48 protein-coding genes and 1 tRNA gene (2 of these 49 only partly in view) are annotated in these 57,671 nt (G+C 57.6%); 21 read left to right on the forward strand and 28 right to left on the reverse strand.

Annotated features, from left to right (window positions below; translation table 11 throughout):
• The 3 genes in view from OHL22_RS07025 to rpiA are tightly spaced (at most 53 nt apart) and all read left to right on the forward strand, a layout consistent with a single transcriptional unit that may run on beyond the window.
• Positions 1–68: the 3' portion of a TIGR03364 family FAD-dependent oxidoreductase gene (locus tag OHL22_RS07025; protein ID WP_263334785.1), read on the forward strand. It extends 1,132 nt beyond the left edge of the window; only the last 68 of its 1,200 coding nucleotides appear in the window; its start codon lies beyond the left edge, outside the window; its stop codon occupies positions 66–68.
• Positions 58–879: a phosphonoacetaldehyde hydrolase gene (gene phnX, locus OHL22_RS07030; RefSeq protein WP_263334787.1), complete on the forward strand. Its 822-nt coding sequence runs from the start codon at positions 58–60 to the stop codon at positions 877–879. The genes OHL22_RS07025 and phnX overlap by 11 nt, the downstream gene beginning before the upstream one ends.
• A 53-nt stretch (positions 880–932) precedes the next feature.
• Positions 933–1,613, forward strand: a complete 681-nt coding sequence (gene rpiA, locus OHL22_RS07035) for a ribose-5-phosphate isomerase RpiA (protein ID WP_263334789.1) — start codon at positions 933–935, stop codon at positions 1,611–1,613.
• An 8-nt stretch (positions 1,614–1,621) separates the two neighbouring features.
• Here the strand turns inward: rpiA and OHL22_RS07040 are convergent, their stop codons facing one another.
• From OHL22_RS07040 to OHL22_RS07050, 3 genes are read right to left on the reverse strand one after another with little or no spacing between them, the layout of a single operon-like run.
• Entirely contained in the window at positions 1,622–2,038 is a 417-nt protein-coding gene (locus OHL22_RS07040) for a secondary thiamine-phosphate synthase enzyme YjbQ (protein WP_263334791.1), read from the reverse strand.
• A 23-nt stretch (positions 2,039–2,061) separates the two neighbouring features.
• On the reverse strand, positions 2,062–4,200 hold the full coding sequence (locus OHL22_RS07045) for a TIM-barrel domain-containing protein (RefSeq protein ID WP_263334794.1): 2,139 nt from the start codon (positions 4,198–4,200) through the stop codon (positions 2,062–2,064).
• A 42-nt stretch (positions 4,201–4,242) separates the two neighbouring features.
• A complete protein-coding gene (locus OHL22_RS07050) occupies positions 4,243–5,844 on the reverse strand; it encodes a Na+/H+ antiporter (RefSeq protein WP_263334796.1) in 1,602 nt (533 codons plus the stop codon).
• Positions 5,845–5,994: 150 nt separating this feature from the next.
• Here OHL22_RS07050 and OHL22_RS07055 point away from each other — a divergent pair, with 150 nt between their 5' ends.
• Both OHL22_RS07055 and OHL22_RS07060 read left to right on the forward strand, forming a co-directional pair.
• Positions 5,995–6,804, forward strand: coding sequence for an ATP-binding cassette domain-containing protein (locus tag OHL22_RS07055; protein ID WP_263334798.1), 810 nt, complete (start codon positions 5,995–5,997; stop codon positions 6,802–6,804).
• A gap of 40 nt (positions 6,805–6,844) precedes the next feature.
• A complete protein-coding gene (locus OHL22_RS07060) occupies positions 6,845–7,252 on the forward strand; it encodes a hypothetical protein (RefSeq protein WP_263334800.1) in 408 nt (135 codons plus the stop codon).
• A 31-nt stretch (positions 7,253–7,283) separates the two neighbouring features.
• Here OHL22_RS07060 and OHL22_RS07065 read toward each other — a convergent pair whose 3' ends face one another.
• From OHL22_RS07065 to OHL22_RS07110, 10 genes are all read right to left on the reverse strand, one after another.
• Entirely contained in the window at positions 7,284–8,150 is an 867-nt protein-coding gene (locus tag OHL22_RS07065) for a methyltransferase domain-containing protein (RefSeq protein ID WP_263334802.1), read from the reverse strand.
• A gap of 285 nt (positions 8,151–8,435) precedes the next feature.
• Positions 8,436–8,921 carry a 50S ribosomal protein L9 gene (gene rplI, locus OHL22_RS07070; protein WP_263334805.1) on the reverse strand — a complete coding sequence of 162 codons (486 nt, stop codon included), beginning with the start codon at positions 8,919–8,921 and terminating at the stop codon, positions 8,436–8,438.
• 210 nt (positions 8,922–9,131) lie between these two features.
• Entirely contained in the window at positions 9,132–9,473 is a 342-nt protein-coding gene (rpsR, locus tag OHL22_RS07075) for a 30S ribosomal protein S18 (RefSeq protein WP_263334808.1), read from the reverse strand.
• 101 nt (positions 9,474–9,574) lie between these two features.
• Complete coding sequence (gene rpsF / locus OHL22_RS07080; protein ID WP_263334810.1) at positions 9,575–10,000, reverse strand: 30S ribosomal protein S6; 426 nt, start codon at positions 9,998–10,000, stop codon at positions 9,575–9,577.
• Positions 10,001–10,118: 118 nt separating this feature from the next.
• Complete coding sequence (pth, locus tag OHL22_RS07085; RefSeq protein WP_263334813.1) at positions 10,119–10,757, reverse strand: aminoacyl-tRNA hydrolase; 639 nt, start codon at positions 10,755–10,757, stop codon at positions 10,119–10,121.
• A gap of 107 nt (positions 10,758–10,864) precedes the next feature.
• Entirely contained in the window at positions 10,865–11,521 is a 657-nt protein-coding gene (locus tag OHL22_RS07090) for a 50S ribosomal protein L25 (RefSeq protein WP_263334815.1), read from the reverse strand.
• A gap of 136 nt (positions 11,522–11,657) precedes the next feature.
• On the reverse strand, positions 11,658–12,650 hold the full coding sequence (locus OHL22_RS07095; protein ID WP_263335431.1) for a ribose-phosphate diphosphokinase: 993 nt from the start codon (positions 12,648–12,650) through the stop codon (positions 11,658–11,660).
• Positions 12,651–12,884: 234 nt separating this feature from the next.
• Positions 12,885–12,958 (reverse strand) — tRNA-Gln (locus tag OHL22_RS07100).
• Positions 12,959–13,013: 55 nt separating this feature from the next.
• The gene (locus OHL22_RS07105) at positions 13,014–14,057 is read right to left on the reverse strand and encodes a 4-(cytidine 5'-diphospho)-2-C-methyl-D-erythritol kinase (protein ID WP_263334817.1); all 1,044 of its coding nucleotides are present in this window, start codon (positions 14,055–14,057) and stop codon (positions 13,014–13,016) included.
• A 43-nt stretch (positions 14,058–14,100) separates the two neighbouring features.
• Positions 14,101–16,263, reverse strand: a complete 2,163-nt coding sequence (locus OHL22_RS07110) for a prolyl oligopeptidase family serine peptidase (protein ID WP_263334820.1) — start codon at positions 16,261–16,263, stop codon at positions 14,101–14,103.
• Positions 16,264–16,435: 172 nt separating this feature from the next.
• Between OHL22_RS07110 and ggt the strand changes: the two genes are divergently transcribed.
• On the forward strand, positions 16,436–18,196 hold the full coding sequence (gene ggt, locus OHL22_RS07115) for a gamma-glutamyltransferase (RefSeq protein WP_263334822.1): 1,761 nt from the start codon (positions 16,436–16,438) through the stop codon (positions 18,194–18,196).
• A gap of 115 nt (positions 18,197–18,311) precedes the next feature.
• The gene (locus OHL22_RS07120) at positions 18,312–19,136 is read left to right on the forward strand and encodes a sugar phosphate isomerase/epimerase family protein (protein ID WP_263334825.1); all 825 of its coding nucleotides are present in this window, start codon (positions 18,312–18,314) and stop codon (positions 19,134–19,136) included.
• A gap of 9 nt (positions 19,137–19,145) precedes the next feature.
• Here the strand turns inward: OHL22_RS07120 and OHL22_RS07125 are convergent, their stop codons facing one another.
• Entirely contained in the window at positions 19,146–22,616 is a 3,471-nt protein-coding gene (locus OHL22_RS07125) for a protease pro-enzyme activation domain-containing protein (RefSeq protein ID WP_263334827.1), read from the reverse strand.
• Positions 22,617–22,839: 223 nt separating this feature from the next.
• On the opposite strand from OHL22_RS07125, the gene asnS reads away from it, so the two are divergent.
• Complete coding sequence (gene asnS, locus OHL22_RS07130; protein WP_263334830.1) at positions 22,840–24,195, forward strand: asparagine--tRNA ligase; 1,356 nt, start codon at positions 22,840–22,842, stop codon at positions 24,193–24,195.
• 19 nt (positions 24,196–24,214) lie between these two features.
• Here the strand turns inward: asnS and OHL22_RS07135 are convergent, their stop codons facing one another.
• The 11 genes from OHL22_RS07135 to OHL22_RS07185 all read right to left on the reverse strand — a co-directional run bounded on the left by OHL22_RS07135 (position 24,215) and on the right by OHL22_RS07185 (position 38,547).
• Positions 24,215–26,008 (reverse strand): amidase, encoded by a 1,794-nt coding sequence (locus OHL22_RS07135; RefSeq protein WP_263334831.1) that lies wholly within the window; start codon positions 26,006–26,008, stop codon positions 24,215–24,217.
• Between the two features lie 169 nt (positions 26,009–26,177).
• Positions 26,178–26,765, reverse strand: coding sequence for a ribosome recycling factor (gene frr / locus OHL22_RS07140; protein ID WP_263334833.1), 588 nt, complete (start codon positions 26,763–26,765; stop codon positions 26,178–26,180).
• Positions 26,766–27,000: 235 nt separating this feature from the next.
• Positions 27,001–28,290 carry a fumarylacetoacetase gene (gene fahA, locus OHL22_RS07145; protein WP_263334835.1) on the reverse strand — a complete coding sequence of 430 codons (1,290 nt, stop codon included), beginning with the start codon at positions 28,288–28,290 and terminating at the stop codon, positions 27,001–27,003.
• Positions 28,281–29,123 (reverse strand): hypothetical protein, encoded by an 843-nt coding sequence (locus tag OHL22_RS07150; RefSeq protein WP_263334837.1) that lies wholly within the window; start codon positions 29,121–29,123, stop codon positions 28,281–28,283. The genes fahA and OHL22_RS07150 overlap by 10 nt, the downstream gene beginning before the upstream one ends.
• A gap of 28 nt (positions 29,124–29,151) precedes the next feature.
• Complete coding sequence (gene hmgA / locus OHL22_RS07155; RefSeq protein WP_263334839.1) at positions 29,152–30,447, reverse strand: homogentisate 1,2-dioxygenase; 1,296 nt, start codon at positions 30,445–30,447, stop codon at positions 29,152–29,154.
• Between the two features lie 11 nt (positions 30,448–30,458).
• A complete protein-coding gene (locus tag OHL22_RS07160) occupies positions 30,459–31,211 on the reverse strand; it encodes a phenylalanine 4-monooxygenase (protein ID WP_263334841.1) in 753 nt (250 codons plus the stop codon).
• Positions 31,212–31,249: 38 nt separating this feature from the next.
• Positions 31,250–32,410 (reverse strand): 4-hydroxyphenylpyruvate dioxygenase, encoded by a 1,161-nt coding sequence (gene hppD, locus OHL22_RS07165; RefSeq protein WP_263334843.1) that lies wholly within the window; start codon positions 32,408–32,410, stop codon positions 31,250–31,252.
• A gap of 299 nt (positions 32,411–32,709) precedes the next feature.
• The gene (gene lipA, locus OHL22_RS07170) at positions 32,710–33,615 is read right to left on the reverse strand and encodes a lipoyl synthase (protein WP_263334846.1); all 906 of its coding nucleotides are present in this window, start codon (positions 33,613–33,615) and stop codon (positions 32,710–32,712) included.
• Positions 33,616–33,636: 21 nt separating this feature from the next.
• The gene (locus tag OHL22_RS07175) at positions 33,637–35,247 is read right to left on the reverse strand and encodes a M50 family metallopeptidase (RefSeq protein ID WP_263334848.1); all 1,611 of its coding nucleotides are present in this window, start codon (positions 35,245–35,247) and stop codon (positions 33,637–33,639) included.
• 178 nt (positions 35,248–35,425) lie between these two features.
• Positions 35,426–36,400 carry an oxygenase MpaB family protein gene (locus OHL22_RS07180; RefSeq protein WP_263334850.1) on the reverse strand — a complete coding sequence of 325 codons (975 nt, stop codon included), beginning with the start codon at positions 36,398–36,400 and terminating at the stop codon, positions 35,426–35,428.
• A gap of 26 nt (positions 36,401–36,426) precedes the next feature.
• Positions 36,427–38,547: a S9 family peptidase gene (locus OHL22_RS07185; protein ID WP_263334852.1), complete on the reverse strand. Its 2,121-nt coding sequence runs from the start codon at positions 38,545–38,547 to the stop codon at positions 36,427–36,429.
• Between the two features lie 110 nt (positions 38,548–38,657).
• Between OHL22_RS07185 and OHL22_RS07190 the strand changes: the two genes are divergently transcribed.
• The 4 genes from OHL22_RS07190 (at position 38,658) to OHL22_RS07205 (ending at position 41,539) form a co-directional block, all read left to right on the forward strand.
• Positions 38,658–38,936: a type II toxin-antitoxin system Phd/YefM family antitoxin gene (locus tag OHL22_RS07190; RefSeq protein ID WP_263334854.1), complete on the forward strand. Its 279-nt coding sequence runs from the start codon at positions 38,658–38,660 to the stop codon at positions 38,934–38,936.
• Positions 38,933–39,337, forward strand: coding sequence for a type II toxin-antitoxin system VapC family toxin (locus OHL22_RS07195; RefSeq protein WP_263334856.1), 405 nt, complete (start codon positions 38,933–38,935; stop codon positions 39,335–39,337). The genes OHL22_RS07190 and OHL22_RS07195 overlap by 4 nt, the downstream gene beginning before the upstream one ends.
• 66 nt (positions 39,338–39,403) lie before the next feature.
• Complete coding sequence (locus OHL22_RS07200; protein WP_263334859.1) at positions 39,404–40,360, forward strand: DsbA family protein; 957 nt, start codon at positions 39,404–39,406, stop codon at positions 40,358–40,360.
• Positions 40,361–40,450: 90 nt separating this feature from the next.
• Positions 40,451–41,539, forward strand: a complete 1,089-nt coding sequence (locus OHL22_RS07205) for a SurA N-terminal domain-containing protein (RefSeq protein WP_263334861.1) — start codon at positions 40,451–40,453, stop codon at positions 41,537–41,539.
• 217 nt (positions 41,540–41,756) lie between these two features.
• Here OHL22_RS07205 and OHL22_RS07210 read toward each other — a convergent pair whose 3' ends face one another.
• Complete coding sequence (locus OHL22_RS07210) at positions 41,757–43,856, reverse strand: radical SAM protein (RefSeq protein ID WP_263334863.1); 2,100 nt, start codon at positions 43,854–43,856, stop codon at positions 41,757–41,759.
• Between the two features lie 300 nt (positions 43,857–44,156).
• Between OHL22_RS07210 and OHL22_RS07215 the strand changes: the two genes are divergently transcribed.
• Positions 44,157–45,524 carry a Xaa-Pro dipeptidase gene (locus OHL22_RS07215; protein WP_263334865.1) on the forward strand — a complete coding sequence of 456 codons (1,368 nt, stop codon included), beginning with the start codon at positions 44,157–44,159 and terminating at the stop codon, positions 45,522–45,524.
• A gap of 22 nt (positions 45,525–45,546) precedes the next feature.
• Here the strand turns inward: OHL22_RS07215 and OHL22_RS07220 are convergent, their stop codons facing one another.
• Positions 45,547–45,984: a hypothetical protein gene (locus OHL22_RS07220; RefSeq protein ID WP_263334867.1), complete on the reverse strand. Its 438-nt coding sequence runs from the start codon at positions 45,982–45,984 to the stop codon at positions 45,547–45,549.
• A gap of 302 nt (positions 45,985–46,286) precedes the next feature.
• Here OHL22_RS07220 and crtI point away from each other — a divergent pair, with 302 nt between their 5' ends.
• From crtI to OHL22_RS07260, 8 genes are all read left to right on the forward strand, one after another.
• The gene (gene crtI / locus OHL22_RS07225) at positions 46,287–47,861 is read left to right on the forward strand and encodes a phytoene desaturase family protein (RefSeq protein ID WP_263334870.1); all 1,575 of its coding nucleotides are present in this window, start codon (positions 46,287–46,289) and stop codon (positions 47,859–47,861) included.
• Between the two features lie 48 nt (positions 47,862–47,909).
• A complete protein-coding gene (locus tag OHL22_RS07230; RefSeq protein ID WP_263334873.1) occupies positions 47,910–49,430 on the forward strand; it encodes an aldehyde dehydrogenase family protein in 1,521 nt (506 codons plus the stop codon).
• Positions 49,431–49,484: 54 nt separating this feature from the next.
• Complete coding sequence (locus tag OHL22_RS07235; protein ID WP_263334876.1) at positions 49,485–50,462, forward strand: FkbM family methyltransferase; 978 nt, start codon at positions 49,485–49,487, stop codon at positions 50,460–50,462.
• A gap of 113 nt (positions 50,463–50,575) precedes the next feature.
• Complete coding sequence (locus tag OHL22_RS07240) at positions 50,576–52,123, forward strand: phytoene desaturase family protein (protein ID WP_263334878.1); 1,548 nt, start codon at positions 50,576–50,578, stop codon at positions 52,121–52,123.
• Positions 52,120–52,935, forward strand: a complete 816-nt coding sequence (locus OHL22_RS07245) for a lysophospholipid acyltransferase family protein (RefSeq protein WP_263334880.1) — start codon at positions 52,120–52,122, stop codon at positions 52,933–52,935. The genes OHL22_RS07240 and OHL22_RS07245 overlap by 4 nt, the downstream gene beginning before the upstream one ends.
• Complete coding sequence (locus OHL22_RS07250; protein ID WP_263334882.1) at positions 52,932–54,146, forward strand: glycosyltransferase; 1,215 nt, start codon at positions 52,932–52,934, stop codon at positions 54,144–54,146. The genes OHL22_RS07245 and OHL22_RS07250 overlap by 4 nt, the downstream gene beginning before the upstream one ends.
• A 66-nt stretch (positions 54,147–54,212) precedes the next feature.
• A complete protein-coding gene (locus OHL22_RS07255) occupies positions 54,213–54,893 on the forward strand; it encodes a hypothetical protein (protein WP_263334885.1) in 681 nt (226 codons plus the stop codon).
• Positions 54,894–55,086: 193 nt separating this feature from the next.
• On the forward strand, positions 55,087–56,778 hold the full coding sequence (locus tag OHL22_RS07260; RefSeq protein WP_263334887.1) for a M48 family metalloprotease: 1,692 nt from the start codon (positions 55,087–55,089) through the stop codon (positions 56,776–56,778).
• Positions 56,779–56,820: 42 nt separating this feature from the next.
• Here the strand turns inward: OHL22_RS07260 and OHL22_RS07265 are convergent, their stop codons facing one another.
• On the reverse strand, positions 56,821–57,671 hold the final stretch of the coding sequence (locus tag OHL22_RS07265; RefSeq protein WP_263334890.1) for an OPT family oligopeptide transporter. Its footprint extends 1,324 nt past the window's final position; the window shows 851 of its 2,175 coding nt (coding positions 1,325–2,175); its start codon lies beyond the right edge, outside the window; the stop codon is at positions 56,821–56,823.

Genomic DNA, 57,671 nt, shown 5'->3' on the forward strand with positions numbered 1-57,671 from the left:
GTATGACGTTGTCATTCGGTATGGCGGCGCAGTCGATGGCCGCGATGGGGGTTACGTATGACGCCTGAGAGCAAGCCACTCATTCCGATGGTGGTTCTGGACTGGGCCGGTACGGTGGTCGATCACGGCAGCGTTGCGCCGGTAAAGGCGCTTGAAGACATCTTCGCCGCCGAAGGCATCGATGCTCCGCACTCACTGGTGCGCAAGTACATGGGATTGGCAAAGCGCGATCATGTGGAGGCGCTATTGTGGGAGCCCGAGATTGCCGCGCAGGTGGCGCATCTGCACGCGCGACGTGTCACGGAAGAGGATGTCGACCGGCTCTACGCACAGTTTGAGCCGCAGATGATGGCTTTGCTTCCGGGCTATGCCGAGGTGATCACTGGAGCCGCGGAGGTTGTCGAAGAGCTTCGCTCGCGGGGGATTCGCCTTGGCGGCACGACCGGCTACACGCGGCCGATGCTGGATGAGTTGATGCAGCTTGCGGCGAAGCAGGGGTATCGTACCGATGCCTCGTTATGTCCGGAAGATGTGGGCGCGGGGAGGCCGCATCCGTGGATGTGTTATCGGCTGGCAATTGATCTGCGCGTGTATCCGCTGTCGCGATGTGTGAAGGTGGGCGATACGCCGTCAGATATTGAAGAAGGTCGTAATGCAGGCATGTGGACAATTGGGTTGACGCGCAGTGGCAACGCGGTGGGGCTGACGGAGACAGAGTGGAAGGCACTTGATGCCCCGGAGCAGAAGCGGTTGCTTGCCGATGCTGAGAAGGAACTTAGGGGCGCAGGTGCGCATCTTATGGCTGAGTCAGTTGCGCACATTTTGCCGGTACTGGGCGAGATTGAGGAACGTATTCGGACTGGTGAATTGCCGCTATAACTGCTCCGCTGGAGCGAGACATGCCGCAGCGGCTACACTTCCATCGAGGGCTTATGAGTCAGGACGGAGAGAAGCGCAAAGTTGCTGTTCGTGCGGCGGGACTGGTGCAGGACGGCATGGCTGTGGGCATCGGCACCGGTTCTACATCGCGCATGTTCATTGAAGAGCTTGGCGCGCGCGTGAAGCGCGAAGGGCTGCGTATTCGCTGCGTTGCATCATCCAATGCGAGCCATGAGCTGGGAGCATCGCTGGGACTCGAAGTGGTGACGCTGAACGAGTTGCCGGAGCTCGATATCTACATCGATGGCGCGGATGAAGTTGGTCCGGGGCTGGCGCTGATCAAGGGTGGTGGTGGTGCGCTGCTGCGAGAAAAGATTGTTGCGAGCGCGGCGACACGTTTTGTTGTGATTGTGGATTCGTCGAAGGTTGTGCCGCAACTCGGTAAGTTTCCGCTGCCTGTGGAAGTGATCAAGATGGCGAAACCGCTGGTGGAGGGGAAGCTGACGAAGTTGGGTTACAACCCAGTGCAGCGCAAGCATGTGGGTGGATCTGACTACCTGACGGATGAGAACAACTTCATTCTGGATTGCCACTGCGACACGATTCCCGATCCGGTGAAGACGGCTGCGGAGATCCGAGCGATTGTTGGTGTGGTGGAGCATGGGCTGTTTCTGCACATGGGGTCGCTGGCTCTGGTGGCGACGCCAGAGGGTGTGCGCGAACTCAACCCATAGATGCGTAACTATGCGACGCCAAGCACTTTCACGATGACTCTCTTGCGGCGTTGACCGTCGAACTCGGCGTAGAAGACGCGCTGCCATGTTCCGAGATCTAGTTTGCCGTTGGTGATGGGCAGCGTTGTCTCGTGGTGCAGCAGCAGCGCTTTCAGATGCGCGTCGGCGTTGTCTTCGCCGGTCTGATGATGCCTGTATTCCGGCCGCTCGGGGGCCAGCTCTTCGAGCCATTTGCCGATGTCTTCAATGAGGCCGCTTTCGAGATCATTCACGTAGATTGCTGCAGTGATGTGCATGGGCGAGACGAAGCAGAGACCGTCTTTGATGCCGCTGCGGCGCACGATCTGCTCCACCTGATCGGTAATGTGCACCATCTCTTTGCGCTTCTTTGTTTCAAAAACCAGGTATTCGGTGTGTGCTTTCATTTGGCCGCTCTCCATGTCAGCTTTTACTCGAAATGCTTCCATTCCGTTACGGAGTAGTCCGACTTGGAGTACGCGCTACCGGATTGTTCGATTAGTCCCGAGCCGTCACTCCACTTAAGCATGAGATGGTTTATACCAGCATGCCACTCAAATGACTTCGCGCCATCTCCGTAGACGCGCACGATCAGCTTGTTGCGCTCTGGTGCGCCTGTATGAGGACCCACTGCGGCCCATGGCATGACGCTGCCGCTCGCGATGTAGACTGGAATATGTTCACGCGTATGTGGCACTGTAAACTCGCGCGAACTGACGATCTCGCCGGTCCAAAAATCATGCCATTTCCCTTCGGGCAACACGATCTTACGCTCGGCTTCGCCGGCAAAGAGTGGAGCGACGATGATGCGGTCACCCATCCAGTACTCGTCATCGACATCACGCAGGCTGTTATCTCCAGCATCTTCGAGTGCGAGCGCTCGAAACGGCGGCGTGCCATCCTCGGCATAGCGTGCAAAGGCGGCTTTCAGATAGGGCACGAGCGACATGCGCCAGCCAATGATCTCCCGGCATCGTGCTTCGAGCGCTTCCCAATCGGGCAACAGCTCTCCGGCATTGTTTTTCTTCCGGTCAAGCTGCTTCCATGGAGGCGACTGGATGTACCAGCCGTTGACCATGGCCAGTGGCGAGAAGATTACGCTTTGCAATCTTCGGATCAGGTCTTCTTCGCTGGAAGCGTCGCGGACCTCGGGGCACCATAGCAGCCCGCTGAATCCTGAGTTGACCAGCGCGCGAATGAAATCACGATGCTGATAGAGATCGCTGTACAACACGAAGGGATACGGCGCAGCTAACGCGCCACTGGATCGTACAAGATTGTAGGTTGGCTGTCTGCGCTTGAGAAACTGATCCCAGATGGCGCGTTGATAGCCGAGTCCGAAGAGATTATGCATCTGCTCGCCATCGACACCGGAAGGAAATCGGCTGTGCTCCGGGAAAGACCATCCGCCGGTGTAGTCGGAGTTGTCGCACTCATCGAGCTTGAAGCCGCTGATGCCGAGATCGATCAATGCGTTGCCGTGATAGTCGCCAAAAACTGTGCGTGCAGGCGCACCGACGAGGTCCGGCACCAGGCCGCCCCATACACCATAGTCGCCCGCGTGAGGCTCAAGTGGTGCGAAGACCGGCGATGCTGGATGGGTGAAAGCGTGCTCCCAGAGATTGACTTTGTAATCAAGCTGCGTCGCTGCGTCGACAAAAGCTTTTGGATCGGAGAAGCGCGACGGTTCCCACACAAAGGTGCAGGAGTACGCGTGCGTCTGCCAGCCCGGTTCCAGGCCCAGTACGTCGCAGGGGATGTTGCGATCGCGAAACTCCTGCGCCAGTGCAAGCGCACTCTTTGTGGTACTGTGCGCGTCGGCGCGGTACCAGAAACCCAATCCCCACTCGGGAGGCACTACGCCGCCGCCTGAAAAGATGTTGTAGCGCCGCACTGCATCGAGTGTCGTTGGACCCGCGAAGAGATACACATCCACGCCTTTCGCTCGCGGCACTTCAATGGTGATGGCTGCTTGTTCGGTTGCGGTATCGCTCTGCGTGTAATTTGGATCGAGACTGGCACGAGCGGTGGAGGCCTCAGGCTGGCTGGGCTTATGTCTTACGTCTCCAAAGTAGAAAGTGGCGTAGCGTGCGGTGTCTACAAATATGCCGATGCCGTTTGTGGTCACGAAAAACGGAACCGGAGCATGCGTGTCCCCTGTATCTCCGCGAGGATCGGCGTTGACGCGCACTGTTTTCTTTTTGCCGCGCTGAGCGAAGGAGAGCAATTGCAGTCCGAGGCCATAAATCTCCTCCTCGGGCTGCAAAGGCAGTTGCAGCAAGCATCCGCGCTCTGTTTGCTGTGCTTCGATGGCAGATATAGGCGGCATTGCAACAGCAGGTAGGTGCGCAAAAGCAGACTCAAGAGGTGGCACCGCTCTTACAGTCACTGGAGTGATACGTTCCGGCTCTCCAATTCGAGCCCGCCAGACACCGGGAAATACCTGCGTCCACGCGGCGTGACTCTTCTTTTCGCCCACAGGGGGCTGAGCATAGGTTAGCGACGATGCTGCTGCAGCCGCTCCCGTCGCGGCCAGTCCTCTGGCAAGGTCACGCCGTGAAATCTTCACGCATCCTATCCTTTTCTTCTTGAAGTCGATTCAATTTGCTTTCTAATCTTCCAGCGCCTTGGCATATTTCGATTCTGTCAGGTCCAGCTCACGTTCGAGGCGGCGCAGTACCTGATCGTTGATGCGGCCTTCATTGCGCAGGCGGATGGCGGTTTCACGCTCGATCTTGGCTGCTTCTTTTGATAGATCGACGAAGCGGCGATGATTCAAGCTGACCTCTTCATCTTCGCTGGAGCTCAGGCCTGCGAGACGTGAGCGGTAGTGACCCACGACATCTTCGTATGCCTCGTCCACATCTTCACCGCTATCGGCCTGCGATTGCTCGAGATGGGCGACGGCTGCTTCGAGCACCAGACGGCGGGCTTCGCGCTCTTCACAGTCAGGTCCGCCTGAACCTTGAAGCTTGAGCGCGCGAATGAGCGCGGGAAGTGTGAGTCCCTGTAGAACGAGGGTTACGAGAATGACGCAGAAGGTTAGGAAGACGATGAATTCGCGCTGCGGGAAGGGATTGCCGTTATCTAGCACGGCGGGAACGGCCAGCGCCGCAGCGAGCGATACTCCGCCGCGCATGCCGGTCCAGCCGACGACGAAGATCTGGCGCGTGGGTGGTATTGGCTCAAGCTGATGGTCAAACTTGCGGCGAATGAAGTGGGAGATGTGCGCGCCGGGAAAGACCCAGAGCAACCGAAGCACGATCAACGTGATGCTAAAGAGCGCGCCGTCGCGAATGAGATCGAGCATGCCGTGATCGCGAATCATGCTCAGGATCGTGCGCAGTTGCAGGCCGATGAGCACGAAGACGAGTCCGTTGAGGATAAACGTGAACGACTGCCAGAAGGACCATATCTGGATGCGCACCGGCGGAGAGAACATGGTGGCGCTGCGGCGGGTGAGGAAGAGGCCGCTGGCTACGACGGCGAGTACACCCGAGGCGTGAATTGCATCTGCTGCGAAATAAGCGCCATAAGGAACGAGCAAGCTTAGAGCGATCTCGATAGGTCCGTCGTCGATGCGGCGCTCGGCGTAGCAGACGATCCAGCCGATGGCCAGGCCTACGGCGACGCCGCCAATGACCAGCCATAGCAGAGTGAGGACACCTTCAGAGACTGTGGGGATCTCACGACTTACCACCATGGCCACGGCGAACTGCAGGGCTAGCAGGCCTGTGGCGTCATTGATGAGGCTCTCGCCTTCGAGAACATCAACAATGCGGCTGGGCAAACCCACCTTGCGCGCGATGGAGGTAGCTGCGATGGCATCAGTGGGGGCAACGATCGCGCCGAGCACGAGGCCAAGACGCCAATCAAACCCGGACAGCAGACGCGGCGTGAGCAATGCGACGCCGACTACGGTGAAACCGACAAGTCCGAAGGCGAGGAAGAGGATGCTGACGATGTTGAAGCGGAAATCACGCCACGATGTCGTCCACGCGGAAGAGTAGATGAGCGGCGGCAGTACAACGAGGAAGATCAGATCGGGATCGAAAGTGATCTTCGGTATCCACGGCACGAAACCGAGGAGCAGGCCGCCGATGATCATGACGATGGGGTAGGGTGTGCCAATCTTGCGGGCGATCTGTCCGAACCAGATGATGAAGAGCAACAGGAGCAGGAAGATGAGTTCTACGCTTCTCAGTTCGGTCATCGTATGCTCCTCTCTATGCAGATGATAGCGATGGGCCGGCTAGCGGCGGGCGATTCCTGTCTCTGTAATACCCCATCATAGATAAGACTCGCGAACGGAGCTGTCCGTGCCGGACACTTCGCTCGCGTGCGACGATAGATGCAGCCGCACATGCCTGAAGCGCTACTTGAAATCCGCGATCTGCATATCTGGTTTGGCTCGACGGAGGCCGTGCGCGGTGTTGACCTCTCGATTGCGCCGGGTGAAGTGTTGGGGTTGGTTGGTGAGTCAGGCTCAGGCAAGAGCGTAACGGCGCTGGCGGTGCTGGGACTGCTGGATCCGGTGGCTCGGGTTGCAGGGTCGATTCGATGGAAGGGTCAGGAGTTGGTTGGGCTGAATGAGCGCGGGCTTCGGGCAATTCGTGGGAGTGAGATTGCGATGGTCTTCCAGGAGCCGATGACAGCGCTGAATCCGGTGATGACGGTGGGGCGGCAGATTGCCGAGGCGATTGCCGTGCATGAGCCGCATCTCAGCAGTCGCAAGGCGAAGCGGCGGGCGATTGCTGCGATGGAGTCGGTGGCGATTCCTGAGGCGGCGCGGCGGTTTGCTGACTATCCGCACCAGTTTTCGGGTGGGCAGCGGCAGCGCATCCTCATTGCAATGGCGCTGGTGCATAAGCCGCAACTGCTGATGGCAGACGAGCCGACGACTGCGCTGGATGTGACGGTACAGGCGCAGGTACTGGATTTGCTTAAGACGCTACAACGCGAGCATGGGCTGGCCATGCTGTTTACCAGCCATAATCTTGCCGTGGTGGGTCAGGTAGCGGAACGGGTGATGGTGATGCGCCATGGCGAGGTGCTTGAGACCGGGTCGGCACACAAGGTGCTGACAGCCCCAGAGAATGACTACACAAAGACCCTGCTCAACGCGGTGCCTACGCTGAGGACGGATCGCGACAAACCGCTCGCGACGCTTTAGAAAGTACGTTTCAGATCTTGTGAGATGATGCTTCGAACAGATGGTAGAGGGCTGGTATGAAGACGACTACTTCATTCTCTTTGCAGATTCTGAAATAGAGGATGCAACACATCGTTATGGTGTCTCTGAGATCCTACCTGGCTTTCGATTGATCGGCTTGCGAACCTGGGATGACATGATCCTTCGGGACAAGACGGGCAAAACGTATCTCATGCCGACTGTCCCCGCCGATATCAAATATCTTGAGTTTTTCGACTTACCGAACTGCGCCAACGAACTAGAGCCCGACGAACGTTTTCAAAGAAAGATCAAATGGTGGGTGAAACCTATCGCTTTTGGCGGCAAAGCAGACGACTCTTCCAATGAAACATGGCTCAGCTATGAGCAGCATCCGGAACTCGTGAAGTGGTGGAATCAATTGTATCGGTCCATCAACGCAGGACGTTGAGATTCACTCCAGCCGGTGATTCTCAAACTAGTCAGCCACGCGAAAAGAAGACCGCTATACGTTCCGACTGTGAAGGGCTTTGGGTTTCAAGCCACTCTTTCGCCGCAAGCGCCTCGACACAAGGCCCGAAGGCCGCTATACGGATCGATCGGCATAGAGCCTGATCACGTAGTTTGCCGAGCACCGTTGTTAACAACGTGCCCGTGAATGGCGTGTAGAGATAGAAGACCGTTGCCCTGGATAGATTGGATAGATCGGCTTGGCTTACGTCTTCCGTAACGAAATCGACATTGCTCACGCCGAGGTCCGTGGCGCATCTTCGTGCGCTTTCGATATATGCGGGCTCCAGCTCGATTCCGATGCACTGTGCGGGCGTCGTGATTGCAGCGAGCAGCGGCACATGGCCCAGCCCGGAGCCAAGGTCGATGAGCACATCATCCGCACCCAGATTCAATGAACTGAGCATTTCGAAGATGTGCCGGGCTGGAGTCGGCTGGTAAAAGACCATCTCGCCACCTGGATGGACCGGTGGGCTATCCGGTTCTTCCAGTTCGAGGATTCCGGTAACGAGGTCGTCTCGCCAGTCGTAGGACAGGCCCGGCTTAATCTCGGTGCCTTGATCCTGGCTGGCGCTGATCCATCGGCCAAGCGCCGCATGCCCGTTACCTGACTGAATCTCACTCCGCAGCTCGACAAAAAGGGCGTTGTTTGCAGCCTGAAGCTGCGAGGTCAGCGCTTGTGCGCGACCCAGAAGCGCCTTGTCGTTTGTAGTCTCATCCGTGCCTTCGGCGAGATCGAGAATCACCTCCAGCCGGTCCAGCGCAGCTATTCGCTCGGCGAAATGCAGCGGATCAAAGAGCGCCGACTGGCCCTCGCACCGGTGCAGCAGGGCCTCCAAATCGGTGTTCCTTCGATGGCTTCCGGGAAAGCCGGAATCCTCAGAAAACACGAACTGGGCGCGACGCATCGGCACCGAAAACTTCCGTAAAGGGATTTAGGAGAGAGTGAGAAAGGAGTGTTACAGGAAACAGGCGGTAGGTACACAACCACTGTTCGCGTCTGAGATTACCCCTGTGGAGAAAGCGGCAACTTCGTGGACAACCAAAAATTGGAGGAGAACTGCGGCGGAACCCAGAGGAATAAATGTGCCGCCGCAGGTCTCGAATGTGCGAACCGTGACGCGTTAGACTGCGGCGACGGCTTCCGCTGTTTCGGCCTCGGCTGCGCCCTCGGCGGCAACCGTTACCTTCACATGCGCGGTGACTTCGCGGTAGAGCTTGATCGCGACCGAGGTCTCGCCAACGGCCTTGATCGGCTCCACGAGCTGGATCTTGCGGCGATCGACGTCGAAGCCCTTGGTTTCGAGCTCGTGCGCGATGTCGGCTGAGGTAACCGAACCGAACAGGTGGCCGTTCTCGCCCGACTTGCGGGTGAAGGACAGCGTGAGCGGTTCGAGCTGGGCTGCGAGCGCCTCGGCCTGAGCTTTCTCAGTCGCGGAGCGGCGGGCAGCAGCGGCCTTCATCTGTTCAATGACCGCTTTGTTATTGGCTGTAGCCTGCAGCGCGAGCTTGCGCGGCAGCAGGAAATTGCGTCCGTAGCCGTCGGCTACCTTCACCACGTCGCCGCGGTGGCCGAGATTTGCTACGTCTTCCTTCAGAATCACTTCCATGGTGACAACTCTCCAGTGTTACGGGCGGCAACTCAGTCCCTCTCTGGGCTTGTGCAAAAAAGGGCAACACAAAGCCGGAAACTGCGCCGCGCCGGATTATAGAGCCCTACCACGTTAGTCTGACTAGTCCACAAAAGACGCAAGGTTACGATTATGTTCCAATTCGGTAATTTCTTGCACTTAAGTGAGTTACCAGACTACCGGGCTCTCCTAGTGGCGTGCAGCAAACGGCAGCAGAGCAATGTTGCGCGCCTGCTTGATGGCTCGTGTGAGCCGCCGCTGATGCGTGGTGCAAACGCCAGTTAAACGACGGGGAACGATCTTTCCACGCTCAGCAACAAAGCCCTGCAGCAGGCGAACATCCCGGTAGGGAATGGCGTCAATCTTCTCGGTACAGAATTTACAAACCTTCTTGCGGCGGAAGAACTTTCCGCGGCCGCCGGGTCCACCACCCGCAGGACGGGGACCACGACCACCCGGGCCACCAGGACCCGCAGGTGCTCCAGATGCTGCGCCACTCTCGGGCGCCTTGACTTGGGTTTCGTCAGACATGTTGTTTCCTTTTCCTCAAGCGTTGGCCGGAATCTCCGGTACGCAGGTTCCTGCTGCCCTCCATGGAGTTGGTGCCCCAGCGGAGAACGGCGTTACAAAACTTAGACGGTCGCTTCGGCTGGTTCAGCAGCAACCGGGGCCGCTTCGACTTCAGGAGCAGCCGGCGCCGGCGCCGGCTCGGCGCTGCGCTTCTTGCGGGAGGCGCGGAGAGCCTTGACCTTGGCGAGGCGCTTCTCTTCCTCATCGATGCGCACGGTGATGAACTTGATCACCTGTTCGGTAACGCGCAAGCGGCGCTCCAGCTCGGCCACAACCTTTCCATCGGCTTCGATGGTCAGCAGCACGTAGTTGCCGTCGTTGAACTTGCGCACGGTGTAGGCCAGCTTGCGGCGGCCCATTTTCTCGCTGGACTTGACCGAACCGCCGCCATTGGTGACGGTGGTTTCGAATCCGGCAACGAGCTTGTCAACATCTTCATCGGCCACATCGGGGCGAACGATGAACATTACTTCATACAAACGTTCCATGGTTTAACTCTTCCCTTCGGCTGACTGCGCCGAAAACTCAAATTCAGCGTTCAGAGATCAGAGAACAGAGATCAGAAAAGTCCGCTGCTGCATTGGAACCACTCCTGATCCCTGATCTCTACTCACCTTTCCGGTTGAACTCATTCATCGCGGCGGCTGGGCCGTCTTCGATGATCCTTCGGACCGCGGTGGCTACCCGGTCCAATACCGGGTCAAGCTTCTCGAGGTCCGCCCTGCGCATCGGCGTCAGGAGATAACCCACCCCGCCTCTGCGTTTTGCTCCGGCTGCGATTGCCTCGGGAGGCAAATCTGGCCCTACCCCGATGCGAATCCGCAACCACTCATGACTTCCCAGTGCGCCGGAGATACTGCGCGCTCCGTTGTGCCCTGCCGCCGAGCCTCGCTCCTTGATCTTGAGCGTGCCGAGCGGCAGATCCAGCTCGTCGTACAGCACGATCAGGCTGGTTGGCCGGTCCGCTTCGCCAATCCGGAACTCCTTCAACAGGGCGGCTACGGCTTGCCCGCTCAGGTTCATGAAGGTTTCCGGCTTGGCCAGAATCACTTCCCGGTTGCCGATCCGGGTTACCCCGGTCTGGGCCTTGCATCTCCGGTTCAGGACCGTAACGCGTTCCTGCTCAGCGATACGGTCGATTGCTAAAAATCCCGCGTTATGCGGCGTCCACATGTACTCCATGCCGGGGTTCCCGAGGCCGGCTACGATGACTGGTCCTGTGGGCTTTTCGGGTTGTTCCGGCAATTGCGCTTGATCTTCCATTGCTTGAGTGTGAGTGTGAAAGTGTGAGTGTGAACCGATTACGCTTCATTGCGTTCTCACACTCACACTCCACACTCACACTGTCTTTCTTACTTCTTGGCCTCGGCAGCAGGAGCGTCGGTCTTGCCCTTCTTGGCCACTTCCGGTTCGGCCGGAGCCGCTACAGCCGCAACAGGCTCAGCCTCGGCACGGATCGAAACAACGTGAGCAACAGTCGCATCTTCAGCGCTAAGGAACTTGATGGAGCCAGAGTGAGGCAGATCGCTCACGCGGATGACACCATGTAGTCCGAGGCTGGTCACATCTGCATCGATATGGCTCGGAATATCGCCGGGCAAGCATTCGATCTCGACTTCGCGTAGCACCTGATCGAGAATGCCGCCTTCGTTCTTTACGCCGATGGCTGTACCAATCAGGCGAACCGGCACGCTGACCGTGATGGCCTTATCGAGCGCGATGCGCTTCAAGTCGATGTGCAGCAGGGTGTCCTTGACTGGCTCATACTGCCAGTCAACGATCATGGCCTTGGCTGCCGGATGACCGGTAACGTTCAGATCGAAAATCGTGTTGTGGCCCGACTCCGAGTGCAGAATGCGTAAAATCTGCTTGGGATCGACCTCGATGGCCACTGAATCTTGTCCGGCGCCGTAAACCACGGCCGGAATCTTGCCGGCAACGCGCACGCGGCGGGCTGCGTTCTTGTTGAATTTGCCCTCGCGGGGCTTGGCTGCAACTACTTCAGGCATTGCTCTCTCATTTCTCGGGCACCGCATTTGCGGCTCCCTTTGTTGCGCCAGAGATCAGAGATCAGGGTCAGAGATCAGCAAAACGATTGGTGAAAACCAAAACTGATCTCTGATCTCTGTTCTCTAACCCCTGCCTTTAGTTAAAGAGCGTGCTTACGCTCGTCTCCATGTGAATGCTCTCGATAGCCGCGCCGAGCAGGCCGGCAATTGAAAGCACCCGAATCTTGGGCAACTTCTGCGCAGCTTCGCGCAGAGGAATCGTATTGGTGACTACCAGCTCTGTGAGCCGTGAGGCTGCGATGCGATCTACTGCAGGACCGGACAGTACTGGGTGGCTGGCGCAGGCGTAGACCGACGCGGCGCCATTGGCCAGCAGTGCGTCTACCGTCTTTACCAGCGTTCCTGCCGTGTCGACGATATCGTCAAACACCACACAAGTCCGTCCTTTCACATCGCCAATCACGTGCATCACTTCCGCCACGTTCATATCTGTCCGGCGCTTATCCACAATCGCCAGCGGAGCGCCCATCTTGGTAGCAAAATGCCGTGCGCGCTCCACGCCACCGGCATCGGGTGAAACCACCGTGAGGTCGGGCAGGTTCATCTCCCGGAAGTGGCTCACCAGCACTGGGCTGCAGAACATGTGGTCCACCGGGATATTGAAAAAGCCCTGAATCTGCGCCGCATGCAGATCCGCAAACAAAGCCCTGTTGGCGCCGGCCGTTTCGAGCAGGTCGGCGATCAACTTCGAACTGATCGGCACACGAGGACGGTCTTTGCGGTCTTGCCGTGCGTAGCCGTAATACGGAACCACCGCCGTGATGCGCCTGGCAGAAGCGCGCTTCAGGGCGTCAATCATGATGAGCAGCTCCAGCAGATGCTGGTCGACCGGATAACAGGTTGGCTGCACCAGAAACACATCTTTGCCGCGAACATTTTCGAGGAGCTGAAAGTAAACCTCGCCGTCCGCAAACCTCTGCAACTTGCACTCCCCGAGCTTGACCCCGACAAACCGGGCGATCTCTTCGGCCAGAGGCAGATTGGCTGTTCCGGAGAACAGCTTGAAGCTCTTATCGTCTCCCAGACCCCGGCTGCGCTTACGATCCGCGGCGGCTTTTGCTTCTTTCATCTTCGAAGCGCCGTCCTGATCCGCACCAGATGCCCTGGCTGAACCGTCGTGCGATTCCGGCTCCCCCGCTGACGGGGTTGCCGGAGCGTCTTCCATGACTGCCTGCTCGTCTGTACTCATCGTTCGTGATCCTCCCAAGCTGGTTGGCTTTGGGGGCTGCTCGCCCTCGTACTCTCGAACTTACCTTCGCTTCTTCGCGCCAATTTTCGCGCTCGGAAAGAGAAGGCCTGAAGTTGGCTGGGCGACTAGGATTCGAACCTAGACAAAGTGCGTCAAAGGCACTTGACCTACCATTAGTCGATCGCCCAGTAACATCGGCTGCCGTAGCCGAGGGGTGAGTTTCTCTCTCCGCCGGTACGGCTGTCAATCCTGAAGCAGAATCATGCTTCGCCAGTAAGGTGCGCGGGGCAGGGTGCGGGTCACAAAACTCTCGACTCCCAACTCACGCAGCCGGTGACGGGCTGCTTCTGCATCTCTTTCGCCTCGGTAAAGACCAAAGAGTGCCGAACCGGACCCAGACAGGGAAGCATAGAGGGCTGCCTCCGGAGTACCGGAAGCCGCAAGAGTGCGCTTGATCTCGCTTAAAAGGGGATGCTGCGGAAAGACAACTCGTTCGAAGTCGTTCGCTATCCCGGTGCGGACAAGCGCGGACACCTGTGGTCCGGCCAGGTCCCCGCCCACGGCAAGGACACCGGAGGAGCCGGACTGTGCTTCGTATCCCGCTTCGTTCGGGGCTTCCACCCCGGCAAAGCAGGCTGCATAGGCGCGGCTCAACTCGTTTAGTTTATCTGCGCTTGCAGATTCGGTCAAACCTTCCTGGGCACAAAGTTCGTCCCAGTCGCGAAAAGCCTGCGGCGTAGAGACGCCGACAGCAGGGGTAGCAATCACGGTCCAGATTGGCGGGAGATCAGGTAATGGGAAGACAGACTGGCCGCGATCAAGGCCGAGGATCGCTCCGCCGATCAGAAATAACGGCACATCGGAACCGACACGCGCAGCCAGATGCAGACGCTGGGCAGGCCAATCGGGGAAGGCTTCCGGGGAGATGCCAAGTTCTGCCTCCAGACCGACGAGAGCGGCGACGGCGTTGGCCGATCCGGCGCCGAGGCCGCCTTGCACCGGAAGCTGTTTTTCGATGTGGATATGCACGTCGGCGTGGATTCGCAGCGATTCGAGAGCGAATTCCGCCATCTTCCACGCAGTGTTGCGGTGGTCCGTCGGTACGCGGCGGTCGTTAGAGCTGAGCTGGATTTTCGTCGCTTCAGCCCGCTCCGCCGTAACCCGCACACGATCATGTACTTCCAGCGTCTGGTAGACCGTAGACAGCGCGTGGAACCCGTCGGCACGCGGCGCACCGATGCCCAGGCCGAGGTTGATCTTCGCGTGTGAGCGGACGGTAGTCGGCATGGCGAACTTCCAGTGTACCGGGCTGGAAGTCCGTGTGCTACGGCTAGTCCATGAGCTTGCGCGCCAGATAGGTATAGATCATGGCGTCGGTCCCGGCCTGTTCTTTCAAGTCTGCTCCTGGGCCGTGGCCGCCTTCGGTAATCTCGTCGTAGAAAAAAGGCTTGTGGTACTGCTCCATGAGGGCTGCAAACTTGCGCGCATGCACCGGGCCGACGCGATCGTCTTTGGTGGTGGTGAAGATCAGCGGCTCAGGATAATCGACGTCGGGCTTGAGGTTGTTGTACGGCGAGATCGAGGCCAGGAAGGCACGCTCGTCGGGATTCGAAACGGAGCCGTATTCGCCTGTCCATGAAGAACCTGCAGCGATATGTTCGAAGCCGAGCATATCGAGCAGTGGCACCTCGATGACGACGGCGTGCCACAAGTCGGGATGCTGCTCGAACTCGACGCCCATAAGCAGACCGCCATTGGAGCCACCCTCGATTCCGAGTTTGCTCGGATTGGTCACCTTCTTGGTAATCAGGTCTTCACCTACAGCCGCGAAGTCGTCATAGATGCGCTGCCGATGGGTCTTGAGGCCTGCATCATGCCATGCAGGGCCAAACTCCCCACCTCCGCGGATATTTGCCAGCGCGTACGCGCCGCCGCGTTCAAGCCAAAGCTTGCCGCGAATGCCGCTGTAGACCGGTGTCTCGGAGATCTGAAAGCCGCCGTAGGCGTAGAGCAGGGTTGGCGTGACGCCGTTGTACGGCATGTCTTTGCGATGGACGAGGAAGTAAGGAACCTTTGTGCCGTCTTTCGACGTGGCTTCAAACTGCTCGACGACGTCCTGCGAGGCGTCGAACTGCGCCGGCAGCGTCTTGGCTACTTTAAGCTCCCGGGCCGCGGCGTCGCCCAGTTCAAGCGAGGATGGGGTCAGAAAGCCTGTAAGCGAGAGGAAGAATTTGTCCGAAGCATCATCAGTATCGACAACGCCGACGGTCTGGTTGTCGGGAATTTCGAGTTTGGTCCGCTCCCAATCTCCCCGCTTGCTCCGCGAATACAGGTAGGCCCGACCCTGCACGTGCTCGAGCGTGGTAATCAGCAGATGTGTGCGGGTGGGAACGACTTCCTGCACGAATTCCTGCGACGTGGGAGCGAAGACAACGGCCGGTTTGGGGTGCGAGGGATCTTTTTCAAGGGCTTTGAGATCGAAAGCGACGACCGATCCAGAGGCAATGGTTGCGCCGCCTTCTGGCTTCCATTCTTCTTCGAGGCTTGCGATCAACTGACCATCGACGAGGCCGTTAAGCTCTGTTTTACCCGGCAACGCAAGCTTATGAATGCCGGATGACGTGTAGAGAGAATATTCACTGGAGAAGAAATCGAGATGCCGCATCACGAGCGCGGCACGATGGCCCTGTGCGTCGTTCATTACGACCGGGTATGCGCTGGTGTCGGTAGCGGCGCCGCGATAGATTTCTTTGGCCTGATCAAGCGGCTCACCTCGCTTCCATATCTTCACGACAAAGGGATAACCCGACGCAGTCATGGAGCCGGCGCCCCAGTCGCGGGCCACGAGCAACGTGTCTTTATCGAGCCACGCGGCATTTTGCTTCGATCGCGACAGCACGAAGCCGCCAGTGACGAACTTGCCTGTTTTCAGGTCGAACTCACGCAGGGTATCGGCGTCTTCGCCGCCAGCTGAAAGGGCTACCAGGCACAGTCCATCGCCGGGATAAAGGCAGTTGAGACCATGCTGCACCCATTTTTCGTTATCGGCCTTGGCAAGCGCGTCGTAGTCGATCACTGTTTCCCAGTGCGGATTGGCGCTCATGTAGTCGTCGAGTGTGGTGCGCCGCAGTATGCCGCGAATGTGCTGCGCATCCTGCCAGGTGTTATAAACCGTGCCGTTACGAAAGACTGGATATGCCAGCCGCTCCGGCGACTCCAGCACCTTCAACGCCTGCGTTTTGAAGTCCGCGTAGTGCGGATCGGCTTCGAGTATCTTGGCTGTTTTTTCATTTTCGGCATTCACCCATGCGAGAGGCTTTGCGCCATTGACATCTTCAAGCCACGCATAGGGATCAGTAAGTGCCGAGCCGCTTCCAGTATCCAAATGCACTGCTGTCGGCTCAGTGGACTGGGCACCTGCGGCTACTGGCAAAAGCGCAGCTATGATCAGCAGCGCGCATTGAAACCTGGCATGCAAGTTTGGGTTCGGCATATTTTTACAACTCTCCATGGGAAACTCTTCGCGCGGACGGAAAAAGACTGACCGCAGCGTACCGTAACCGCAGCGGCGCGGACAAGCGCAACATGCCGCGCCTCAAACCGGTTCGCATGCGCAGAAGTTTCGGAAATTCCACGAACCGGCGCGCTATCATGAACCCAATCCGATGAGCCTCCTTAAACGTTTCCCTTGCCGCCCCGCCGCCATTACCACTGTCCTGCTTCTCAGCTCTTCAGGCATGTATGCGCAGTCGAACTCCATCGACTACATGAGTGAGCAGCCTGCGCGGGCGCAACACGGGATGGTTGTGAGCATTCATCACCTCGCTTCCGATGCCGGTCTGGAGGTTTTGAAAGAAGGCGGCAACGCGATTGACGCAGCTGTGGCTACTGGATTTGCGCTGGCAGTGGTGCACCCGGTTGCAGGCAATCTCGGTGGTGGTGGGTTCATGCTGATCCGGCTGCATGACGGTAAAAGCACCTTTATCGACTACCGTGAGGAGGCTCCCAAGGCCGCAAGCGCCGACATGTATCTCGATGCGAACGGAAATGTGCTTCCGGGCAGCGATCCGCATTCGAGCATCATGGGCTATCGGGCGATTGCCACGCCGGGCTCCGTGGCCGGCATGGCTTATGCGGAGAAGAAGTACGGCAAGCTGGGATTAAAGAAAGTGATGTCTCCGGCGATCCGGCTGGCGGAAGACGGCTTCGTGTTAACCGAGGAAGAGGCGCATGAGTTGCACGACTCCGACCTTGCGCGCTTTCCGGACACGAAGCGCATCTTCCAGCGCGACGGGAAGTATTACGAGACAGGTGAGACTTTCAAGCAGCCAGAGCTGGCGAAGACGCTGAAGCGCATCGCTGCCGATCCTGGCGACTTCTACCATGGCAAGCTGGCCGCGGAACTGGTAGCCGATCTTCAAAAAGGTGGTGGCCTTATCACCCGCGAAGATCTGGCGGGGTATGAGGTGAAGGAGCGCACGCCGCTGGTCGGCAGCTTTCACAATTACACGGTGATCAGTGCGCCTCCTCCGTCGTCGGGTGGGGTGGTCTTGCTGTCGGCGCTAAACATTCTCGAAGGTTTTGACCTGGCCAAACTCGGTGATCGCAGTCCCGAGTGGATTCACCTGATTACGGAGGCCTACCGGCGGGCCTATATGGATCGCAGCGATTATCTGGGTGATCCGGATTTCAATGAGATCCCAGTGGCCGAGCTGACGAGTAAGAAATATGCCGCGGCATGGAGCGCCAGCATAACCGATAAAGCTTCACCGAGCGCGGAACTGCGCAGACCGGAAGACTTTTTGCCGCCTGCGCCGAAGACCGCCGGACGTAAGAAGGACTCGCCGGATACGACGCACTACTCAGTAGTCGATGGCCAGGGAGATGCAGTTGCTGTAACGACCACGCTCAATAATGCTTTCGGCTCGGATGTCACGTCGGGCACTCTCGGTTTTTTGTTGAACGATGAGATGGATGACTTTGCCGCCAAGATGGGTGTCCCGAACATGTTCGGGCTGATCCAGGGACCAGCCAACGCGATTGTGCCCTTCAAACGGCCACTCTCGTCAATGACGCCAACCATCGTGCTGGAGGATGGCAAACTGCGGTATGTGCTTGGCTCGCCCGGCGGCGGACGCATCATTACCACCGTGGCCAACATCTTCCTTTCCGCGGCAGAGGGCGGCCTCAATATTCAGCAGGCCGTGGACGCGCCACGCTTCCATCACCAGTACCAGCCGGATGTACTTTTTATGGAGCCCGGCTTACCGCAGGCCACACAAGATGCGCTGACTGCCGAGAGCTACAAACTCAGTGTGCGCGGACACTGGTCCAATGGCGAGTGCATCGCAATCGATCCGAAAACCGGCGAGCTGCTTGGCGGGCAGGACCATCGCAGCCACTTTGGAAGCGCGGCGGGATATTAAGAGATCTTGGCAGGGGTATTCGCCTGATTCATCAAGACTTCTTCATCTTTTCGCCCCGGAAATGCGACAATGGAGATAACGCCGCCGGTCCGGGGCGTCCGGGGGTCTTGACATCATGCTGCGATGCCTTTCGACGCACCTGTTTCTGAAGGAGCGTCTGCATCCTGGGCTGTTAGAGTTCGTCGGCCGCAGCGGAGCTCAGGCTGTTGAGATTTTTGCCGCCCGCCAGCACTTTGATTACACCAGCCGCGAACACGTGCGTGAGCTTGGCGACTGGTTCGCATCCGATCCACTCGAACCCTGGTCGATGCACGCGCCGCTCTTTCCCGATCGCGAGATGGGCCGCGCTGGTGCGCCTGCAGTCAATCTGATCCATCCGGAAAAATCACGCCGCATCGACGCCATGGACGAGGTCAAGCGCGCTCTCGAAACAGCGGAACATGTCCATTTCAAAAACATGATCATTCATCTGGGAGAGAAGACGGATTCCTGGTCGCCACGCACTATTGAAAACGCGATGACGGCACTAGAACATCTGGATGCTTTTGCCCAGCCGCTTGGCGTGCGATTGCTGGTGGAAAACCTAACCAATGAGCCGACGACTCCTGAGCGCTTGATGGCGATTCTCGATCTCGGTCATCTGACGCGCATCGGTATCTGCCTCGATCTGGGCCATGCACATATTGCCGTGGGCATTCCTGAGGCGATTTCGGTGCTCGGGCCACGCATCGGATCGGTACATGTTCACGACAACAAGATGGTGCGCGATGAACATCTGTGGCCCGGCGAAGGCACCATCGACTGGCCTGCCACAGTGAAGTTGCTCAAAGTGCTGCCTTGCATTCCAGCCTGCGTGCTCGAAATTCAAGCTACGCCGGCCGATACTCATGCCGGCATTCAGGACAAGATGCACGCCGCGTTCGATCTGCTCGAGATCTAACACTGCCATCTAAAGCCGTCGCACGGCTGGCCGCAACGCGGCGAGAATCAGTTGCTGCCTGAAGCTATATTGTGTTCCCGACACGGCATCGCGGGCGGTTCCTGAGATCGTCACCTGCGCATTCCCACTGTGAGTCCCATCGTTAACGAGGCCGAGTGGAACAACAGCTGCGCCTGCTGCGTTGATCGTTGGTGTTCCCCATACGGCGGTAACTCCGTCGGGCAATCCTTGTACGGAAAAGCTGAAGTCTGAGGTATTGGCTGTCAGCTTTACTCCGCCTATCGGAGTCAGCGTTAGGTCGATCGTCTGCATAGCGGTAGGTTGCACCGTAATCTGTGCCGGTGATATCGCTGCCGATACAGCGGGAGCTGCCGTTACCTGAGCAATCAGAGAAATTGCTGCGGAGATACCGTCTCCTGTTGCGGTAATGCGGATGGTGCTGCTGGAGAGCGCCTCGCCTGTGGAGGCTTTGAGCGTCAACACGGACTGTGTTGCAGTTGAGCCGCTCTTTGCGAGAGAGTTGCTGCTCCATGTGGCCGACATGCCCAGCGGCATGCCGGTTGCTGAAAGCATGACGGAGCCGTTGAACGATCCTCCTGTAGTCACGGTGATCTGCGCCGTACCGGATTGCCCCTGAACCATGGCTACCTTGCCCGTGCTGGATGCCAGGGTCAGGGTGGGCTGGACGCGTGTCACATTCAGTACCAGCACCGCGTTGGCGGCATAGCTTTTGCCGCTCACAGAGTCAGGAACAGAAACCGCGATACGCGGCTGCGTGGATGTGGAGGCCGCAGTAACGCTGCCGGTGAGGGTAAGTTTAGCCTGCAGTGCGCCCGCGGCGGTCAGCGTTGGAGTGCTCCAGCTTCCTGTAATTCCGCCCGGCAGCCCGGTTACAGTGAAAATCGCGCTGGAAGCGCTGGAGGCAAAGGAGACTCCTCCAACCGGCGTGACCGTCGCGGTGACTGTTGCGCTCGACATCGACTGCATGCTCATCGATGCTGGAGAGAGAGCGAGGGTGACTGCTGGAGCCGCTGTTACCTGGAGCGATAGTGGAGCCTGTGCCGTCAGGCCGTCGCCGGTAGCAACGATTTCGAGCCGCGATGCGCTCACAGCCGCAGTTGTCGAAGAACGCAGCGTGAGCGTGGAGGCCACGCTGCCGTCACCTGAGGGAGAAAAGGAGCCGTTGGTCCAGCTTGCTGTAACACCTGTGGGCAATCCTGATAGAGAGAGACTGACAGCACCTGACCATGTACCTCCGATGGTGGTCGTCACCTGCACAGCGCCCGACGCGCCTTGCGTCACCTGCACTGTGCTCGCACCGAGCGCAATGGCCAAGGTGGGCTTTGCCGCGACCGTAATGGAAACTGTTGCCGTAGCCGTCATCGTGACGCTGGTTCCGGTGATGACGATGCTACCCACCGATGCCGTCGCTGTGCTGCTCACCGTAATGGTGGCCGTGGTACTTGCGCCGGCGCTGACATTCGCTGGGCTGAACGCCACCGTAACGCCACTCGGGGCAATGGCTTTGAAGCTGATGGTTCCTGTAAATCCGCTAGTAGCGCTGGTTGCAACGGTGAGCGAAGCTGCTTTGCCCGGTAGCAGCGATTCGCTCGATGCCGACGCTTTCAGAGTGAATCCCTTCGCCGTGTTCGTGCCTCCGGAGGGCCAATCACCAGCGAGCGAATTCGCATTGACGGAGCCGAGGCCGGTCGCGAGATTGTAGACCGTTCCGGTGGCGTTGAATCCTGTCACCCCAGGAACCGAATTGTTGCCAGTTGGCGTCGGATGAAACGGACTCTGGCCTGAGCTGGCCATGGAATAGAGCGTGGGATTGACATTGCCCTGGCCAGTGCCGCCCAGCTTCTGCTCCACCACGGCCATGATGCCTGCGAAGGAAGGTGATGCTGCCGATGTGCCGGCGATTACCCACCATGAGCCATTCTCATTGATCAGGTATCCGTCATGGCTCGCGGCGGTTAGCGCTATATCGGGAACGGCGCGCTTGCCTCCACTGCTTGCTCCGGCTATGCCCTGCTGCCATGTGGGTTGTGCATACGTGATACTCTCCCCGCCGGTCGAGGCCCAGAGACCCGAACCGCCGTCGCTCGCGCTTTCATTCCAGACTTTTTCCGGGATATAAGAAAGAGCCGAACCACCGCCCGATCCGTTGGTGCTCGACCAGTAGGCAGCTGTATTCGATCCCTCATTGAACTCGGTGCCACCGACGCAGGTGGAGTAGGGAGAGCTGCAGAGGCCGTTGACGCCCTGTTGCATGCCCGTCGTAGATGAGCCGGAGTTGCATCCGGCTGCGCCGCTGTCCCCGGAAGATACGAACGAAGTCATGCCTTCAGCGGCGGCTTGTTGCCAGAGATTGTTGTAGAAGACCAGCTCCGACGCACCCATATAGGCTTCGCAGCTACCGTAGCTGGTGCTGACGATGTCGGCTGTTTTGTGGTTGACGATGTACTGGGCTGAGAGATCAACACCGTCCGTGGTGGCAGTCGAAGCTCCGACAACGAATGTTACGGAAGCTCCCGGCGCAGTTGCGCCCGACCACTCCACATCGAGCGTCGATTCGTCCTGATCGCCTGAGACGAGGCCTGGATTGCTTCCTTCCAAAACCACTGAGGGTTGATTAGCCGTGAGGCCTGACCCGCTGCGGAAGGCACTGATATCGCTTAGATTGATGTCGCTGCGTCCGACAATTGCAATGGAGACGCCACTGCCATTTTCACCAGCGGTATATAGCGGATTCAGGTTGTAAATGGTCGCGTAGTCGGCGGGAAAGAGATAATGCACACTGCCCTGAGTATTCTGAGGTTGCGCCACCTGTGCAATGCGGTGGGTGCTGGATGTGCGTCGGAAGTCGTGAAGCGAAAGAATGCCTTGAACAACGCCTGCCATGGCCTGTGGAATCTCGGGGTCTTGCACATTGGCCAAGTGGATTGCGCCGCGCACATTGAAGTGGTGCATCTCGGTGTGAAATGCTTCGGCAACCTGTCCTGCAGTACCGGAAAAGACGATCGCACTGCGACCTGCTGGAACAGGTTCTACGAGGAAGCCATGTGCTGCAAGCCACGTAGCGATCTGCGCTACATCGCTCTCTGACGCTCCAAACCGGCTGCCGAATTCGTGCGGCGTGAGCCACTGGTGATAGAGCGGCGATGCAGGGTCCTGCTGGGCTGCCGTGAGCGCATTCAGATCGGCCTGCTGCGCTGAGCTATGGCCCAGCACCAGCACCATACGGTTGAGCGGCGTTGCATCAGTCACTATTCCCAAGTCGTAGCGGGCCTGTGCCAGCGGATGTACATTCCCTTCGAGCACTACTTGGTCTGAATCGACAATCGGGTGAGTGATCCTGGCCTGCGCTGTCATGAGCGGTGCGCTTTGAGCAATTGCCGGTGAATTGATTGCGAACAGGAGAAAAAATACTGCGGGGGCGATGACGGAAAATGGGGACAGTTTTACCGAGTGCGTCATAGTGTACTTTCGGGGTGTACCTTCGGGCCAGATTAAGCACATTGCGCGCAGAACGCATTTGCCATCCGCGTGCCACGAAGAGATCCGCATGAGCTTTCCCATACCGCATCGGCTGAAAACAGCGATCGCATGAGCGATCTTTCAACGCGAAGGTAACAAGCGGCGGAGCGCGAGACGGAAGGGCCCGCAGCCATTTATCCTGAGAGGGCAAAGAAAACCTTTTATGTCTGATTCCGCTGCATCTCTCGCCCCTTCGTCCGCACCAGTGACAACCATTACCGAACTCGGCAAGCATGACGGCCAGATCGTTACGCTGCATGCCTGGCTCTACAACCTTCGCGAGAGCGGCAAGCTGCTGTTCCCGATCTTTCGCGACGGCACCGGCACGGTGCAAGGAGTGGCCCACAAAGCCGGCGTTGCGCCCGAGGTTTTCGAGGCTCTCAAAGGGCTCACACAGGAGTCGAGCGTTGCCGTGACAGGTAAGGTTCGCGCCGACAAGCGCGCGCCAGGTGGCTATGAGCTCGATGTGCAGGGTATTGAGGTCGTGCAGCGCGTGCCAGAATCCAACCCTTATCCGATCACCCCAAAGGAACATGGCGTCGAGTTCCTAATGGAGCACCGGCATCTTTGGGTGCGGTCGCAGCGGCAGGCGGCGATTCTGCGCATCCGGGCGGAGATCATGCGCGCCGCAGCGGAATATTTCGACACCAACGGATTTGTCCGCACCGATCCGCCGATCCTGACCCCGGCGGCCTGCGAGGGCACGTCAACACTCTTTCCGGTGGACTACTTTGGCGATGAGGCGTACCTGACGCAAAGCGGCCAGCTGTACATCGAATCGACCGCGCTGGCGCTGGGCAAGGTCTACAGCTTTGGCCCGACCTTTCGCGCGGAGAAGTCGAAAACGCGCCGTCATCTCACTGAGTTTTGGATGATTGAGCCGGAGGTTGCGTGGTGCGATCTTGACGGCCTGATGGAGCTGGCGGAGAACTTCATCGCGCATATCGTGCAGTCGGTGGTCGCAAAACACCGCTTGGACCTTGAAACGATTGGCCGCGATATCACGAAGCTAGAAGCAATTCACGCGCCCTTCCCGCGACTTAGCTATGACGAGGCCGTAGCGATGCTCAACCAGGCGCACAAGGACGGCCATCTCGAGCAGCCCTTCGAATACGGCAACGACTTTGGCTCGCCGGACGAAACCTGGCTCTCGAATCAATTCGACAGGCCGGTGATGGTGCATCGCTATCCGGCAGCGGTGAAGGCGTTTTACATGCAGCCCGATCCGGTGAATCCGAAATATGCACTGTGCGTTGACGTGCTCGCGCCTGAGGGATACGGCGAAGTCATCGGCGGATCGCAGCGGGTGGATAGCTACGAACTGCTGAAGAGCCGCATCGAGGATCACAAGTTGCCGCTCGAGGCTTTCCAGTGGTATCTTGATCTGCGCCGCTACGGTTCGGTGCCGCATGCGGGGTTTGGCATGGGCATCGAGCGTGCGGTGGCTTGGATCTGCGGGCTCGATCATGTGCGCGAGACGATTCCCTTCGCGCGCACGCTGAACCGCATCTTCCCTTAAAACTTTCGCACTTCTCGATTTAGAATCCCGGCGGGCGCTGGCTGGCGACGGCGAACTCGCGTTCGAGAAGCAAGCCAGCCTCGCAGAGCAGACCTTCATCAAAGAGGCGGCCAATCAGCGTCACGCCATGCGGCACACGGCGTGGCGGTGAAAACTTCGGCAATGGATGCTGCGGATCGGGAGCCCAGTCGCTGCGTGCCTCGCTCACTTCGACAAAGCCCGCTCGGAGCGTCAGCGACGGATGCCCTGTGTTGTTGGTGATCACCAGCATCTCATCGCGCAAAGACGGAACGAGAAGCAGTTGGACGCGGGAGAAGACGCGTTCCATCTCCTGAGCGACTTTGCGGCGCATGCGGTCGGCCTGCACAAAATCGACCGCGGAGAGGAAGCGCGCCTGCCGGAAGCAGTTGGGCCAGGCATCGGGTGTCTGCGCCTTTAGTTGATCCACTAATCCGCTCAGCGTGAGCTCTTCAAAGGCTGCTGCGGCTTCGGCAAAGAGGATCAGGTTGAGAGAGTCATACGGCCAGTTCGGAATCGATACTTCAACCAGCTTCATGCCCAGCCGTTTCACCGCTTCTAACGCAGCGCGGTCCACATGGGTCGCTGGCGCCTCTTTCATCCATTGAGGAAAGTAACCGACAGTTACATCATGCATCTGTGAGGTTCTCGCGTTGAAAGCCAGCCTTGCCGAGCCGGTGGCGGCCGCAGCAATGCTGGCCAGATCTCCGGAATCTGGACCTGAGATCGCATTCAACACCAGTGCCGTATCCTCAACGCCGCGCGCCATTGGACCCAGCTTGTCCAGCGACCAGCACAGGGTCATTGCACCGGTTCGCGGCACGCGGCCGTAAGTCGGACGCAGGCCCGTTACTCCACAACGCATAGAGGGGCTTACGATGCTTCCGCCCGTCTCGCTTCCGATGGCAAAACCCACCAGCCCTGCGGCTACCGCTGCGCCAGGCCCTGCGCTCGATCCAGAGGAGCCCTCTTCGAGCAGCCACGGGTTCATCGTCTGCCCGCCAAACCAGATATCGTTCAAAGCCAACGCACCAAGGCTTAACTTGGCCACCAGCACCGCCCCCGCGCCATCCAGCCGCCTCACCACTGCGGCGTCGCGATCGGGGATGCGGTTGCGGTACGGCTCAGCACCGTAGGTTGTTGGAATGCCCATGGTGTCGAGCAGATCTTTCGCACCCCACGGAATTCCATGCAGCGGCCCCAGATACGTTCCCGCCGCGATCTCGATGTCGGCTTGCCGCGCGTGCCGGAGCGCACGTTCGCGAGTCAGTGTGATGACACAGCGCAGTTTGCCGTCGAACCGCTCCAGGCGGTCCAGGTAAATCTCGGTCAAACGGGTCGAGGTTAACTGTTTCGAACGGATCCAGTGCGATAGCTGCCATACAGGCGCGAAAGCAATGTCCGCATCGTTGCTGGGAAGCGGCAGATGTGGATCGTCGCTGGTAATGAGAGTGGTCGAAGCGTCCACTCCATTGAGCGACATTCCCGGAAGCACGGGATTCCATTGCGTCGCTGGCGCCAATGTGTCTTCCAGTTCCAGATGCTTCGGTCCGGTGCGGCGTTCGTACAGCGGAGCCATCTGCTGACGCCAGTTAAGTGCCGCCTGTGCCTGATCTTTTGCCGTCATCTCTATCTGCACAAGCTTCTCAGCTTCGGCTAATGTCGCTGGCGATACCTCCGGCCCCACGGCTGGAGTCGTACCGAAAGCCGTCGGCGCTCCGGGTGTTGCGCTCTGTCCGTTCGGCAACTGGCCGGAAGGTGTCTGCGCCTGCAATGCCGCTGCCAACGCACTCATGGCACTGCCTACGAGAAAAGTCCGGCGAGAAGAGTGCTGGGATTCGTCCGTCAAGGAATGCCACCTCTCTTGCTATGCGAATGAACCCATCCTATCCGCCTAGCCAGCTTTAGAGACAATAGAGGCCGCCTGTACGGCGGCCTCTGCGTTGCATTTCGTAGAACGAAGACTACACCTGCATGATATCGGCTTCTTTTTTCCTGGCTGCCTCTTCCATGCGCTTGATCTCTTCGTTGAGCATGCCCTGCACTTCTTCCTGTGCGCGCTTCTCTTCGTCTTCGGAGATTTTCTTGTCCTTGGCGAGCTTCTTCAGATGATCGTTGCCATCGCGGCGCACGTTGCGCAACGCAGTGCGGTGGTCTTCGAGCTCCTGATTGAGCTGCTTGACCACGGCCTTCCGGCGCTCCTCGGTCATCGGCGGAATCGGCACGCGGACCATTTTGCCGTCATTCTGCGGATTGAAGCCATGCTCCGGCGCGCGCAGGGCCTTTTCGATCTCCTTGACCAGGCTGGCATCCCACGGCTGCACCAGGATCATGCCCGGTTCCGGCGCCGAAACCTGCGCAACCTGATTGAGCGGCGTGGGCGTACCGTAGTAGTCCACCCGCACCTGATCAAGCAGATGCACGCTGGCCCGGCCTGTGCGCAACGAAATCAGGTGCGTCTGAAAATCCTCTACCGCCTTATCCATCCTGCGCTTCACATCCGTGTGCAGTTCCTTCAGCACGGGGTGTCCTGCCATTAACGACGCTGCCATTTTGATTTCCTCTTCCCGCGTCCGGAACGGAATCCCTCCCGGCGCAAATGCCAATGGCTATTCTACTAAAGCTCTGACGATGGTACAGTTGCGCGAGGTCGTGCGCCCGGTCATCGCATGGTGGAAATTCTTCTTCCCTGCCGGCTCTAAATCCTGAACTTCATGAAACAGCGGGGAAAATTTCCGGGACTGGGAGGCCTTATAGCGTGATGCGTCGATGCTCGCATGAGCATCGTTACTGCTTAATTATGGCCTTCGTTATGGTTCCGGTGCATTCGCCGAATCCGATCCGAGGCAAGCCCGGTTTCTGCGCGAAGGCGCGCAGAATGACCCGGTCTCCATCTTGCAGAAACGTCCGTTGTTCTCCTGTGGCCACGCGCAAGGGCTGCGCACGGTGACGCATTTCTAGAAGGCATCCCTCCGATCCTTCCTCCGGCCCCGATACCGTTCCGGTCGCCAGCAGATCGCCCGCGCGCAGATTGCATCCGTTGCTCGTGTGATGCGTTACGAGCTGGGCAATGCTCCAGTACAAATCCCGCAGGTTACCGCAGCTTAGCCGCTCCGGCTTTATGCCCGCCTCGCGCATTTTCCGCGAATCAAGATACACCTCGAGCGTGAGATCGATTCCATCGCTTTCTTCATGCGAACTTTTCAAATAGCTGAGCGGATCGGGAGCGCCCTCTGCGCGTTTGCGCGCCGGAACACGATACGGAGCCAAGGCCTCCAGCGGCACTACCCATGGAGAAATTGTCGTTGCAAAGCTCTTTGCCAGAAACGGACCCAACGGCTGATACTCCCACGTCTGCATATCGCGCGCGGACCAGTCGTTTACGAGGCATAGACCGAAGATATGGCGCTCAGCCTCGTCGATAGAGATTGACTCTCCAAGCAGGTTTCCGGGGCCAATAAAAATGCCGACTTCCAACTCGTAATCCAGCGATTTTGCTGGGCCGAATGTTGGCTCAGCCTCAGGCGCTTTCGTTTGCCCACACGGGCGGCAGATATCGCACCCGCTGATAACGATTGACGAAGCGCGTCCGTGGTATCCGATCGGTATATGTTTGTAGTTCGGCAGCAGTGGATTATCCGGACGAAACAGCTTGCCTACGCGCGTCGCGTGATCGATGGATGCGTAGAAATCGGTGTAGTCGCCGATTTGAGCCGGAAGCTGCATCGTCGCATCACTTATGGGTAGCAGTGCTGCTTCTGTGTGCGCCTGCGTTTCGCCACTTGCACCCTGCGTGTCTAATAGCGATGTGACAAGCATACGCAGCTCGGACCAGGCGTCTGGTCCGAGCGCCATGAGTTCGTTCAGCATCTCCGACTGGCAGGCGCGCTGTATTTCTTCCGGCAGGCTCTTGAACAAGCCGCTGGATACGCATGCGTCCAAATCAAGGATCTGATCGCCGATGGCTATGCCGATGTGTGTCTGGCCGCGGTAACGAAACACACCATACGGCAGATTTTGGATAGGAAAATCCGAATCGAGTTCGTTCGCCGAGGCGAGCCAGCTTTTCACAGCCATCCAAACGCCTCTAGGTCTCTTATCGGTTCGGTAAAGGAGCATGAACCGATACTCATGAGAAAACGCTCGCGCACCTCTCGCAGTTGATTTGCGCTCCATTCCCATGAGCGCCATCGGATCGCATCAGCCGTTATGCGAAAGGCCTGCGGCGACTGCTCCTCAAGCAACTGCGTTGCTTCGTGAATATCGCCGCCAAACCAGAGAAGTGCCGAAGCGCAGAGCAAATTGATAAAACCATGCATTAAGCCAGAGTCGCTGTTCGGCTGGTAGGTGAAGCGATGCCGAGATCGTAGCGGATGATGCAGCCCTGCCGTTGCTTTGAACGCCATCCTTCTTTCCGCAAGCATCTTGAGCATCGCGGCCACAGATGCTGCCGATGGAAATGCTTCGGCAACCACGCCGCCCATCCTCAGCTTTGCACGCAGTCCTGCTTCGTTTATGGCGTCGAGGATACTTGCGTCTCTAAATTCCACAGACACTTCAACGTAAGCCGAGACATCTTTAGGAAGATGCTCCTTCAGATGCATGATTTTGCCACGATCCGCCGCTTTTATCTCAACCATCCCGATTGGCAGGCCCTCTTTAAGATAATGCCGGACCATTTCGAGATTTTCACTTGTTGCGATCACGCTTAACTGCAGGTCGTGTATCTTGTCTCGGGCTTCGCTTTGCAGCACAGTTAACGTATTGACATCGACCACCATGCAGCCCAGCGCGCATGCATGGTTTTCGTGCCTATGCGCGAGATACTCGTGGAGTGCAGTGCGCAGGTCACGCTCTGCCGGTGGAAACATTCCTGCGTAATCGAACAGACCATCGAGCGCGCACTCCATAGTGCGAGGCTGCGTCTTTATCGCTGATTCATTTGGCATGAAAGTGTTTCTTTAACCCCTGCCAGCACTCGAAGTACTCATGCTGCAAAATGCTTGTGCTCATGGCAAATTCAGTGGGGCGCACGACAAGCTGTGTCTCAAACATGAATGCCAGTGTGTTGGCAAGGTATTGAGGCTTGAGGTCGGCATTGCTGGCGCGCTCAAATGTTTCGGCATCGGGCCCATGCCCGGACATGCAGTTGTGCAGGCTCGCTCCACCGGGAACAAATCCTTCTGCCTTTGCATCATAAGCGCCAGACACGAGGCCCATGAATTCGTTCATCATGTTGCGATGAAACCACGGTGGCCGGAAGGTATGCTCCGCGACCATCCACCGCGGCGGGAAGATGGCGAAGTCGCAGTTCGCCGTTCCGGGAATCGCGGAAGGCGAGCTCAGTACCGTATAGATCGAAGGATCGGGATGATCGAATGACACAGTGTTGATGCAGTTAAACAGCGAGAGATCATATTTGTAAGGCGCATAGTTTCCGTGCCATGCCACTACATCCAATGGCGAGTGATCAATGGCCGCCGACCACAGCCGACCCAGGAACTTCGCTGTGATGTGAAACTCCCCTTCGCGATCCTCGTAGGCAGCAACGGGGGCCTGAAAGTCACGTGGATTCGCTAATCCATTCGCGCCGATCGGCCCAAGCTCCGGCAACCGGAAAGTGGGTCCATAGTTCTCGCAGATGTATCCGCGCGCCTCTTTTTCCATGAGGACGACGCGATACTTCACGCCGCGTGGAATCACACAAATCTCGCCCGGCGCAACTTCGAGAATCCCCAATTCTGTGTGAATGCGCAGCGCGCCCATCTGCGGCACAATGAGAAACTCACCGTCTGCGCTGTAGAAGAATCTGTTCTCCATGGATGCATTCGCGGCGTATAGATGAATCGCAAGGCCAGTCTGCATCGCCGGATCGCCGTTTCCGCCCAGTGTGACAACGCCGTCTATAAAGTCCGTTTTCTTTTCTGGCATCGGCAGCGGATTCCAACGAAGCTGATTCGGCGTAGTTGGCGTCTCATTGAATGGCCCACTGCGAATCATTCCCATCCCGCTCTCTTCATACGGTCTGTGAGTTACGGAAGGCCGTATGCGATATGTCCACGTCCTGCGGTTTGTTGCCCGCGGCGCGGTAAACGGTGTGCCGCTGAACTGCTCGGTGTACAGCCCCAACGGATGCTTCTGCGGCGCGTTCTGCCCCTGCGGCAATCCTCCCGCTACCGCCTCCGTCGCAAACTCATTGCCGAATCCCGATTGATAACGAATCTCTTTTGCCATTACAAGAACCCTCACAACCTGCCGCGCATCGCGCGCCGTTCTGCTTCGCGCATTGCGTCGTATATCTGATCGAAGCTATCGATGGCAAACAGCAGCTTATGCAGCTCATCCACCTTCACTGGCGTCTGCAGCACTTCATCCAGTGTGAGGTCGCGAATAGCGCAGCCTCCGCTGACTACGTTCGTGCACTCTCCATGCGAGCTGATGAGTCCGCTGCCATATACCTTGATCTCGCCGCTCTGCCGGATCACTCCGAACTCTACCGTGTACCAGAAGAGCCGCCCCAGCTTTTCAAGCACCGCGCTATCGGAGATTGCCGCGCAGACGCGTCCGTAGTGTTCGAGGAAATCGGCAAATACTGCATGCGCGTGCATCGGCACATGACCGAAGACATCGTGAAAAATATCCGGCTCCGGCGTGTACTCCATCGACTCCCTGCTCCGCAACCAGGTTGTCGTCGGGAATCGTCTTGATGCGAGCATCTCAAAAAAAGCAGGCGCGGGCAGAAACCCACTCACGGGTGTCGAGTTCCATCCTGTCCTCGGTTCAAGCCGGGCGCTGATCGAGCCAAGATGCGGCAGGCAATCCCGCTGCAGCCCGATGATCTGGAATCCTTCGAGATACTCGCGGGCTGCGTGCTTCTCAAGCTCTGGATAGACGCGCTCGACGAGCTCAGCCCACACCGCATGCTGCTCCTGTGTATAGGCTGTGTAGTCCTGGCGAATGATATACGGCTCTGCTGCCGAAAGCACTTCCGTACGCATTGCATCCTCCTGTATTAAAAGCTCAGCAACAAGCTCGACTACAGATTTCCGCGCGCCTGTTGCTCGCGTTCGATGGCCTCAAACAGCGCCTTGAAATTGCCCTTGCCAAAGCTCCTGCTTCCGCGGCGCTGAATAATTTCAAAGAACAGCGTCGGCCTGTCTTCCACCGGCCGCGTAAAGATTTGCAGCATGTATCCCTCATCATCACGGTCCACAAGAATCCCAAGCTCTTCCAGTTCTTCAAGCGGCTCGTCAATGTTGCCGACACGGCCCTGTAGTTCCGTGTAATACGTGTGCGGAACGCGCAGAAACTCTACGCCCTGTTCGTGCAGCCGGTTCACTGTATGCAGAATGTCATTGGTCGCCAGCGCAATGTGCTGCACGCCCGGCCCCGGAAAGAAGTCCAGATATTCCTCTACCTGCGATTTGCGCTTGCCCTCCGCCGGCTCGTTGATTGGGAACTTAACAAACCCGTTGTCATTTGCCATCACCTTTGACATGAGCGCCGAGTAATCGGTGGAAATATCCTTATCGTCAAAGTGCTGGTAGAGTGAGAAGCCCATCACCTTGGAGTAAAAATCGACCCACTTATCCATTTCGTGCCAGCCAACATTGCCCACCATGTGATCGACATGCAACAGGCCTGTCGGTCTTGCTACAGGATCGCTCTCAATCGCTCGATATCCCGGCAAGAACGGGCCTGAATAATTCTTCCGCTCTACAAAGGCATGGATCGTGTCGCCGTAAGCACGGATGCTAGATAGAACAACTTCTCCATACTCGTCGGCCAGCACGCGGGGCTCTTCGAAACTGATGGCGCCGCGAGCCGTCGTCTCCTGCCAGGCTTTGCGCGCATCGTCCACCCACAGCGCAACTACACGGACGGCATCTCCGTGACGATGAACATGCTGCGCTATCGGATGAGCGCTCCTGAGCGGAGTGGTGAGCACAAATCGAATCTTGCCCTGCTGCACAACGTAAGAGGCGTAGTCATGCTGTCCGGTCTCCGGCCCTGCATACGCGACTAACGACATACCAAACGCTACGCGGTAAAAATATGCGGCCTGACGCGCATTGCCGACATAAAACTCAACGTGGTCGGTCCCGTTCAGAGGCAGAAAGTCTTGCTTTTCCATTGCGGACTCTGAAGGAAAGCGCCCTGGAAACTGCGTGGAAACTGGTTGCTGCGCTGCGCTCATGCCAAAACCTCCTTACCGGGGATCGCATCAGGGAACGCGAGGAAATCATTTCCCGGCCATGCCATTGGCACCGTAAAAAGCATAGGCCTGCTGCAATAGCAGCGAAAAGGGCGCTTCAAAGGAAAAATGTAGCTTTTACTTAATAACCTTAAGCATATAAGGACTGTTATTTAAGAATTAATCGCTTAAAGCTGAGCAGACCACACCGAATGACGTTGCCCTCGGAACAAGGAGTTATCAGGAGAAATCAACCGCAGAATCGAACGGCACAAATCAACCATGCCTGGAGGGACAAGCGTTTACGCCAGCACCCGCAGCCCGGTCGAAGCCGCCTGCTCATGCGCGTGGTAGCTTGAGCGCACCAGTGGCCCTGATTCCACATGGCGAAAGCCCATCTTTAGCGCTTCGGCTTTAAGCTCGGCAAACTCCTGCGGCGCGTAGATCCGCGTCATCGGCAGGTGATCACGCGAGGGGCGCAGATATTGGCCGATGGTCAGAATGTCGCAGTGCACCGCGGCCAGATCGCGGAAGACATCGAGCAATTCATGCGTCTCTTCGCCGAGACCGACCATCACGCCTGACTTGGTAATGCCGCTCGGATTCAGCTCCTTGGCGTATGCAAGCAGCCGCAGCGTGCGTTCGTAGCGCGCACCGGAACGCACCACGCGATAGAGGCGCGGCACTGATTCGGTGTTGTGGTTCAGCACTTCCGGCTTCGCATCGACGACCACCTGGATCGCTTCCTCATTGCCCTGAAAGTCAGGGATAAGTACTTCGACCCGGCAGCCCGGCGCCTGCTTGCGGATCTCTTCGATCACCATGGCAAAGGCGCGAGCACCGCCAACCAGATCGTCATCGCGGTTCACGCTGGTGATCACGGCGTGCTGCAGGCCGAGGGTTGCGACAGCCTCGGCGACGCGGCGCGGTTCATCAAAATCGATCGGCTCGGGACGGCCTTTGGGAACTGCGCAGAATCCACAGCGGCGCGTGCAGAGATTGCCCAGCATCATGAACGTAGCTGTCTTGTGCTGCCAACACTCGCCGATGTTCGGGCAGTGCGCGCTCTCGCATACCGTATGCAGGCCCAGCGACCGCGCCAACTGCTTTAGACTGTGATAGTTCTCGCCCATGGGTGCACGCGCCTTCAGCCACTCCGGCTTTGGCGCAGGCGTCTTGCGCGCAGGCTCGATCTGAACCAGTTCCATCAACCTAATTGTAACGTCTACTCAAAATGCCGTGTCCCAGGCCGGCTGCGCGGCCTGAGGAACTGACCCCATAATGGAAAACTTAGCCGAGTACTGATCCAGCTCTTTCTGCATCAGCAGATACTTGGTCCGGTCGAAATCATACGCGCCGGCTGCCGGCAGTTGATTTGCCATGGCGGCACCGCGATGCCAAGCTGTATGCGCTGCATCGAGGCTATGTTCGCTCCATTGCAACGCGCATTCGGCAATCCAGTAGTCCACGTTGCGCCGCACATAGGTCTTGGTCTTCCGCTCCAACTCTTCCATGTCGGTCCAGTAGCGCCGTGCGGAGGCTGCGTCGCGTTTCACGTACGCCACGGCGAAGATCAGACTCGGCAACAGACTTGCTGACACCGAAGCCTGCGATGATTCGTAAACCAACTCGGCCCTGGCAAGAGCCTCGCGTGCCTGATCCATCTGTTGCCGGTCGAGATAGTGCTGACACTCGCAGAGACGGAACCGCAGCAACTGCGTCCCTTGCGCCGCCGCAGCCGCACGCTCGATGAGCTGCATATCGTAATCTGCAGGGCGCAGCGATGTGACCAAACTCGAAGAAATGAAACTTTGAGCAAAATAGATATCCGCGGCTGGCCCGCCATTCAAAAGCTGCAGAAGCCGTGCACCATCCGAATACCCTTGCCGCCTGGTACGAAAAGGCAGAAGATTGGTTGCTCCTGTAATAAGAGAAACGATCCCGAACATCAGCAGCGCGCCACCTGCGTTGACTGGCGAGTTGGGATCGAGAGTAACGGCAAGCCCGACAGCAATCAGTCCTGTTCCCAGGTTGATCGATGGACCGGCAACGATCATCAGCAGGCTCTGCCATACCTGATGTTCTGGCCCGCTGGGAACATTTCCTGTCAATCCGCCGGATGGGAATATCTGGCTCGAATCAAATTTGAATTCCCATTTGCCGTCGCGGATTTGCCAGCTGAAAGGGCCAAAGGCAAACAGCCGCAGCTTCATGCCGACACTCCATCCGCCAAAAGCATGGCCGAATTCGTGCACGAGAATGGAGAGCAGCGTCACTACTGCATATTCCGCATAGAGTACGAGCCCATGCGGATACCAGATGCCGTTTCCGCGCAGGAAGCCAATGCACCACGTCTCTCCATAGATCCAGGCGGCTGCAGCCAACAGCCACACCAAGACGTCCAAAACAGCGTTGGTGCAGTCTCCCTTGATCCGGGGCGTCTTTGCCGCTCCTGAGACGAGTGACGCACGTGAGTCCGAATTCAAAAACAAATAGAGACCTGCCGCACCGGCCGCTGGAATGATCCACGCCGCATTCACAGCCGCAGAGTGTCTTACGAATAGAAGTGGTATCAGAAACAGCAGGTTGAGCGTGCTGGCGACCACGCCCCAGATACGCATCGAAGGCCAGCCGCGCTGCATCGTGAAGAGTGCACCAGCATACACGACACCGATCGCCGAAAGGGCCACGCCAACCTCATATACGCTTTGCGGCGTAACGCGCGAATTGGGAAGCCCATGCTTCGACACGAGGTAGATCATGGCGGGCAGCATAGGCAAAAAAGTTAACGCCTGGAGTCCAAATACAAAGCGTACAAGTCTCTTGAGAATCGCCTGCATGCTATACCGTTCCTGAGTCGAGGATGACTCAGGCTAACTCGGTTATTGTTTCGTTACAATTACTCAAAAGTAAGGTGCACAGTAACACGTTGGAACGGTAAGTAACTGATTTGGCGCGTCGTTGAATGCCCGCTTTTCCCTTTTCAAGGGTTCGGCAATGCCGTGTTTCGAGACAGTTTTATTGTTCTCCAAACATCATCCGTGCCGAACCCATCCAGAAGCGATTACTGGCTCGCGTTGCAAGTCCAGGTTGCTTGTCGCACAAACGGCTCCGCGCCTCATGATACGGACCTACAAACCGCAGCACAGCGGGCATGCGCGGAACGATATGCCGCAGCCACCGCTGCGCTCGCTGCCCGGAAAGTTGCTGACTCTCATCGAATGGAAGATTAAATTCGACTCTCATCCGATCGGGCAGCCAGGCCGCGGTCAAAGCTCGATACCATCCCGGCACGGGAATCCATGATCCTTTCCCATGCAACACGTCTCCTGCCATCTGCCGGGCTACCGGATCGACTCCAAGTTGATCACCCGCCACCACGTCATGCATGTATTGAGCAAAATCAGACCATGCGCCAGGCATCGCTTCGGCAGGGATGCCGAACAATGCCGCGAGCATCTTGCTTTCGGTGTAGTACGCTTCGCGTTCTACATCGCTCAGCGGAGCCAGCACACTTTCATACGCCAGCAGGGCACTATCAATCAGCGTCGCAAAGACCCACAGCAGCGCATTCACTTCATTGGCCATGTAACGCGAGCCCCGATGGTACGTGCCTATATCCGTGGCAAGCTCACCCTCAATATGCGTATGCAGCCGGTAGAGATGATGCGAGGCTGCCATGGCCTGCTCGAAGCTGCCGAAGACCATGGTGAAGACGATGCGGAATGTATTGTGGAACCGCGCTAGCGGATCTGCTCGAAGCGTGGAGTGCTGATCGAGCGAGGCCGCAACCCATGGATGCGCCAGCTGCAGCAGCGCTGCACGGCCAGCGCCGAGAAATAGCGCCGACTCACGGTTGACTCGCCAACTGACAGAACCGGGACCGAAGATTCCGGCGCGGCGGTCGAACCCAGGCGCGGCAGCCCGCTCTTCAAGCTGCAACCACAGAGCTTCGATGTTTTCGCGCGAGACGGGCCGGAAATCGCTCCCCATATCTCCAGTCTCGCGCGTTTTCGCGACTATTGTCCCGTTTGTTTCTTTTCTTCTGGCTTGGCCGCCGGTTTCGGTGCAGGCGTCGCCGGAACATTTAGCCCCTTCACGTAGTGGTCATACCATGCCATCCACCGCTCGTAGCGGTCGCGGATAAAGCTGGGCCGGGTGAATCCGTGAAACTGTCCCGGATACACGATCAGCTCTGTCGGCACATTGAGCGCGCGCAGCGTCTGATACATTTGCTCGCCGCCAACCAGAGGCACATTAAAGTCGCTTGTGCCGCCCATGTAGAGCGTCGGGGTGTGCATACGCTTATCAGCCTCGAGCAGCGGGTAGCTCAGTTTGATGTACAAATCTTTGTTTTTCCAAGGCACGCCAAGCTCGTAGGCATACTGCTTGATGTATTCATCGACGCCAAAGAAGGATAGCGGCGCGGCCATGCCTGCTCCGCTCGATGCGCCTTTGAAGCGGTCTGTCGATGCTGTCGTGTAATCGGTCAGGATGCCGCCATAGCTCCATCCGCCAATGCCGAGCTTGTTTGGATCGGCAACGCCCATGCTGACCACCTGATCGACCGCGCCGAGCAGATCCATCACTTCCAGATGGCCCCAGTCGGCAAAGATGGCCTTGGCGTAGTCCTGCCCGCGCCCGGCGCTGCCACGATAGTTCACGTTGAGAAATGCGTAGCCGTTAGCTACAAACCACTGTCGGTCGAACGAGAATGAATGCGCATCCTGGCCGTTCGGCCCGCCATGAATGAACAGGATCATCGGCACTTTTTCTCCAGGCTTGTATCCGAGCGGCGTGGTCAGCAATCCATGAACTTCTGTGCCATCCTTGCTCTTCGAAGTGATGTCCTGCGTGGAGGCCAGATTGAGCTCAGCTTCAAGCTTTGCATTGACGCTTGTAAGCTGCCGTAACGAATGGCCTTCGAGTGCGAAAAGCTCCGGCATGTGCGTGTCATCGCTGTGCAGCAACGCGATGTGGTCGCCTTTGCAGACCATGCCCATAGCCGCGCCGGGCTCAGCCAGCAGCCGCTGCGCACTGTCGCCGTTCTGCTCCACCTCTGCTGGATACTCTGATCGATCATCGCTGGCGAGGTACAGCAGCTTGCCATCCGGCAGCCAGCACGGCTGGTTCATGGCGCGGTCATACTTTGCTGCGGGATAAGTTACCTTGCCGTCAAGCGTGACAACCGCCGCTTTTCCCTGGCTATAGAGCGCAAGCGCGGCTCCCGCACCCTGCGTATAGGCGATCGACTTGCCGTCCGGAGACCAGGCAAGATGGCCGCCATCCTGTCCATCCCATGCCGTCAACTTCTTTGCGGTTGATCCCGCCTTAGCCGCAGCCACGAAGACGTCGCTGTTATAGGTGCGGTCAGGATCAGCATCGTGGTTACTCACAAAGGCTATCGACTGTCCATCCGGCGACCATACGGCATCTTCCTCATCGACATTTTTGTCGATCGTGAGCTTGTCAAATTTCTTCGCCTCGATGTCATACAGATAGAGCGCGCTACGCTCATCGTCGCGTAGATAGCCCTCTACATCCTGCTTGAAGTGATAGCGATCAATCACAATCGGCTTCGGAGGAACGGGTTTGCCATCCTCTGCGTCAGGCTCGTCCTTTGGCTGCAGTGTCAACAGCAGACGCTTCGAATCAGGCGACCAGGTGTAGTCCTCAAGCTCATAGTCTTTGATCGCCGTGAACTGCTCCGGCTCGCCCCCTGACCGGCTCATCAACCAGACCTGGTTGCCCTTCGCCGGGCCGGTTCGCGACGAGAGGAACGAGATGTACTTGCCATCAGGACTGAACTCAGGATGCGACGCCCCTTCTTTGCCGAAGGTGATCTGACGGTTGTCTGAACCGTCCCAGCGCTCGATCCATAAATCGGAGTGGCCCTTATCCTCTTTGAAATCGGGGTGCGAAACGGAATAGATCAGCCATTGGCCATCGGCAGAAATTACCGGCGATCCAACCCGGCCGATTTTTCCCAGATCGTCGAGCGTGATGGCTCGCTTTGCCGGCGCTTGAGCGACGGCTCCCATTGAGCCGGCTAGCAGCGTAGCGGCGAGGGTAAAGGCAACGGCAACAACGGAATTCCCAATCCGGTGGCCCCGGCGAAGCAAATCAACTGTGGCAAGCATGGGGGGAGATTACCACTCCTTCCATGCCCTGCCGAAGTCTAATTTGCCGCCGAGATCGGTGGTATAATCAGACATGGTCACATGACCATGGTCATTTGGTGAGGTTTACCATGCGTACAATCCCTGCAGGTGAGTTCAAGGCCAAGTGCCTCGCGCTCATGGATGAGGTTGAATCGACAGGAGAAGTGATCGTGGTTACGAAACGAGGCAAACCCGTTGTGCGCATCGGACCAGCGAAGATCGCTCGTAAACATCAAACGCAAGAAAACGATATTTTTGGCTTTATGCATTCCCAAGGCGCGCACGCGGGCGATATCGTCGGTCCGATTATTCCAGCCGAGGAATGGTCTCACCTGCAAATCGTTGACGAGGGAGAGGAAAGCGTTTGAGCAGCATATCTCTTCTTCTTGATACACACATTATCTGGTGGCTTGGCTACCAACCGCAGAAACTGTCGGATGCATCCAGGGAAGCGATTCGCGCAGCTTCATTAAATCGAGACAGAATAGCTTTGTCTGCGGCCAGCCTATATGAATTGGCATGGCTTATCCGGCAGGGACGTCTAATTGCCGATGTTGCACCCGAAAATTTCCTCGAAGAGATCAAACGCCGGTTTGTGATTTTGCCTATCGACGGAAATATCGCGGAACGCGCTGCCTTACTGGCTAATCCTTTTCACGGCGATCCGATGGACCGCATCATCGTCACCACAGCAATTGAAACTGGCCGCCAGCTTGTCACAGCCGACCGGGCCATTCTTACTGCTAACCTCTGCGCCACTTGCTGGTAATCTTGCATGTTTCTTTGGCAAAGCCTTTTCCGATTCCTGCGATAATGAAATCAGGAAGGTATCTGCTTGTATCATTTCTCTTTGTTCTCGGCACCGCTTCTTGCCGCTCTCTCGCTCGTTGCCACCGTTGGCTGCAAAGCCCAGATACCGCCGGCAGGCACTGCCATTCAGGACCCGGCTCTTGTTCGCAAGATCGAGGTTGAGGTTCGCAGCCAGTTCAATATTCCTTCGGAGTACGACGTGAAAGTTGGCACACGGAGCCCCAGCGATCTTCCGGGCTTCGATGCGCTGACCATCACCATCTCTCACAACGGCAACGCAAACACCTCGCACTTCCTCATTTCGAAGGACAACAACACCTTGGCCCGGATGGAAAAGTTCGACCTGAACAATATTGCCGGCCAGCATATCCCGGTGGACAATCGCCCGATCCGCGGCAATCCCGATGCCAAAGTCACGGTCATCACTTTCGACGATCTTGAGTGTCCTTATTGCGCGCGCATGCACCAGCAGCTCTTTCCTGAGACTCTGGAGCACTACAAAGGCAAGGTGCGATTCATCTATAAAGATGACCCGTTGGTTGAGATTCACCCGTGGGCTCTGCATGCCGCTATAAACGCTAACTGCATCGCGGCGCAGAATGGCAACGCTTATTGGGGCTACGTGGATTACCTGCACGCCCATGGGCAGGAAGTCACCGGCCCGGACCGCGACGTGAAGAAGAGCTACGAAACACTCGACAAGATCGCCCGTGAACAGGGCAAAATCTTTAAACTCGACTCGGCCAAGCTCGATGCCTGCGTTCAGAAGCAGGATGAAACCGTGGTCCGAGCCTCGATGAAAGAGGCCGAAGACCTGGGCATCGAGGGTACGCCATATCTCTTCATCGACGGCGAGCACATTGATGGAGCACAGCCTCTGCCGCAGGTCTGGGCGGCAATCGACCGCGCCTTGCGCGCAGCCGGAGTCGAGCCGCCACCAGCCGAATCGCCGTCAGCTCCTGCACCGACGTTGGGCCACTAGGCAGAAGCGGGTTTCCGCACGGCAGGCCGGGGATTTATCCTAAAAGACTGAGGCTGCGTCAAATGAGAGTGCCAGCCCGGAGATCTCGGTTTGCCGTCAGCTTCAGATATGTATCGAACCTGCTCTTTCCCTGCCGCGCGTAAGGCCGCAGGGGTTGTTTCACTTGCTCTAGTCCTCGGCGTTGCGGGATGCCATCGCTCGCCCTCGGCTAACGTGATCGCTACCGTCAATGGGAAAGAGATCCCTGTCTCGGAACTGGACCGCGTTTACAAGCAGTCTGTGGATCCCAGTGCGCCGCCCCTCTCGCGGGAAGAGGAAGGCGTCAAGCGCTTGCAGTTTCTCCACAGCCTGATTGAAAACGAAATCCTGCAGCAACGCGCCGCAAAGCTCAATCTCGTCGCCACGGATGAAGAAGTCGATGCCAAGGTGACGGACATGAAGTCCCCTTACACGCAAGAGGAGTTCGACCAGAAGCTCAAGGAGCGCAATGAGACCCTGCAGGATCTGCGCCGCGACATCCGCAACGATCTGACACGATCAAAGCTGATGAATAAGGAAATCGAGTCGAAGATCAACGTCACCGATGCCGACATCAGCAACTACTACAATGCGCATAAGTCCGATTTCAACCTCATCGAGCCCGATTATCATCTTGCTCGTATCGTTGTCTCTAATCAGCCTTCCAAGCAGGTAGCGAACCTGCAGAACAACAAGGCCACCAACGATGCGGAGGCTAAAAAGAAGATCCAGTTACTACGCAGCCGACTCGACTCAGGAGCGGATTTCTACTCACTCGCAGCGCAATTTTCCGAGGATTCCACCTCTAGCCCTAGCGGTGGAGACATTGGCTTCATCCCTGAGTCTCAACTGCGAGAAATCCCGGATGTCTTCAACGCCATTGATAAGCTCAAAGCCGGTCAGGCCACGGATGTGCTGCCCACGTTTCAAGGCGAAGGCAGCAGCCGCAAGACGACAGGGTACGCCATCTATCTGCTCATCGAGAAACGGCCTGCAGGTCAGCGCGAACTGAATAATCCGAATGTCCGCCAAAGTATCCGGCAACTACTGCGCAACAACCATCAGCAGTTGCTGCAGCAGGCTTACATCGAGATGCTCTATGACGACGCCAAAGTCCATAACTACCTCGCGGAAGATATCTTCAAAAAGGGCGGCCTCTAGGCCGCTCGTCCGTATTTAGACATCGATAAATCCAGCTTTGCATTTGTCATCCGCTCGTCTAGTCCAATCTGCGTTTACTCTTGCCCGTCCTGCAGCTATTTCTGCAGAGAATCTGCTGCTCTCTCACATTGCCAGCAAATGCCTGACGGTGCGTGAAGCTAACAAAAAGAGCCGCCCTTCGGGGCAGCTCTTTTTGTTAGCTTAAGCTGCTTCGAAATCAGTCCCCGGCAACCGGTTCCTGCTCTTCGATGCGCTGCGCCGCAGGCTTGGCCGGAGCAATCGCATCCAAGCGAACCAGACCCTCGACCGGCTTCTCGCCGAGGACGTGCTCGCGGTAGAGACGAGCCATCTTGGCGTTTTCCGCATCCTGCTTCAACTTCTCGTCGCGGGCGCGGATCTTCTCTTCGCGGGCGTTCTTGGCGATGCCGAGCTCGTCCAGCGTGTGGTTAGCTTCGGAGTTGACGTGCTCCATGTTCAGTGCGAGCTTATGGCCCTGCTCGCCCATGCCGACCTTCTTGCCGCCAGCGAAGATCTCATGGCGTCCATGCTCGTCATACCACTTGGTGAGCGTGGCCGTCATGTGCATCTTCTCAATGATGTTGCGCCAGCCGATGCCCGTGTTGTACGCGCAGAAGCTGATCTCGCCTTCCTGCGTCGCGTACGGAATGATGCACTGCTCGGTGCGGCGGAAGTCATAGTTGAACAGATCCTGGAACCACATGCCTGCGATGAACAGGAAGTTCCAGCGGTCTGCGCGGCGCTTCTTGATATCGTCCAGCGTACGGTCGCCCTTGACGGAGCCGTAGTTACGGCCGGTTGCTCCGAAGGTCTTGTCCATCTTCTTCATCATGTCGGAGATGCGGAAGTGGGTAGGAGCCTGGAACGGATCGTAGTTGCGGAGCAGGGCCAGTCCGAAGCCGAGTACGCTCAGGAATTTACCTCGTGCCGCATCATTGACCTTTGCCAGATCTCTGGCAACCTGATCGATCTTGAGGAAGGCCGGCACCGGTGCCGCTTCCTTAGTTTCCTTGTCGATCATCAGCGCCGTGCCGATGCCACAGTTCGGGTGGCATCCGCAGGAGAGCTGCCCCCACTCGGCGGCAGGCCCATGAATCAGGTCGGCCCAGTCGGAGAAGGTGCTCATGAAGCTGATCGGGAACCAGTCGCGCGCCGGCTCGCCAAGGCCAGTCTGGCTCTTGACGTCATGCGCCAGATGGCTCAGTGTGTAACGCTGCGCATGGCGGCGCTCATCTGAAATATCTTCGTCGCGGCCTGTGAACGAAACCGGCTGGAAGCTCAGGAAGCTGATCGTCTTCGGATTGTCGAGCGCGAACTGAATGATGCGGCCGACCTGCTCGTTGTTGATGCCGTTGATGATGGTGGTCACCGGAACGATGTCCACACCGGCTTCATGCAGGTTATTGATTGCCTGCAGCTTCACGTCAAACAGGTTGCCGACCTTGCGGTGCGAGTTAGCAGCGTTGCCGATGCCGTCAAACTGAAGGTAAACGTAACGGAGACCAGCCTCCGCGGCGGCGCGGCAGAGTTCCTTGCTCTTGGCAAACTCAATACCGTTCGAGGCAGCCTGCACCGAGTTGTAACCAACCTTGCGGGAGTATGCGACGGCGTCGAGGAAGTACGGCGACAGCGTTGGCTCGCCACCAGAGAACTGCACCGACATCTGGCGGCGCGGCTTGATGGTGATGGCATTGTCAAGCATCAGCTTGATCTCATCCCAGGTCAGCTCGTGAACGAAGCCTACCTGGTTCGCATCCATGAAGCACGGGTCGCACATCATGTTGCAGCGGTTGGTCAGGTCGATCGTGAGTACCGAACCGCGGCCATGGGTCACCGTCGAGGTGCCATGGTTGTGCAGTTTCTCGTCATTGTGGGCGCGCATATCGCGGCCGGGGAAGCTCTCTTCCAAGTGCTTGAAGAAGGCGGTGTCCATCGACATCAAGTCTTCGAAGTGACCGTGAATGGGACAATCCTTCACCATCAGGATCTTTCCATCGCGCTCGATGATCTGAGCCTTGATCTCACCTACCTTCTCGTTCAACAAAACTTCGTGCGGCAGCTTGCCATCCAGAATCTGTTGGCGGATTGCCGGAACGCACTTGGGGCAGAGCGAATCGGTCGAACGCGGCCAGCCCAGAGGGGGCTTTTCCTTCTGCCAGCTCTTTAGCAGCGGCTTGTCGCTCCACTTGGGAGTAAAGGAATCGTTGGGGCTGATGCGGTTCAGGCGTTCGAATACCGCCCAGGCACCTTTGGCGGCATATACAGCGGCTTTCTCAGCGTACTTAACGGCTTTTGACATCGGCGCTCGAATCTCCTTGCTCGGCTGGTTCTGAATTGGATGTCCGGATGATCTCGGGTATTGCAAAAAAACGAACTTAACTTCTTAAAATCTGCGGCTTGGAGGAGCGGAAAGCGCTCCGACCCTGAATATGGATCGCCACGGTTATCCTAGTTCTCCCATTCCCGCAACCCAATGAAAGGACAGTGAATGGCGCTTTTGGGGGGATCAACGGTCCCAACGGTCACCGAATGGGAACTCCAACCCCGTGCTCTATACTTCGGTGCATCCTGAAACAGCTTTACATCGGAGGTCCTCTTCGTGTTTCGTGCCTGCTCCCGTTTCCGCTTTCCCGGCATCGCTCTTACCTGTTGTCTCCTGGGCATCTTGGAATTTTCTGTTCCCTCGTCGGCCCAGGATTCCGCGTCCGCTCCTGCTCCGGTGGTTTATGTCAAGGCAGGTCATCTCTTCGACGCGACGTCCGATAACTTGCGCGACAACGTAGTTCTGACTGTCGAGGGCGAGCGCATTACCAAGATTGTGCCAGCCGCAGAGGTCTCCATTCCCGCCGGAGCCAAGGTCGTCGATCTTTCGCAGGACTGGGTGCTTCCCGGTCTCATCGATTGTCACGTTCACCTCGAATCCCGCGCCGACGAGTACAACCCGATCAACGAAGTCCGCATGACCCCGTTCAAAGGCGCATTCAACGGCGTCGTCAACGCCAAGGCCACGCTCATGGCCGGATTCACCAGCGTTCGCGATGTTGGCTCGCAGCCTTTCTTTGCGGTCGATCTGCGCAATGCCATCAACTCCGGCCTAATACCCGGGCCACGCGTCGTCGCCAGCGGACCGCCTATCTCTATCACCGGTGGCCACGGCGACATGAACGGCTTCGCCCCCGCCGTGAGCAACTGGATGTATCCAGCTGAAAAAGATTTCCAGATCGCCGACGGCCCCGATGAGGTCCGCCGCGTTGTTCGCGAGCAGGTTAAGTACGGAGTCGATGTGATCAAAATCCTCGCCACCGGCGGCGTGCTTTCCGCGGGCGACAAGCCGGGAGCAGAGCAGTTCACCTACGAAGAGTTGAAGGTGGCCGCAGACGAAGCTCACCGCGCCGGGCGCAAGATTGCCGCACACGCCCACGGAACGCAGGGCATCAAAGACGCCGTCCGCGCCGGTATTGACTCCATCGAGCATGGCAGCCTCATCGACGACGAAGGCATCCAGCTCATGAAGGAGCACGGCACCTACCTCGACGCCGATATCTACAACGACGACTACATCCTGCAAGAGGCCCCGAAGTTCGGCCTGCCACAGGAGATGGTCGATAAGGAAAAGAGCGTTGGCCGCCTGCAGCGAGAAAACTTCGCCAAGGCCGTCAAAGCCGGGGTCAAAATCACCTTCGGCACCGATGCCGGCGTCTATCCACACGGAGACAACGCGAAGCAGTTTCACTACATGGTCAAGTTCGGCATGACACCCGCGGGCGCCATCCACGCCGCGACTTCAAGCGCCGCCGATCTCATCGACCGCAGCAAAGACGTAGGCACGCTCGAAGCCGGCAAATACGCCGACCTGATCGCCGTTACGTCCAATCCGCTGGATAAGATTGAGACGCTGGAGCATGTGAGCTTCGTAATGAAGGGCGGTAAGGTTTACAAGGATGAGGTGGGTGCGGAGAAGCAATAAGGCGGCTTCCCGATGTGCATGTTCAGTGAGGAAGAAACTCCTTGAACTCTTCCTCGCTGAAACTGATCAGCGCATCAGCATAGACGGGAAATCCCTTCCACAACGCAAGAACACATAGCATTCCTTGCACTTGCGAATCGCTGACATTTCCCTTGATGACTTTGAGACTTGCCAGGCTTAGAGCTTCGATAGCATCCGAGTAAGAAGCCCGAAGCCAGTCCGGAAGTTGGGGATTGTGTTCTTTCGTCCGTGCCGATTCGATCCAACCAATCAAGGCAAAAAGCTGCCACGGATAAACTTCCTTTGCGGTAAACATATGCACCAAGAGAGGGATTGCCGCGTACGAAGCTGTATCCACATCACCCTGATGGTAGAGTTCCTCGATCAGCCTACTCCAGAGTTGGTCATCTTCGGGAGAAGCCTCAAGCTGCCGTGTCAACGGACGTGGATCGAAGGGCATGCGATAGCCCCCGATTAGGTTGTTCCAGCGATCATCGTCCAAGCTCAACACGGACTAAGTTTAAAGCAGCGCCGTGACCATTTAGACCTCATGCAATTTCTGCTATTCCACTCGCAGTAGTGCGCTATTGTTCACAACGTGCACCTGATCAAAATCCCACCCCTAATGCTCCACTCTCGTCAAAATGAGGGACTGACCGCGCCCATTGCGGACTCGTCTGCCAAATAGATTGGTAAACAGGGCCGACCGCAATAACCGGCAGCAAACGAATCCGAAAGAGCATTGACGGCGTACCTCAAAGCATGAGCAAACATCGGCGAACAGGGCGAGTCATCATTCTTGGCGCAGGACCAGGGGGCTTGGCCTCGGCAATGCTGCTGGCCAAAGCTGGCCTCGAAGTTACCATCCTCGAAAAGCGCTCAGTCGTCGGCGGACGCACCTCGACCATCGAGATCGACGGCTTCCGCTTCGACACCGGGCCCACGTTCTTTCTCTTTCCCCAGGTGCTGCGCGAGATTTTCGCGGCGACCGGCCACTCGCTCGAAAAAGAAGTTCCGATGCAGCGGCTCGATCCGCAGTATCGCCTGGTATTTGGATCAAACGGCGGAGAACTGTCAGCCAAGATCGATGCCACAGCCGACGTCGAGCGCATGAAGCGCGAGATCGCCGCCATCTCTCCAGCAGACGCCGAACGCCTCGACGCATATTTCCGCGACAATCGCGAAAAACTGCAGCGTTTCACACCCATCCTGCAGACGCAGTTCGAGAGCTGGCGCGACTTGCTGCGGCCCAATATTCTGCGCATGCTGCCGCTCGTCCGCCCGTGGCGCTCGCTCGACTCCGATCTGCGCCGTCACTTCGAAGACGAACGCATCCGCCTCGGCTTCAGCTTCCAGTCGAAGTATCTGGGCATGTCGCCGTTCTCGTGCCCCAGCCTATTCAGCATCCTCTCGTTTCTCGAGTACGAGCACGGCGTCTTTCATCCCATCGGCGGCTGCGGCGCGATAACACAGGCAATGGCTCGTGTTGCTGAATCAATGGGGGTGCGCGTTCTGCTGAATACGCCCGCGACCGGACTCATCTTCGAAGACCGCCGCGCCGTCGGCGTGCACACCGCCAACGAAGACCTCCGCGTCGACGCCGTCGTCATCAACGCCGACTTCGCACAAGCCATGCAGCAGCTCATTCCTAACCATCTGCGCCGACGCTGGACCGACGAGCGCATCGCGAAGAAGCGCTTCTCCTGCTCGACATTCATGCTCTATCTGGGCATCGAAGGCCACTACGACAATGTGAAGCACCATACCATCTACCTCAGCAGCGACTACCGGCAGAATCTGCGCGACATTGAACACGATCATCAACTCACGCTCGACGACCCAAGCTTCTACGTGCAGAATGCCTGCGTAACCGATCCAACGCTTGCTCCAGACGGCATGAGTACGCTCTACATACTTGTCCCCGTCACACACGAGAGCAGCAATGTGGACTGGATTCAGAAGGAAGAAAAGCTTCGTGCGATTGCTTTGAAACAGATAGAGAAGATCGGAATTTCAGGCGCAGAAAAACGCATTCGCGTCGAACGTCGCCTGAACCCCGCCACATGGAACTCCGAATTTCACCTACACCTCGGCGCAACCTTCAGCATGGCCCACTCACTGCGTCAGATGTTGCATCTGCGCCCGCACAACCGCTTTGAAGACTTGGACGGCGTTTATCTTGTAGGTGGCGGAACTCATCCCGGCAGTGGCCTGCCCGTCATCTTCGAGTCCGCCCGCATCACCTCGCGCCTGCTTCTCGAAGACCTGGAGCTCGAACCCGGCTGGCATCCCTCACCTCAGATCAAAGGAAACGCTGTTTATGAGGTCGCTCCCTGATTGGATGCGTCCGAGACACCTGCTCATACACTCATGGGAGACAATCGTATGCACAGTCTGATCTCGTGCGAGGAACCGGTCACCATGGCGACCCTCAATCTCGACTCCATGCGACTCGCGCAACGCCAGTGGGCCTCGGTGCCAGTCGCCCGCCGCGTGAAGATTGTTCGTTCCCTGCGTCATCTCATCGCGGCGGACGCCACTACAGTGGCCGAGACTGTGCCCCTCTCGCTGCCTGGATCGCTGCACCGCACCGTCGCCGACACGCTTGTGTCTGAGGTCTTGCCGCTGCTGGAAACATGCCGCTTTCTCGAACGAGAAGCCGAGTCCATCCTGCGCACCCGCCACGTCGGCGACGATGGCCGACCAGTACTGCTTGGCCGCGTCACAGCCGAGGTACAGCGTGCCCCGTGGGGCATCGTCCTCATCCTTGCGCCTGCCAATTACCCGCTGTTGCTTGCCGGAGTGCAGACCCTACAAGCTCTCGTTGCAGGCAATGCGGTGCTATGGAAGCCTGCTCCAGACACGGAAACCTGCGCATTTGCGCTGAAGACTCTGTTCGCTGAATCCGGCCTTGATGCGGAGCTGCTCACCATCCTGCCATCGGATATTGCATCTGCCGAGGCCGCCTTCGCCTCCGGCGTCGATCATGTGATTTTGACCGGTTCGGCGCAGACTGGGCGCGCAGTGCTGCATCAGCTTGCCGAAACGCTCACTCCCTCCACCATGGAACTCTCCGGCTGCGACGCAGCTTTCATTCTTCCCGGTGCAGATCTCGATCATGCTGTTCGCGCCCTCGCTTTCGGTCTGCGTTTCAACGGCTCAGCCACCTGCATGGCCCCGCGCCGCATCTTCCTCGTCGATCTGTCACAGCCAGAAGCAGCACGTTTTGAATCAAGCCTTGCCGCAGCCCTTGCCGAAATCGGTCCCGTCGCGCTCCCGCCGGCAATCGAAAAGCAGTTACGTGCAATGCTCGACGACGCCGGTGAGCAAACCGCTGAAATCATGCTGGATGGCCTCGCTGAAGCGAACTCAAAAGCAAGCTCGAACCCGGAAGTGGGCTGCCGCGCCACTCTGATCACGCGCGCAACGCCTGCTCTACGCTCCATGCAGGAGGAAATCTTTGCGCCTATACTCTCGGTAATGCGCGCAGCCAGCTCAGAAGAAGCTCTGGCCGCATACGCCGCCTGCCCTTACGCGCTCACTGCTTCCGTCTTCGGCTCTGAGCGAGAAGCCCGGCGCTTCGCACATCAGATTCGCGCCGGCAACATCGTTATCAACGACCTCATCGTTCCCACGGCCGATCCGCGCATTCCCTTCGGTGGACGCGGTCAAAGCGGATTCGGAGTTACTCGCGGCACGGAAGGACTGTTCGCCATGACCACTCCGTGCGCGATTCAAAGTCAGAAAAAAGTGATGCCCAAGGTGTATGAATCGACCTCCAGCAGGCATGTTCCCCTTTTTGCGGGACTTGCTCTGGTTATTCACGGATCGGGATTCAAGCAGAAATGGAAGGGATTTTTTACAGTCGTCCGGAACGCATTGCAAGTTACGACAAGACCAAAGTAGGGCTGATAGGTATATTCGTTTCGCTCATAGGAATGCAGGCCATGTTGTATGCCTATGAGCGGCCTAATCTTTGTCCCTATTACAGAGGAACGAAAAATAATTTTCACGAATTATCGCAAATGCTTCAGTTTTTACCTTTTCGCGAACGTTACAATTCCGAGCAAAATGGTGCAGGAGAGCAGAATGGGGTTGAAACAAAGCATTCAGGGACTCGAGGAAATCCTGATCTTCGACAACTGGCCAATGTTACTGCTTGGCAGACTACTCGACCGGAAGACGGGATTTGTGGCATACCGAAAGAATGGCTTGGATATCCTGATCGATCTTCGCGGCGGCGATGCGTGTGGAACACGTCTCTGTATTGCCACCGATATGTATCGCAAATACCTGCCCTTATTTCACCTTCCTACCGCGCCAAATGTGCTGGATCTGGGTGCCAACGGTGGAGGATTTCCACTGATGCTCGCAGTCGAGGGCATAATGCCGTCGCGACTGGTATGCATTGAGATGAATCCATTCACCTACAATCGTTTAAAGCTCAACCTGGCAACCAATTTTGGCCAGAAGGCCGTCGCGATCAACGCAGCGGTGTGTGCCTATCCTAAAGGTGATCTTTTCATCAAACCAACGCGCGGTGGCACCGGTGACAGCATGCGCACGCTCGGGGTTGCCGAGACGGATCCTCACGTGGCCGTATCGACCGACACATTTCCCAGTATTTATGAACGATTCTTTGCACCTGAAATAGTGGACCTGTGCAAAATCGATATCGAAGGCGAAGAATTCGCGATGTTCGCTGCGCTACCGGACGCTCTGGTATGCAAGATTCGCTATCTCATCATGGAAGTGCATTATTTTGAAGAGACGGCACCCGCCGCTACTGCCAAGCTTATGGACCGCTTCCAGGCGCTTGGCTTCCGCGAGATCATGAAAAACAGCAATCCTAAACAGGGTGTTTTCGCGGAGGTTCGTGCATTTGCCGGTCCCGAGGCTCTCTTGGACCCGGCTTCATCCGGCGCAAGACCTTTCTGACACCGGAGCGCCGTAGCAAGACCGCATTATGCTTGTGCAGTCCGACGACAAATCGCAGGCAATCGGCCTGCTGATGACCTCCACCGGTGATTGATAAGAAGAGGCGGTTTGCCATGCGAATTGCAGTCATCGGTTCAGGACTCGGCGGCCTCGCAGCCGCGGCTACTCTCGCTGCGCGTGGATATCAGGTCGAGGTCTTCGAAAAGAATCCGTGGCTCGGCGGCAAGGCTGCGGTTTTAAAAGAGAACGGCTTCCGCTTCGACATGGGGCCGACGATTCTCATCCGTCCTTCCGTACTGCGACGCATCTTCCTCGAAGCAGGCCGTCAGATGGAGGACTACCTGAACCTTGTGCGTCTTGACCCGCAATGGCGCTGCTTCTTCGATGATGGCCTCGTCCTCGATCTTGAAGACAATCACGCTGCGATGGCCCGCAAGCTCGACCAGCTCAAGCCCGGCATGGGCAACGGCTTTCTGCGTTTTCAGGGCTTGTCTGAACAACTCCACTCCATCAGCAACCGCTTCTTCTTCTGGCGTCCCGTCGGCTCCATGCGCGATACCTTCGATCTAAAAAACAGCTTTTCGCTCGAAGTGTTACGCGATGTCATGCGAATGCGCCTCGGCAAGACTGTTGCCGGAACTATCCGCGAATACATTCCGGATCATCGCGTCGCGCAAATGCTCGACCACTACACGCAGTATGTTGGCTCCTCGCCCGAGGCATCTCCGGCTATCCTCTGCGCCATCGGCCACATGCAGTCCGAAGAAGGCATCTGGTACCCCATGGGCGGCACGCGCGCCGTCCCTGAAGCACTCGTGAAGCTTGGTAACGAGCTAGGCGTGATCTATCACGCCCACGCCGAAGTCGAACGCATCATGGTCGAGTCAGACCGCGTAACAGGGATTGTAATCAGCGGCGAGGCTCACCATTTTGACACCGTTGTCTCAAATGAAGACTCCGTGCGCACCTACCGCGAACTGATCGGCGGCGAGTTCGCCCGGCGCTTCAACGGCGAACGCACATACGAGCCCGCTTGCTCGGGCGTTGTGCTTTACCTTGGCCTCAACAAGCGCTACGAACACCTCGCGCATCACTGTTTCGTTTTCTCACGTGACCCGAAGGAGGAGTTCGACGCCATCTATCGCAAAGGCAAGCCTGCTCCTGACCCGACCTGCTATCTCGCCTCAACCACCCGCACCGAGGCTGCCACCGCTCCTGAAGGCGGCGACGCGCTTTATATCCTTGTACATACGCCTTATTTGCGTCCCGAGCATGACTGGAAAACGATGCTTCCGGCGTACCGCCAGGTCATTCTCGATAAATTAAAACGCGCGGCCGGTATGCCGGATATCGAGAACCGCATCGTATTCGAGAGCGCGCTCACTCCGGTCGATATTCACGAGCGCTACAAAGTCCTCAATGGAGCTATCTACGGACTCGCCAGTCATGGCCGCTGGAATGGCGCTTTTAAGCCCTCCAATCAGCGCCGCGATATAGACGGTCTTTTCCTTGCGGGCGGCGCGGCCCACCCCGGTCCGGGCATGCCCATGGTAATGATGTCCGGTTGGATTGCTGCAGACGCGCTCGATCGGCGTTATCGTGGAAGTGAGGCCGCCGGAACGTCCAGGCGGCAGGTTGAGGAGCAGTTGACGGCGGTATGATGCGAGCTCAAGCCATTCCGACGCGACCAGGCGGAGATCTCCGTGCTCCCTCCCGGCGTGCTCTCTCGCTCTTCTCCTTCTACGTACGCTCGTATGTAAGTCGCCATTTTCACGCAATCCGCGTTGCCAATCCGGGGCGCATCCCGCTCCACGCTGAGCCGTTGATTCTCTTCGCCAACCATTCTTCCTGGTGGGATCCGCTGGCTGGCATGCTGCTGGGGCAGGCCCTGCTGCCCCATCGCGAGCACTACGCCCCCATGGATGCAGCATCCCTCAACCACTACGGCATCTTCCGCTCCATGGGCTTCTTTCCAGTGGAGAACGGCTCCCCGCGCGGCGCGGCCCAGCTTCTTCGTGCCGGATCGCAGATCCTCCATCGCCACGGCTCCGTTCTCTGGATCACTCCGGAAAGTCAGTTTCAAGATGTGCGCAAGCGTCCCATCGTCTTTCGCCCTGGTCTCGGTGCTCTGATGAGCCGCACAGGACGCCTGACCTGCGTGCCCATCGCCATGGAGTACACCTTCTGGAATGAGCGCCTGCCAGAGATCCTCATCAACATCGGTGAGCCGCTGAATGTGGCCGACGGCACGATGGAAGAAGCCTCAACCTGGACCAATCTCTGCTCCTTTGCCATGGCCGCCACGCTCGATGAGCTGACCATGCTTGCTACCGAGCGTGATCCCGAGGCCTTCGTCACCATCCTCACTGGATACAGCGGCATCGGCGGCATCTACGAGATGTGGAAACGCTTCACCTGCTTATTGACAGGCCGCAGATACGTCCACGATCACGATAATCTGCACAATAGATGAATCTCTGCCTGCTTACCTGCATTTTTGCCTCTCTCGCGCCCGCAACGGTCAACCAGATTTTGACCGTGAATGCAGTGCTCATCCAGGCTTCCTTCTTCGTTGCTCTTCTCACGGCCCTGCACTTCGTCATCAATGCGGTCCTCTTCCGCCGCCTCGGCCCTGAATGGAACCGTACCCTGCTTCCGCCAATCTCGGTTCTCATCCCGGCTCGCAATGAAGAAGCCAATATCGAGGCCACGCTCACGGGGGTGCTCAAATCCCGTGGCGTCGATATCGAAGTCATCATTCTCGACGATGGATCCACCGACAACACCGCTGCGATCGTCCGCGCCATTGCGGCGCTTGACTCTCGTGTGCGGCTTGAAACAGCGCCGCCTCTGCCCGACGGCTGGAATGGCAAGCAGCATGCCTGCTGGGTGCTGGCCTCGCTGTCCAATCGATACGTCTTCTGCTTCCTGGACGCCGACGTCCGCCTCAACACCGAAGCCTTGTATCGCCTGACCAGTGAGCTTAACCATCAGGGGAAAAAAAAGGCTGAGATGTCGCTGGTCTCCGCCTTTCCACGTCTCGTTACGGGCTCCTTTGTAGAGCATCTCCTGCTGCCGCTGATCCACTTCGTTTTGCTTGGCTATCTGCCATTGATTGGCGAACGACTCAGCAACTGGCCCATGTTCGCAGCGGGTTGCGGACAAATCATGATGGCGCGGCGCGATGCCTATTTCGTCTCCGGCGGCCACTCTGCCCATAAGCTCACGATGCACGATGGCATCAGACTGCCCGCCCTGTTTCGCAAGCATGGCTTTCGTACCCGCGTTTTTGATTTTAGCCGCGATGCGCAGTGCCGCATGTACACCAGCGCCGGCGAGGTCTGGCGCGGCCTCTCGAAAAACGCAACGGAGGGCATGGCCACCTTGCCCCGCCTTCCAATCTTTTCTCTGCTGCTCTTCATCGGTCAGGTCTTACCGCTGCCGCTGGCTCTTGTCGCGCTGCTTTTCCGCAATGCACAGGAACTCTCGACTGCACTGTTTGTCTTCACCTTGACCATGCTGGTGCGCCTCTTTGCTACGTGGCACTATCGCGCAAGCTGGTACGGAGCACTGCTTCATCCGATCGGAATTTTTCTACTGCTGGTGTTGCAATGGAGTGCATTGCTGGGGAAACTTTTCGGTCGCCGTGCAGTCTGGAAAGAACGGGAGTACAGCCTGCGCTGATTCCTGCAGCTTGGACGGATAAGCTGAACTACCGCTATCAGCAATAACTTGTAACGAGGAGTGGTTTTGCCGGTTCACAGCCATCTGCGATCTTTACTCACAGCGCTTTGCTTGTTACCGTTCGCTGCTTCGCAAACGTCTCACGCGGTTGCACCAGAGCGCTCGGCGCCCAATGCGTCTGACGGCGCTGAGTATCGAAGTCTCCTGCAAGACACGCGTATCGCGTATTTTAAGGTAGTCGCAGGGCAGGGAAGAGACGCAGATAACGAAGCGCACACTGCGCTGTCTCGTCTAGAAAATGCCTATCCCGGCGATCCGATTGCGAAGGCCTATCATGGCAGTCTCCAGCTTCTTGATGCTGCTCATAGCTGGGCTGTCTGGAACCTGCATCAGCAGTGCGCTGAGGGCCTCAACCTGCTGGATGAAGCTGTCAATGAAGCTCCCGATGATCCCGAAGTCCGCTTTCTGCGCGCTGCCACCGACTGGCATCTGCCCGCCTTCTACCATCGGCGCGCCCAGGCTGAGTCCGACTTCAGCTGGCTCGCGGCTCGTGCGGAAACCGACGCCCGCAACGGCAACCTGCCACCAGAGTTAGCGGCGGCTGCATCGAGTTACTGGGGACAAATTCTTGAGAAACGCTCTGACGAAGACGGCGCCCGCCGCGCATGGCAGCAGGCCGTCCACATCGCTCCGCAAAGCCCCGCAGGGCTCGATGCGCAACGTCGCATTAGTCAACTCAATTATTGATTTGGCTGAAGCCGCTTCCAAGTTACTCTCCTATCTTCGGTCAAGTAAAATGAGTTACCGGAGTTACTTCTCCATAGCTCTGAGTTGTGTGGTATTTTCATAACATTTCTGAAAAGTCGCGGCATTGACGCACAAAACTCGCGGTAAACTGCGCTTGCCTTTCGTGGTAAATGCTGCCTTTGGGGACATCTCGATGAAATTCCTCGTCCGTTCGTTCGCAGCGCTATTTCTTCTGTATGGCATGGTCTTCGCCATCGCGGATATTTATATGCTCCACCACTCGCTTTCGATCGCGTGGGGTATCGTGTTCCCCATCGTCTTCATTGGCGTGCAGTATCTACTGTCACCCTGGTTCATCGAGTGGATGCTCTCCATTGACTGGTACGACGACGCGTTGCCAACCGTCTATCGCGAATACATCGAAAAGCTCTGTGCGGAACAGGGCCTTCCCGTGCCTCGCATCGGAGTCATCCACAGCGCCACGCCAAATGCTTTCTGCTTTGGTCGTCTTCGTTCCGACGCCCGCATGGTTCTCACCGACGGCCTGATCGGTGCTCTCTCCGAGGATGAAGTGAAGGCCGTCATCGCCCACGAACTCGGCCACATCGCGCACGTCGATTTCGCAGTCATGGCGGTTGCTTCGCTGGCTCCGCTCATCCTCTACCAGATTTTTGTATGGACCCGCTCCGTCAAGGAGACCCGTGTCATCGCCTTCACCGCCTATGCCTTCTACTGGATCAGTCAATTCGTGCTATTGGCCCTCAATCGTGTGCGCGAGGCTTCCGCGGATCACTATTCTGCGTGCGTGACCCACGCCCCCGAAGCGCTTTCGTCGGCGCTGATCAAGATCTCTTACGGCATGCTGCAGTTCGAGTACGACTATCGCGAAGCCGTTCGCAAATCGGGCAAGAAGGAAGCCGAAAAGCAATTCGCCAAGCAGCGTCACATCGGCAATACCGTCTCTCTCATGGGTATCGCCAACCTCAACTCAAACCGGACCCTCGGTCTGGCACTATCCGACCCCGCCAAGGCTGCGGCTGTCATGCGCTGGGATCTTGTCAATCCCTGGGCTTCTGTTTACGAACTCTCCTCTACCCATCCCCTCGTCGCCCATCGCGTTCGCGCCCTGAATCGTCAGGCAATCGAGATGCGCGGTGTTCCTGCATATCCGCTGCCCGAGACCGATTCCATCTCTTTCCCGTGGCGCTTCCCCATCGAATTCCTCATCTGGGCAGGTCCATGGATCTCCGGCATCCTGCTCCTCTTTGGAAAGCCTGTCTCCGAGGTACTCGCGCATTATCACGTCCATTTCTCGATACCGCTGCTGCAGTCACCTGCGGCGCCGCCCACTCTGCTCACCGCTCTTGGTGTCACCTGGATGATCCGCATCGCCTATCGCTATCACGGAGAATTCCAGCCCATGCGCATTGAAGCCATGCTCGAAGATCTGGAGGTTTCCGAAATGCAGCCGCGCGCGATCGAACTCCACGGCGAAGTCGTCGGCAATGGCTTCCCCGGCGCTTTCTGGAGTCCCGACCTTGTCCTCAAAGACGATACGGGCCTCATGTTCCTGCTATACCGGTCATCTATCCCGCTCGGGCGGCTCTTCTTTGCGCTTTCTAAAGCCGATAACTTCATCGGCGAGCAGGTCACCGTTAAAGGCTGGTACCGCCGAGGCGCACGCCCCTACGTAGAGATTTCAGAAATCAGCGCCACCGTTACTAAGGTCGAAACCTGGCATGAGGTCTTCACCGTAGTCGGCAAAGCAGCCGAGAATATAAAAACCTGGCGCGCCCCACTCACCCAGCGTTCTTATTCACGCTGGATTCAATTCGCGGTTTCCAGCGCGGTCACCGCAGCCGGCATTCTCTGGCTCCTGCAATAAACTCAAACCAGCCCGCCACATCGTTGCAGCTGATGAGCGTCGCTACGACTTACCCATAGGCTTGCGCGCAAAGTAGTAGAGCGAAAACGCCAATGCACCAAACATCAGCACCGACACCAGATCATGATGAAGAAAGTTCGTCTCCGGAAACTGGATCGGCACATGCGTATCCGCAAGCTGTTCGTAAGCCTTGATCGCCACACCCAGCAAGCCAACGATTCCGCCTGCAGCAATCAGTCCTGAAGCGTAGAGTGAGCCGGGACTGATCTCTCCCTCATCCTGCTGCCCTGCCTTTTCCAGTGCACGATCGACGATCCATCGCACTACACCACCGGTAAAGATCGCCAGCGTCGTCGCAATCGAGAGATACGAACCGACAGCAAACGAGAGCGACCGCACACCAAGTAGCTCGACTGCGATCACGATAAACACACCAAGTAGCACCAGCCCCCACGGCAGCTTCTGGCTGAGGATGCCGTTGATTACTGTTGCCATCAGCCGCGCCTGTGGAGCAGCGGCCCTTTCGCTGCCGATACCCTGAATCCACTGCACCTCGATGCGGTGGGTCGTGGGTGAATAGAGATATTTGCCATCGGCCAGCTCCGGTGAGCCCAGCGCGTTGAGTACGATGTATTCGCTTGCGTGATGGGTCGCCGTCTGGTTCGCGCTCTTTACATCAAACTGCTCCGGCAGCTTCGCATTCTGCTGCACGGCAACTCCCTGGTGCTGCGCGTTGATATCCCATGTCTGTGAAGCAGCACGAAACTCCTGCAGCCCGGTATTCATGGCGTTGAGTGTCAGCCCAATCACCACGGTAGAAACGCAGACACCGATCATCAGCGCAATCTGCTGCAGCCGCGGCGTCGACCCGATCAGGAAGCCGGTCTTCAGAT

Origin of the sequence: Acidicapsa dinghuensis, from assembly GCF_025685685.1 — a bacterium.
In the GTDB taxonomy this organism is placed as follows: Bacteria; Acidobacteriota; Terriglobia; order Terriglobales; family Acidobacteriaceae; genus Acidicapsa; species Acidicapsa dinghuensis.

Bases quoted from the DNA above. Each gene is read 5' to 3' on its own strand.
- ggt (WP_263334822.1), top strand. From the start codon at position 16,436: ATGAGCCTCCTTAAACGTTTCCCTTGCCGCCCCGCCGCCATTACCACT.
- asnS (WP_263334830.1), top strand. From the start codon at position 22,840: ATGTCTGATTCCGCTGCATCTCTCGCCCCTTCGTCCGCACCAGTGACA.
- OHL22_RS07175 (WP_263334848.1), bottom strand. From the start codon at position 35,247: ATGCAGGCGATTCTCAAGAGACTTGTACGCTTTGTATTTGGACTCCAG.
- hmgA (WP_263334839.1), bottom strand. From the start codon at position 30,447: ATGGCAAAAGAGATTCGTTATCAATCGGGATTCGGCAATGAGTTTGCG.
- OHL22_RS07185 (WP_263334852.1), bottom strand. From the start codon at position 38,547: ATGCTTGCCACAGTTGATTTGCTTCGCCGGGGCCACCGGATTGGGAAT.
- OHL22_RS07245 (WP_263334880.1), top strand. From the start codon at position 52,120: ATGATGCGAGCTCAAGCCATTCCGACGCGACCAGGCGGAGATCTCCGT.
- OHL22_RS07230 (WP_263334873.1), top strand. From the start codon at position 47,910: ATGCACAGTCTGATCTCGTGCGAGGAACCGGTCACCATGGCGACCCTC.
- rpiA (WP_263334789.1), top strand. From the start codon at position 933: ATGAGTCAGGACGGAGAGAAGCGCAAAGTTGCTGTTCGTGCGGCGGGA.
- OHL22_RS07210 (WP_263334863.1), bottom strand. From the start codon at position 43,856: ATGTCAAAAGCCGTTAAGTACGCTGAGAAAGCCGCTGTATATGCCGCC.
- OHL22_RS07090 (WP_263334815.1), bottom strand. From the start codon at position 11,521: ATGCCTGAAGTAGTTGCAGCCAAGCCCCGCGAGGGCAAATTCAACAAG.
- fahA (WP_263334835.1), bottom strand. From the start codon at position 28,290: ATGGCTGTGAAAAGCTGGCTCGCCTCGGCGAACGAACTCGATTCGGAT.
- OHL22_RS07135 (WP_263334831.1), bottom strand. From the start codon at position 26,008: ATGAGTGCGTTGGCAGCGGCATTGCAGGCGCAGACACCTTCCGGCCAG.
- OHL22_RS07235 (WP_263334876.1), top strand. From the start codon at position 49,485: ATGAGCGGCCTAATCTTTGTCCCTATTACAGAGGAACGAAAAATAATT.
- OHL22_RS07190 (WP_263334854.1), top strand. From the start codon at position 38,658: ATGCGTACAATCCCTGCAGGTGAGTTCAAGGCCAAGTGCCTCGCGCTC.
- lipA (WP_263334846.1), bottom strand. From the start codon at position 33,615: ATGGAACTGGTTCAGATCGAGCCTGCGCGCAAGACGCCTGCGCCAAAG.
- rplI (WP_263334805.1), bottom strand. From the start codon at position 8,921: ATGGAAGTGATTCTGAAGGAAGACGTAGCAAATCTCGGCCACCGCGGC.
- OHL22_RS07050 (WP_263334796.1), bottom strand. From the start codon at position 5,844: ATGACCGAACTGAGAAGCGTAGAACTCATCTTCCTGCTCCTGTTGCTC.
- OHL22_RS07055 (WP_263334798.1), top strand. From the start codon at position 5,995: ATGCCTGAAGCGCTACTTGAAATCCGCGATCTGCATATCTGGTTTGGC.
- crtI (WP_263334870.1), top strand. From the start codon at position 46,287: ATGAGCAAACATCGGCGAACAGGGCGAGTCATCATTCTTGGCGCAGGA.
- OHL22_RS07105 (WP_263334817.1), bottom strand. From the start codon at position 14,057: ATGCCGACTACCGTCCGCTCACACGCGAAGATCAACCTCGGCCTGGGC.
- OHL22_RS07150 (WP_263334837.1), bottom strand. From the start codon at position 29,123: ATGGAGTGCGCGCTCGATGGTCTGTTCGATTACGCAGGAATGTTTCCA.
- OHL22_RS07040 (WP_263334791.1), bottom strand. From the start codon at position 2,038: ATGAAAGCACACACCGAATACCTGGTTTTTGAAACAAAGAAGCGCAAA.
- OHL22_RS07250 (WP_263334882.1), top strand. From the start codon at position 52,932: ATGAATCTCTGCCTGCTTACCTGCATTTTTGCCTCTCTCGCGCCCGCA.
- OHL22_RS07180 (WP_263334850.1), bottom strand. From the start codon at position 36,400: ATGGGGAGCGATTTCCGGCCCGTCTCGCGCGAAAACATCGAAGCTCTG.
- rpsF (WP_263334810.1), bottom strand. From the start codon at position 10,000: ATGGAACGTTTGTATGAAGTAATGTTCATCGTTCGCCCCGATGTGGCC.
- OHL22_RS07060 (WP_263334800.1), top strand. From the start codon at position 6,845: ATGGTAGAGGGCTGGTATGAAGACGACTACTTCATTCTCTTTGCAGAT.
- phnX (WP_263334787.1), top strand. From the start codon at position 58: ATGACGCCTGAGAGCAAGCCACTCATTCCGATGGTGGTTCTGGACTGG.
- OHL22_RS07220 (WP_263334867.1), bottom strand. From the start codon at position 45,984: ATGCCCTTCGATCCACGTCCGTTGACACGGCAGCTTGAGGCTTCTCCC.
- frr (WP_263334833.1), bottom strand. From the start codon at position 26,765: ATGGCAGCGTCGTTAATGGCAGGACACCCCGTGCTGAAGGAACTGCAC.
- OHL22_RS07160 (WP_263334841.1), bottom strand. From the start codon at position 31,211: ATGCGTACGGAAGTGCTTTCGGCAGCAGAGCCGTATATCATTCGCCAG.
- hppD (WP_263334843.1), bottom strand. From the start codon at position 32,410: ATGAGCGCAGCGCAGCAACCAGTTTCCACGCAGTTTCCAGGGCGCTTT.
- OHL22_RS07260 (WP_263334887.1), top strand. From the start codon at position 55,087: ATGAAATTCCTCGTCCGTTCGTTCGCAGCGCTATTTCTTCTGTATGGC.
- rpsR (WP_263334808.1), bottom strand. From the start codon at position 9,473: ATGTCTGACGAAACCCAAGTCAAGGCGCCCGAGAGTGGCGCAGCATCT.
- OHL22_RS07095 (WP_263335431.1), bottom strand. From the start codon at position 12,650: ATGAAAGAAGCAAAAGCCGCCGCGGATCGTAAGCGCAGCCGGGGTCTG.
- OHL22_RS07120 (WP_263334825.1), top strand. From the start codon at position 18,312: ATGCTGCGATGCCTTTCGACGCACCTGTTTCTGAAGGAGCGTCTGCAT.
- OHL22_RS07240 (WP_263334878.1), top strand. From the start codon at position 50,576: ATGCGAATTGCAGTCATCGGTTCAGGACTCGGCGGCCTCGCAGCCGCG.
- OHL22_RS07110 (WP_263334820.1), bottom strand. From the start codon at position 16,263: ATGCCGAACCCAAACTTGCATGCCAGGTTTCAATGCGCGCTGCTGATC.
- OHL22_RS07125 (WP_263334827.1), bottom strand. From the start codon at position 22,616: ATGACGCACTCGGTAAAACTGTCCCCATTTTCCGTCATCGCCCCCGCA.